Here is a 57,671-nt window from a genome sequence, read left to right as displayed (position 1 = left end):
GACCCTGCAGGAATTGCCCATGGGCGTCTGCTCCCTGGCCAAGGACCAGGAAATCCTGATGTGGAACAAGGCCATGGAAGAGCTGACCGGAATCGCTGCCAAACACGTGGTCGGTTCGCGCCTGATGACTATCGGTGAACCGTGGCGCGGCCTGCTGCAGGGCTTCATCGACGTGCCCGATGAGCATCTGCACAAGCAGCGCCTGGCACTGGATGGCCAGCCGCGCTGGCTGAACCTGCACAAGGCGGCCATTGACGAGCCGTTGGCACCCGGTAACAGCGGCCTGGTACTGCTGGTAGAAGACCTCACCGAAACCCAGGCTCTGGAAGACAAGCTGGTGCATTCCGAGCGCCTGGCCAGCATTGGCCGCCTGGCCGCCGGCGTGGCCCACGAAATCGGCAACCCGATCACCGGCATCGCCTGCCTGGCGCAGAACCTGCGCGAAGAACGCGAAGGCGATGGCGAGATCACCGAGCTATCGAGCCAGATCCTCGAACAGACCAAGCGGGTGTCGCGCATTGTCCAGTCATTGATGAGCTTCGCCCACGCCGGCGGCAGCCACCAGAACAGCGAAGAGCCGGTGTGCCTGGCCGAAGTGGCGCAGGACGCCATCGGTCTTCTGGCATTGAACCGGCGCAATTTCGAAGTACAGTTCTTCAACCTCTGCGACCCGGACCACTGGGCCGAGGGCGACCCGCAGCGCCTGGCCCAGGTGCTGATCAACCTGCTCTCCAACGCCCGCGACGCATCAAAGCCCGGCAGCGCCGTGCGTGTGCGCAGCGAGGCGAACGAGCACACCGTCGACCTGATCGTCGAAGACGAGGGCAGCGGGATACCGAAAAACATCATGGACCGCCTGTTCGAACCTTTCTTCACCACCAAGGACCCGGGCGAAGGAACCGGACTGGGGCTCGCTCTGGTCTATTCCATCGTGGAAGAGCATTATGGGCAAATCACCATCGACAGCCCGGCCGATATCGAACGGCAACGTGGCACACGGATCCGCGTGACCCTGCCCCGGCATGTCGTAGCGACGTCCCCTGAAATTCGAGACCGTCGAGAGAATTGAATCAATGCCGCATATTCTGATCGTCGAAGACGAAACCATCATCCGTTCGGCCTTGCGTCGCCTGCTTGAGCGCAACCAGTACCAGGTCAGCGAAGCCGGCTCGGTCCAGGAAGCCCAGGAACGCTTCAGCATTGCCACCTTCGACCTGATTGTCAGCGACCTGCGCCTGCCCGGCGCGCCTGGCACCGAGTTGATCAAGCTTGGCCAAGGCACCCCGGTGCTGATCATGACCAGTTACGCCAGCCTGCGCTCGGCGGTCGACTCGATGAAAATGGGCGCGGTGGATTACATCGCCAAGCCGTTCGACCACGACGAGATGCTCCAGGCCGTGGCACGGATCCTGCGCGACCGGCAGAACGCACCAGCGCCAGCACCCGTTGCCGAGGCTCGCAGCAATGGCAAGGCGGCGCCCGCCGAAAAAGCCAGCCCGGCTTCGGCCAATGGTGAAATCGGCATCATCGGTTCGTGCCCACCGATGCAGGATATGTACAGCAAGATCCGCAAGGTCGCGCCTACCGATTCCAACGTGTTGATCCAGGGTGAGTCGGGCACCGGCAAAGAACTGGTTGCTCGCGCCCTGCACAACCTGTCGCGGCGCGCCAAAGCGCCGATGATCTCGGTGAACTGCGCGGCCATTCCTGAAACCTTGATCGAGTCGGAGCTGTTCGGCCACGAAAAAGGCGCGTTCACTGGCGCCAGTGCCGGCCGTGCCGGCCTGGTGGAAGCGGCTGACGGCGGCACGCTGTTCCTCGACGAAATCGGCGAGCTGCCGCTTGAAGCCCAAGCCCGGTTGCTGCGGGTGCTGCAGGAAGGCGAAATCCGCCGGGTCGGTTCGGTACAGTCGCAAAAGGTCGATGTACGCCTGATCGCCGCGACCCACCGCGACCTGAAGAACTTGGCCAAGGCCGGGCAATTCCGCGAAGACCTCTATTACCGCCTGCATGTGATCGCCTTGAAGTTACCTGCCCTGCGTGAGCGTGGCAGCGACGTCAACGAGATCGCCAGTGCCTTTCTTGCCCGCCAGAGCGCCCGCATCGGTCGTGACGACCTGCACTTCTCCGCGGAAGCGGAACAGGCCATCCGTCACTACAGCTGGCCGGGTAACGTGCGGGAACTGGAGAACGCCGTGGAGCGCGCGGTAATTCTCAGCGAGAGCGCGGAAATTTCCGCCGATTTGCTGGGCATCGATATTGAACTGGGCGACCTGGACGACGATGACCTGCTCGACAATGCCCTGGTCGTGGCCAGCGCCAACAGCGCCAGCCATGAGCCGACCGAAGACCTGTCGCTGGAGGATTATTTCCAGCACTTCGTGCTCGAGCACCAGGATCACATGACCGAGACCGAGCTGGCGCGCAAGCTCGGTGTCAGCCGCAAGTGCCTGTGGGAACGCCGTCAGCGCCTGGGCATTCCACGGCGCAAGAGCAACGCTACCAGCGAATAAGCTACTGGGGCCGTCAAGGCCCCAGGTAACACATCAGTTCCCGCAGAAATCTGTTACCCACGCCGCCCAGGCGTAACAGTTGCCGAGGCATACGGTAACGAAATTTCTACATTTTCGACTGCGCCGCCACGACTGATTCTCCGCAACCCCCTGATTTTGCTGGGTTTCGCAAAGTTGGCACGCCATCTGCTATATGCTTAGTACAAGAACAATAACAAGCACTGCAACTCAGAATAAGAACAAGACGAAACGGCTCACGCACAATAAAAACAAGACGGCGGAGGCGCAGCTAACTGATTCTTTTGGAGAGGATGCGTGTTTGGGGCTTGCCCCACGACCAGGCAGAGAACAACAAAAACTGCACTAAAAAGCAGCGCCTGAACTGGTTGGATCGAAAGGTCAACGTGACATCAGCGGCCAAAGCAATCCGTTTGCTCTTTACCCCTGGATTGGGGGTCGTCCACAAGCTATGAGATTTGTGGGCAGGGCACTCAACAAAAACAAAAAGCCCGGCAAAAAAACAATAAGAGCACGCAACGACTTCTTGGGGAGCTTAGGCTCCCCTTGTCGTTTCTCCCTTCCGGCAGGCTATCCTGCTACCGCCTACACCATTCCCCGAGTAAATGCTAGAATCCCCGCCCATCATGCGGCCATTCTCCTATTCTTGGCCGAACATTCCTTCACACAGTGCATCCCATGCTGAAGAAGCTGTTCCAGTCTTTCCGCCCTCCCGTAGCGGGCCAGCACCACAAGCGCACCACGCCTGAGGTGATCAACAAGAGCCAACATTCGCTGCAGCGCCACCAGTTCAGCCGCCATGCGGTGAATATTGTCGAGCGCCTGCAAAGCGCGGGCTACCAGGCCTACCTGGTCGGTGGCTGTGTCCGCGACCTGATGCTGGGCATCACGCCCAAGGACTTCGACGTCGCCACCAGCGCCACGCCCGAACAGGTGCGTGCGGAGTTTCGCAATGCGCGCATCATTGGCCGCCGCTTCAAGCTGGTCCACGTGCATTTCGGCCGTGAGATCATCGAAGTCGCGACCTTCCGCGCCCCCCACTCGGATGACGATCAGGGCGACAGCCACCGCTCGTCGCACAATGCCAGCGGCCGCATCCTGCGGGACAACGTATACGGCACCCTGGAAGAAGACGCGCAACGCCGCGACTTCACCATCAATGCCCTTTACTACGACCCGGTCAGCGAACGCATCCTCGATTACGCCAATGGCGTACACGATATCCGTAACCGCCTGCTGCGCCTGATCGGCGACCCGACTCATCGCTATCAGGAAGACCCGGTGCGCATGCTGCGTGCGGTGCGTTTCGCCGCCAAGCTCGACTTCGGCATCGAAAAGCACACCTTCCAGCCGATCCGTGGCCTGGCCCCGCTGCTGCGCGAAATCCCGCCAGCGCGCCTGTTCGAGGAATGCCTCAAGCTGTTCCTCAGCGGCCAGGGCGCCATCGCCTTCGAGATGCTGGTCGACCTGGAGCTGTTCGAGCCGCTGTTCCCCGCCAGTGCACATGCCCTGGAAGAACGCCCGACCTACACCCATACCTTGATCAGCCAGGCGCTGAGCAACACCGACCTGCGCGTCAAGCAAGGCAAGCCAGTGACCCCGGCCTTCCTCTTCGCCGCGCTGCTCTGGCCAGCCCTGCCAAGCCGCGTACTGCACCTGCAGAATCAAGGCGTGCCGCCGATCCCGGCCATGAATGGCGCGGCCCACGACCTGATCGCCGAACAGTGCGCGCGCATCGCCATTCCGAAGCGCTTCACCCTGCCGATCCGCGAGATCTGGGACATGCAGGAGCGCCTGCCGCGCCGCAGCGGCAAACGCGCCGACATGCTGCTCGACAACCCGCGCTTCCGTGCCGGCTACGACTTCCTGCTGCTGCGCGAGAGCGCGGGCGAAGAGACCGACGACCTCGGCCAGTGGTGGACCGACTACCAGGACGCCAACGACAGCCAGCGCCGCGAGATGATCCGCGAGCTGGGCAGCCGTGATGAAGGGACCGGTGCCGGCCCGCGCAAACGCAAGCGCAGCCCCAACAAGCGCAAACGCAGCGGTGACGAGGCGTTCGAGTGACCACCCGCGCCTATATCGGCCTGGGCAGCAACCTCGACGCACCCGCCGAGCAGCTGAGCAGCGCCCTGCAGGCGCTGGGCCAGGTCGACGGCACGCGCCTGGCCGCAGCGTCGGCGCTGTACACCAGTGACTCCCTGTTGCCGGGCCAACCGCGTTACACCAACGCGGTCGCCGCCCTGGACACTTCGCTCGCCCCCCTGGCCCTGCTCGACGCTCTGCAAGCCATCGAGAATGGCCAGGGCCGCGTGCGCAAGGAGCGCTGGGGCCCGCGCACGCTCGACCTGGATATCCTGCTGTTCGGCGACCAGGTCATCGACGTGCCGCGCCTGCAAGTACCGCATTACCACATGCACGCCCGCGCTTTCGTGCTGTACCCGCTGGCCGAGCTGGTGGCAGACGACTTCCAGCTGGCCGATGGTCGCGCCCTCGCCGAACTGCTCGCAGCCTGCCCGTTCGTCGGCCTGGAACGCCTGTAATACGGGCGTTCCGCTTCAAGGTAACGCCAGTAACACCCTGTTAGTAACAATGCGGTAACAGGTGATTGACTTCCCCCCCCTCGCTCACGACTATAGGCGTCCCGTGTGGCACCGTGCCGCACACCCGTATTTAGGCCGGACGGACCTGTGCCCGAACATCACGCGCGATGATGTGCCGCTCCGGAAGATGACTACACGCGTTGTTTGCAGTCGTTTTTCACAGCGCCTGAACGAGGATATCTCTACATGCCTGAAGTAACCCTGACCACCCTTCACGGCCTCAAGGCCAAGGGTGAAAAGATCACCATGCTGACCTGCTACGACGCGACCTTCGCCAAGGCCGCCAGCCAGGCCGGTGTCGACGTGTTGCTGGTGGGCGACTCGCTGGGCATGGTCCTGCAGGGCCATGACAGCACCCTGCCCGTCACCACGGCGGAAATGGCCTACCACACGGCCTGCGTCAAGCGCGGCAACGAAGGTGCGCTGATCCTCGCCGACCTGCCGTTCATGGCCCACGCCACACCCGAGCAGGCGTTTGCCAACTGCGCCACGCTGATGCAGGCCGGCGCTCACATGATCAAGCTCGAAGGCGCCGCCTGGCTGGCCGAGACCATCCGCCTGCTGGCCGAACGCGGCGTGCCGGTGTGCGCGCACATGGGCTTGACCCCGCAGACCGTCAACGTGCTCGGCGGCTATAAAGTGCAGGGGCGCCAGGAGGCACAGGCGCGGCAGATGCGCGCCGACGCCATTGCGCTGGAGCAAGCCGGCGCGGCCATGCTGCTGCTGGAATGTGTGCCCAGCGAACTGGCGGCCGAAATTACCCAGGCCGTGAGCATTCCGGTAATTGGCATTGGCGCAGGAAGCGCTACCGACGGCCAAGTGCTGGTGCTGCATGACATGCTCGGGCTGTCATTGAGCGGGCGAGTCCCTAAGTTCGTGAAGAACTTCATGGCTGGCCAACCTGACATCCAGGGCGCGCTTGTTGCCTACGTCCAGGCAGTCAAGGACGTCACTTTCCCAGCGAGTGAACACGGATTCAGCGCATGAACACAGTCAGTACCGTCCGTGAACTGCGTGCAGCCGTTGCACGCGCCCGTGGCGAAGGCAAGCGTATCGGCTTCGTGCCGACCATGGGCAACCTGCACAGCGGCCACGCCGCGCTGGTGACCAACGCGGCCCAGCGGGCCGACTTCGTCGTTGCCAGCATCTTCGTCAACCCGCTGCAGTTCGGTGCCAACGAAGATCTCGACAAGTACCCACGCACCCTCGCCGCCGACCAGGAGCGACTGCTTCAGGCAGGCTGCAACCTGCTGTTCGCACCGACTGTCGAGGAAATGTACCCGGACGGCATGGCCGTGCAGACTCGCGTCAGCGTACCCAACCTTTCCGAAGGCCTGTGTGGCGCCAGCCGCCCAGGGCATTTCGAGGGTGTCGCCACCGTGGTCAGCAAGCTGTTCAACATGGTGCAGCCGGATCTCGCGGTCTTTGGCGAAAAGGACTACCAGCAACTGGCGGTGATTCGCGCCATGGTGCGTGACCTCAACATGCCGATCCAGATCATTGGCGAGCCCACCGTGCGCGCTGAAGATGGCCTGGCGCTGTCGTCGCGCAACGGTTACCTCAGCACCGAACAACGTGCCACCGCGCCTGTTGTCTATCGTACGCTGAAGCAGATTGGCGAAGCGCTTGCCCGAGGGCAGGTGGACTTCTCGGCGTTGGTCGAGGACGCAAAGGCAAAACTGATAGCGGCTGGCCTGCGCCCGGACTATCTGGAGATTCGCCATGCCGTAAGCCTGCGCCCAGCTACGTTCGGTGACCGAGACCTGGTGATCCTCGCTGCCGCCTACCTCGGCAACACCCGCCTGATCGACAACCTGTACCTGCATCTGGACGAAAAGACCGCGTAAGCGTTGGGGGGCTGTTTTGCGGCCCCCAAAATCCCTGCCCGCCCCATTCCCAGCCGCAAACCATTGCCTATAATGATGGCCAGCCTGAACCCGGCAATCGCTGCCCTGTCCAAGCACCACCACGCATTAAGGAACTCTGCGCAATGGCGTATTACCGTACACCCCACGATGTGACGGCCCTGCCGGCTTGGCAGGCCCTTCAGCAGCACCGCGACGCCATGCAAAGTTTCAGCATGCGCGAAGCCTTCGCCGCCGACGCCAAGCGCTTCGATCAGTTTTCGCTGAGCAGCTGTGGCCTGTTCCTCGACTATTCGAAAAACCTGATCAACGAAGAAACCCGCGACCTGCTGGTGAACCTGGCCGAACAAGTCGGCCTGCAGGACGCGATCAAGTCGATGTTCAGCGGTGAGATCATCAACGGCTCGGAAGGCCGCCCAGTCCTGCACACGGCCCTGCGCCGTCCGGTAGGCGACAAGCTGAGCGTCAACGGCGTCAACGTGATGCCAGAAGTGCACAAGGTGCTCAACCAGATCACCGAGCTGGTCGGGCGCATCCACGACGGACTGTGGCGCGGTTACAGCGAAAAGCCGATCACCGACGTAGTCAACATCGGCATCGGTGGCTCGTTCCTCGGCCCCGAGCTGGTTTCCGAAGCCCTGCTGCCTTACGCCCAGCGCGGCGTGCGTTGCCACTACCTGGCGAACATCGATGGAAGCGAATTCCATGAGCTTTCGGCCAGCCTGCGCGCCGAAACCACCCTGTTCATCGTCTCGTCGAAGTCGTTCAATACCCTCGAAACGCTGAAGAACGCCATGGCCGCACGTACCTGGTACCTGGCCCAGGGCGGTTCTGAAGCCGAGCTCTATCGCCACTTCATCGCCGTTTCCAGCAACAAGGCTGCCGCCGTGGCATTCGGCATCCGTGAAGAGAACATCTTCCCGATGTGGGACTGGGTAGGCGGGCGCTACTCGCTGTGGTCGGCGATCGGCCTGCCGATCGCCCTGGCCATCGGCACCGCCAACTTCAAGGAGCTGTTGTCGGGCGCCTACACCATGGACCAGCACTTCCAGACCGCACCGTTCGACAAGAACATGCCGGTGCTGCTGGCCTTGCTGGGCGTCTGGTATGGCAACTTCTGGGGCGCACGCAGCCACGCGATCCTGCCGTACGACCATTACCTGCGCAACATCACCAAGCATTTGCAGCAGCTGGACATGGAGTCCAACGGCAAGAGCGTGCTGACCGACGGCACGCCGGTGAAGACCGATACCGGCCCGGTGATCTGGGGTGGCGTAGGCTGCAACGGCCAGCATGCCTACCACCAGTTGCTGCACCAGGGCACCCAGCTGATCCCGGCGGACTTCATCGTCCCGGTAGTAAGCTTCAACCCGGTCGCCGACCATCACCAGTGGCTGTACGCCAACTGCCTGTCGCAGAGCCAGGCACTGATGCTCGGCAAGACCCGCGAAGAAGCCGAGGCTGAATTGCGCCAGAAGGGCTTGAACGAAGCGGACATCGAAAAGCTCGCGCCGCATAAGGTGATCCCAGGCAACCGCCCGAGCAACACCCTGGTGGTCGAGCGCATCAGCCCACGTCGCCTCGGCGCACTGGTGGCGATGTACGAGCACAAGGTCTTCGTGCAGAGCGTCGTCTGGGGTATCAACGCCTTCGACCAGTGGGGCGTGGAGCTGGGCAAGGAGCTGGGCAAAGGCGTTTACCAGCGTATCGTCGGCAGCCTGGAAGACAGCGCCGAAGATGGCTCGACCCAGGGCCTGATCAACTACTTCCGCGGCCGTCATCGCGGTTGACCGGCTGCCCCCATCGCCAGCATGCCGGCGATGGGGGCAGTACAGTTTGAACACGCCCTCCAGCTACACTGTCCATCGAATAGCCGCTGCAGTCCCTCGCCCCTCACAAGAGCAGGACCACCCGCCATGTTCGATATCAAGCAGTACCCACAGGCTCTGGCCGTCAGCCAGTCCGCCGCCCTCTCAGCCGATGATTATCAGCGCCTCTACCGCCAGTCGGTCGACGCCCCCGACACTTTCTGGGCCGAACAGGCCAAGCGCCTTGACTGGATCAAACCCTGGTCCAGCGTTCAACAATGCGACCTAAACACCGGCGCGGCGCGCTGGTTCGACGGAGCCCAACTCAACGTCAGCTACAACTGCATCGACCGCCACCTGGCCCAACGGAGCGAGCAAACCGCCCTGCTATGGGAAGGCGATGACCCGAAAGACTCCAAGGCCATCACCTATCGCGAGCTGCACCGCCAGGTTTGTCGCCTGGCCAACGCCCTGAAAGCGCGAGGGGTAAAAAAAGGCGACCGGGTGTGCATCTACATGCCAATGATCCCTGAAGCCGCCTACGCCATGCTTGCCTGCACACGCATTGGCGCCATTCACTCGGTGGTGTTCGGCGGCTTCTCCCCAGATGCCTTGCGCGACCGCATCCTGGACGCCGACTGCCGCACCGTGATCACCGCCGATGAAGGCGTGCGCGGCGGCAAGCGCATCCCGCTCAAGCAGAACGTCGACAAGGCGCTGGCCAGCTGCCCGCAGGTCAGCAGTGTGTTCGTGGTACGCCGCACCGGTGGCGATGTGGCCTGGAGCGAGGGCCGTGACCTCTGGTACGAGCAAGCCACCTACCAAGTCGCTGAAGACTGCCCGCCTGAACCGATGGAGGCCGAAGACCCGCTGTTCATCCTCTATACCTCCGGCAGCACCGGCAAGCCCAAAGGCGTGCTGCACACCACTGCAGGCTATCTGCTGCAGGCCGCCATGACCTTCAAGGTGGTATTCGATTACCGCGACGGCGAGGTGTTCTGGTGCACCGCCGACGTCGGCTGGGTCACTGGCCACAGCTATATCGTCTACGGCCCCCTGGCCAATGGTGCCGTTTCGCTGATGTTCGAGGGCGTGCCCAATTACCCGGACACCTCGCGCTTCTGGCAAGTGGTGGACAAGCACCAGGTGAACATCTTCTACACCGCCCCCACCGCGCTGCGGGCTTTAATGCGCGAGGGTTCAGGACCGCTGCAGAGCACCTCACGCAAAAGCCTGCGCCTGCTCGGCAGCGTCGGTGAACCCATCAACCCGGAAGCCTGGGAATGGTACTTCGAGGAAGTCGGGCAAAAACATTGCCCCATCGTCGATACCTGGTGGCAGACCGAAACCGGCGGCATCATGCTCACCCCGCTGCCCGGCACACAGAAGCTCAAGCCCGGCTGCGCGACCCAACCCATGTTTGGCGTGCAACCGGTGTTACTGGATGAAAAAGGCAAGCTGATCGAAGGCCCTGGCGCCGGCCTGCTGGCGATCAAGGCGAGTTGGCCAGGGCAGATCCGCAGCGTCTACGGCGACCACCAACGCATGGTCGACACCTACTTCAAACCCATGCCCGGCTACTACTTCACCGGCGACGGCGCCCGTCGCGATGCCGATGGTGACTACTGGATCACCGGGCGCATCGATGATGTGATCAACGTGTCCGGTCACCGCATCGGCACCGCCGAAGTGGAAAGCGCGCTGGTGCTGCACGACAGCGTCGCCGAGGCTGCCGTGGTTGGCTACCCCCATGACCTCAAGGGCCAGGGGGTGTACGCCTTCGTCACCACCATGAACGGCGTAACCCCGGACGATGCGCTCAAGACCGAATTGTTGGCACTGGTCAGCAAGGAGATCGGCAGCTTCGCCAAGCCCGAGCTGATCCAGTGGGCGCCCGCCTTGCCCAAGACCCGCTCGGGCAAGATCATGCGGCGTATACTGCGCAAGATCGCCTGCAACGAGCTCGACAACCTGGGCGATACCTCGACCCTGGCCGACCCGAGCGTGGTGCAGGGCTTGATCGACAAACGCCTCAATCAATAGCCGGCGGCCTGCGTGGTCGCCCTGAACTGCAGGTCGCCATGGAAGCCTTACGCCGCCGTATCGAAACCCAGGTCATGAGCCTCACCGGGCTGGCCCTCGGCCAGCTCGACCTGGAGTCTCCCAAAGGTGACCCCGGGCTGTTCGGCCCCCACAGCATCAGCTGGCGCGTGCATGGCGACTTCCCCAGCATGCTGGTTGGCGGTATCAGCGCGTTGATGCTGCAAGTGCTGCACCCACTGGCGCTGGCGGGCGTGTGGGACCATTCCAATTTTCGCCAGGACCTGCTCGGCCGCCTGCGGCGCACCAGCCAGTTCATTTCCGGTACCACCTTCGGTTCGACCCGCGATGCCGAGTGGTTGATCGAAAAAGTCCGCACCATTCACCTGCAGGTGACCGGGACCGGCCCGGACGGCCGCCCCTATGCCGCCAGCGACCCTGATCTGCTGACCTGGGTACACGTGGCCGAAGTCAGCAGTTTCCTGGCAGCCCACCTGCGCTATCGCGACCCGCAGCTGTCACGCGCCGATCAGGACGCCTACTACGACGAGATCGCCCTGATCGCCGAACGCCTGGGTGCTCGCGATGTACCGCGCTCGTGCAAACAGGTCGAGGACTACCTGCAACGCATGCGACCACGATTGCACTGCGATGCGCGCAGCCTGGAGGTGGTCGAAATCCTGCTCCAAGCCCCTGCCCCGAGCCGCCTTGCAGAACCGGTAGGCAAACTGATGCTCAACGCCGGCATCGACCTGCTTCCCACGTGGGCTCAGGACATGCTCGGCCTGCACCAGGGCCCGCTGCAGCAGCGCATGATCCGCATGGGCCTCAAACGCACGGCGCCGGTATTGCGCTGGGCCATGCGCGACGGCTCGGCGCATCGGGCCAAGCGGCGCATGGGCATCGAGTGAGGGCAATTGTTCCCCCCGGCGGAACCGATTTAACCTGCCATACTCCAAGCACTCCGGCTTAGACAGACGAAGCGACACATGTACAAAGGATTGACTCGCGCCCTCGGCGCCCTGCTGGCTCTCGTGGCCCTCTACAACCTGCTTGGCTTCCTTATCCTTCCCGGTGTCGGCCTGCGCATCGCCAACCAGCAGCTTGCGCAGTACGCCAGCGTACCGGCGCACCTGCAGCGTATCGAACTCAACCCGTTCAGCCTCGAACTGACCCTGTGGGGCCTGCAGATCGGTAAGCCAGGCAAGGAACAGGTTGGCTTCGAACGGCTATACGCTAATCTGGCGCTGGACAGCCTGTGGACCGGGGCGCTGCACCTGACCGCCGTAGAGCTCGACAAACCGCGCAACGAAGTGCTGTTCGCCAAGGACGGCACGCTCAACCTCACCCAGCTGTTCAAACTGCCGCCCAGCGAAGCCAATCCCGACGAGGCGCCCAGCGACCCGTTCCCGCTGCGCATTGGCAGCATCAAGCTCAAAGGCGGCTACCTGCACTTCGAGGACCAGCGCCCGAGCGAACCGATCGTCTTCCTTTACGACGACATGAACCTGGAACTGAAGAACCTCAGCACCTTGCCGGATGACAATGCCGACATGACGCTGGTGGCCAACGGCCCCAATGGCGGGCGCATCGACTGGAGCGGCACCCTGAGCTTGTCACCAGTCGCTTCAGAGGGCACGTTGAAGGTCACTGACGGCAAGATGAAGGCGTTCTGGCCCTACGTCCGGGATGCCGTGCCGCTGGTGCTGGAAGACGGTGTGATCAACCTCGACACCCACTACAAGCTCAACCTCTCCAAAACCACCGAACTGTTGCTGGACCAGACCTCGGTGCGTGTCGCGCCGTTCGCCATCAAAGCGCCGGATGGCCGCCAGCTGGCACGTCTGGAAAGCCTTGAAGTCAGCGAGACTTCAATAGACCTCGCCAAGCAACTGGTCACCGTTGGCAAGATCCGCAGCGAGAAGCTGGAGACTTGGGCAGCCCTGGAACAGGACGGCCAGCTCGATTGGCAAAAGCTGTTCGCCAGCCAGCCGGCCAAGGCCACGCCGAAAGAGAAGCAAGAACCCGCAGCTGCCGAGCCTACGCCTGAAGAACAGGCCGCCAGGGAGCCAAGCAAACCCTGGCAAGTGCTGCTCAAGGACGTGCAACTGCGCAACTACCAGGTGCATCTGGCCGACCGTAGCCAGAAAGAGCCGGTAGCGCTGGACGTCGGCCCGTTGAATCTGGACCTGCAGGGTTTCGACAGCCTCAACCAGTCGCCTTTCACGCTCAAACTCGACACCGGCGTTGGCAAGCAGGGCAAGATGCAGGCAGCCGGTGAAGTCAACCTGGCGCCGGTCACCGCCAAACTGGACGTCAGCACACGCGACATCGACCTGCGTGTCGCCCAGGCTTACATCAGCCCATTCATTCGCCTGGAGCTGCGCAGCGGCATGCTTGCCAGTGACCTCAAGGTCGACTTGAAGAGCACCGAGCCACTGGCCTTTACCGTGGCTGGCAAAGCGCAGGTCAACCAATTGCACACCCTGGACACCATCAAGGACCGCGATTTCGTCAAATGGCAGCAGGTGAATGTGGATGGTCTGTCCTACGTACACGGCGATGCCCTGTCGATCGACAAGGTGACCCTGCTGCAGCCCTATGCCCGCTTCATCATCAACGAAGACCGCACCACCAACGTCGATGACCTGCTGATCCCGCAGCCCGCCGACGCGCCCGCTGCCAGCAAGGCCAAGCCGGCCAGCACCACCGGCAGCAAGCCGCTGGGCATCCGCATCGGCCAGATCAACATCAATGACGGCTCGGCCAACTTCGCCGACCTCACCCTGACGCCGAACTTCGCCACTGCGGTGCAACAGCTCAACGGCCAGATCGGCACCATCGACAACCGCAAACCAGCGCCGGCAAAGGTGGATATCAAGGGCAAGGTGGACCGTTACGCCCCGGTCACCATCAAAGGCGCGCTCAATCCGTTCAACCCAATGGCCAGCCTGGATATCGCCACCAGCTTCAAGCGCGTCGAACTGACCACGCTGACCCCCTACTCCGGCAAGTTCGCCGGCTACCGCATCCGCAAGGGCCGCCTCAACCTCGACCTGCATTACCTGATCACCAATGGTCAGCTAAAGGCCGAGAACAAGCTGGTGGTCGAGCAGCTGCAACTGGGTGAAAAGGTCGACAGCCCGGATGCTGTCGACCTGCCGATTCGCCTGGCGGTTGCGCTGCTCAAGGACACCGAAGGCAAGATTTCCATCGAGCTACCCGTGACCGGGGACCTCAACAACCCGCAATTCAGCGTCATGCCGATCGTCTGGCAGACCCTGCGCAACCTGGTACTGCGCGCCGCGCAGGCGCCGTTCAAGTTCATCGGTGGGCTGATCGCTGGTGGTGGCTCGGAAGATCTCGGCAACATCTCGTTCGCTGCGGGTTCCAGCGAGCTCAGCGGCGATGCGCAGTCGGCCCTGGACAAGCTCGCCTCGGCCCTCAAGGAACGCCCGGAACTGCGCCTGGAGATCGAAGGCACCAGCGCCCAGAGCAGCGATGGGCCGCTGATCGCCCAGCAGCGCCTGGAGCGCGAATACCAGGCCACCTGGTACAAGATCCTGCAACGCCGTGGCGACAAGGTGCCGGCCAACGCCTCGATGCTGGTGGTCGACGACAGCGACAAACCGGCCATGCTCGAAGGCATCTACCGGACCCGCCTGAAGCAGCAGCCGCCGGCGCAATGGAAAGAGCTGAGCGGCGATGAGCGCGCCACCAAGCTGCGTGAGGCGGTGATCAAATCGTGGGCCGAGAGCGCGCCGTTGCTGCGTACCTTGGGCCAGGAACGGGCCAGCAGTATCAAGGATTATCTGGTCGACAAGGGCAAGCTGGAAGATGACCGGGTGTACTTCATTGACACAACGCTGGGGCAGGCTGAGAAAGATGGTCGGGTGATTACGCCGATGCATCTGGATGCTGAGTGAGCCAGTAGCGGCCTCTTCGCGGGACAAGCCCGCTCCCACAGGTATTCCACATGTGGGAGCGGGCTTGTCCCGCGAAGAGGCCGCACTGGCTCAAACCAACCGCTGTCCCGAAATCGCCGGGTGATACAGCGGCTGCACCTTGTTCCCCGCCGGGTCCAGCAAATGGAAACTCCGTGCCCCATCTCCATGATTGAAAGGCCGATCGAGCAAGGTCACCCCACGCGCCTTGAAGTACTGGTACCACGCTTCCAGCTCTTCCACGCTATCGACGATGAACCCATAGTGATCCAACGTCTGCAGCCCATTTGCAGCCCCTGCCCCGCGCCCCAGCGACAGGTTGTCGTTGCCACAGGTCAGATAAACAAGATCCTCATTGGCCCGGTTCAACACCTCCATGCCCATCACCTCGACATAGAAGCGCTCGCACTCCTCAAGGTTGGGCACCAACAGGGCGATATGGCGCAGGCCATTCAGGCGACCCGGGCGTGCTGGTAATTCAGACATTGGCGCGACTCCATTTTTGTATACAATTCCAGATAGAATTTAAAACAAAAGGAACGCCTTGTGTACAGTCTGTTTATCAAGACGCGTGTCAAGCCAGGTTGCGCCGAACAATTTCTCACCGCCATCAAAGTCAATGCCGCTGCTTCCGTGGCCACCGAACCGGGATGCCTGGTGTTCGATGTGTCACAAGACCGGGCCGATCCGGAGGTGATCTACCTTTATGAGATCTACCGTGACGACGAGGCCTACGAAGCGCATACGCGTACGGCGCACTTCCGCGACAGCCGCCCACTGGTGGAACCTCTGGTTGCCGAGCAGGAATACTTCGAAAGCGACGTCATCGCCCGCAATCCGGTGGTTTGATCACCCATGAAAAAGCCCTGACCGAAGCCAGGGCTTTTGAAGAACGGTGGCCAAATCCGTTTGGCCGACGGGACAATCCTTATTCGGCTTTCAGGCCGTCAGCCGAAACGGCTTTCACACCTTTGATCTTCTTGGTGATGGCAACAGCCATCTCTTTCTGCGAATCGGTTACAGCGGTGGTCGACGACAGCGACACCACGCCTTTGTTGGTTTCTACCTTGATGTCGGAGCCTGGGATGCCTTTCTCGGTCAGCAGGTCCGCTTTAACCTTGGTGGTGATCCAGGTATCGGAAGTGGCTTCCTTGGCTTCAGTCACCTCACCGGCCGCGAGCGTCATTGGGGCCTGGGTGGACTGCTGGGCGAATGCCGCGTTAGCCATGGTCAGGGTCAGAGCGGTAGCAGTAGCGGCAGCAATGGCGAACTTCTTCATGTGGGTCACTCCTGTTTATTCGAAAGGTCTGCGCCGTTAGTCCTGGCGGCAGGTATGAAGGTAGTTGCATGGGCTGTGCCAGCTTTTCCGCTTCGCTTGTTTCCTTATAAATCAATGACTTAAGCGAATACCAACGATACGCCAGTCGTGCAATTTGCAACCTGCGGTTTAAATCTGCGTGCAAGATGCAAGCGTGCAAAAGGTTCCGCCCAGGCAATAAAAAAGGGCCCCATCAAGGGGCCCTCTTCCTACAGCTTTATCAGTCGTTTAGACGCCCGAGGCCTTGGCCGCGGCAACGTCTTTGATCGACAGCTTGATACGGCCGCGGTTGTCCACGTCCAGTACCAGCACTTCTACTTCCTGACCTTCTTTCAGAATGTCGGTGACCTTCTCTACGCGCGCATCGCTGAGCATGGAGATGTGCACCAGACCGTCTTTGCCCGGCAGGATGTTGACGAAGGCGCCGAAGTCGACGATACGCTCGACCTTGCCCACGTAGATCTTGCCAATCTCGGCCTCGGCGGTGATACCCAGTACGCGCTGACGTGCAGCTTCTGCAGCTTCCTTGGTTTCGCCGAAGATCTTGATCGAGCCGTCGTCTTCGATGTCGATCGAAGCCTTGGTTTCTTCGCAGATGGCGCGGATGGTGGCGCCGCCTTTGCCGATGACGTCACGGATCTTGTCGGTGTCGATCTTCATCGCGATCATGGTCGGTGCGTTGGCCGACAGCTCGGTACGCGACTGGCCGATGATCTGGTTCATCTGGCCGAGGATGTTCAGGCGCGCTTCCAGGGCCTGGCCCAGGGCGATTTCCATGATCTCTTCGGTGATGCCGTTGATCTTGATGTCCATCTGCAGTGCGGTAACGCCTTTGGCGGTACCGGCAACTTTGAAGTCCATGTCGCCCAGGTGGTCTTCGTCACCGAGGATGTCAGTCAGGATGGCGAACTTCTCGCCTTCCTTGACCAGACCCATGGCGATACCGGCAACCGGTGCCTTCATCGGTACACCGGCGTCCATCAGGGCCAGGGAAGCACCGCAGACCGAAGCCATGGAGCTGGAACCGTTGGATTCGGTGATTTCCGAAACCACGCGGATGGTGTACGGGAACACGTCAGCGGCAGGCAGCATGGCCTGGACCGAGCGGCGGGCCAGACGGCCGTGACCGATTTCGCGACGGCCAGCACCGCCCATGCGGCCACACTCGCCTACCGAGAACGGTGGGAAGTTGTAGTGCAGCATGAAGGGGTCTTTCTTCTCGCCTTCGAGGGTGTCCAGCAGCTGTGCGTCACGCGCAGTACCCAGGGTCGCGACGACCAGGGCCTGGGTTTCGCCACGGGTGAACAGCGCCGAACCGTGAGTTTTCGGCAGCACGCCGACTTCGATGTTCAGCGGGCGCACAGTCTTGGTGTCACGACCATCGATACGCGGCTTGCCGTTGACGATGTTTTCGCGAACGGTGCGGTATTCGATCTCGCCGAAGATTTCTTTCACTTCGCCGGCCGAAGCCTGGCCTTCTTCACCGGAGAACTTGGCGATCGCCTGATCGCGCAGCTCGCCCAATCGCGCGTAGCGGTCGGCCTTGACGGTGATGGTGTAACCCTGCGAAACGCCTTCGCCGAATTCGGCACGAATGGCGTTGAACAGTTCGGTATTGGCAACGGCGGGTTTCCAGTCCCAGGTCGGCTTGGCAGCTTCGGCAGCCAGCTCTTTGACAGCCTGGATAACGGCCTGGAATTCGTCGTGGGCGAACAATACGGCGCCCAGCATCTGGTCTTCGGTCAGCTCTTTGGCTTCCGACTCAACCATCAGCACGGCGTCGGCGGTACCGGCAACGACCATGTCCAGGCTCGAGGCAGCCAGTTGCTCGTAGGTCGGGTTCAGCAGGTAGCCGGTGCTTTCGTGGAAGGCAACGCGGGCAGCGCCGATCGGGCCTTCGAAAGGAATGCCGGAGATCGCCAGGGCAGCCGAGGTACCGATCATCGCAGCGATGTCCGGATCGGTTTTCTTGCTGGTGGAAACGACGGTGCAGACAACCTGCACTTCGTTCATGAAACCTTCAGGGAACAGCGGGCGGATCGGACGGTCGATCAGGCGCGAAGTCAGGGTTTCTTTTTCGGATGGGCGGCCTTCGCGTTTGAAGAAGCCACCTGGAATCTTGCCTGCGGCGTAGGTCTTTTCCTGGTAGTGCACGGACAGCGGGAAGAAGCCTTTGCTCGGGTCGGCATGCTTGGCACCGACCACGGTCACCAGCACGGTGACATCGTTGTCGACGGTGACCAGCACGGCGCCGGAGGCCTGACGGGCGATGCGGCCCGTTTCGAGCGTAACGGTCGATTGACCGAACTGGAATTTCTTGATTACCGGGTTCACGGTTTCCTACCTTCTTCAGTGGCTCTGGGGGAACTGGTTTCTTGCGAATTCTTGGGCAGAACAGGGAATCGGCCCCGTTGACCGTCCAGATACAACACGAGGCTGGGAGCCTGGCGCCAAGCGGAAAATCCGCTCAGCACTGCCAGGCTGCCAACCTCGAAGATACGCGTGGCGTGTCCGACGCAAGTGCTGCAAAGCAGCCCCTGCGAAGCCTGCGACACGCCATGCACACCACTGACCAGGCCGCTATTAGCGACGCAGGCCCAGGCGACCGATCAGGGCGCTGTAACGAGTGGTGTCTTTGCCCTTCAGGTAGTCCAGCAGCTTACGACGCTGGTTAACCATGCGGATCAGGCCACGACGCGAGTGGTGGTCTTTACCGTTGGCCTTGAAGTGGCCTTGCAGCTTGTTGATGTTCGCGGTCAGCAGAGCAACCTGAACTTCCGGGCTACCAGTGTCGCCAGCAGCTTGCTGGTAGTCGGTAACGATTTGAGCTTTTTCTTCAACGCTGAGGGCCATGAGGCTTCTCCTGATAACGGAACCCGCGAACGGGTCCAATAGGCCAGGGACAAATCCCTGTATTGATAAGAAAGGTGTGACCGTGCCTACTGACAGCCACCCTTGTATCCGCAGGCCCGAACCGAAGCCCTGACCTGCGGGTTCGGTCATTCCGACCGAATCAGTCGACGCGGCGCAATGCGCCCGTCTTCGCTCACTTCACCGATACCGATGAAGCGACCGTTGTGATCCTGTACCCGGACCATGCCGAATTGCGGCGCGTCTGGGGCGCGTACTGCCTGGCCATGCAGCCAGTAGAACGCGCTGTGTTCGGACAGGCCAACCATCGGCCAATCCTGCAGGCCACTGTCGGAAGGCATCAGGAAGCGGTCAAGCGCTTCGTTGCCACCTTCGGCGTGAGCCTGTTCAAGTTCTTCCAGGGTTACGGTCTGGGCCAGCTCGAAGGGCCCGGCATGGGTCCTGCGCAGCTCGGCAACATAGGCGCCACAGCCAAGAGCCTCGCCGATATCCTCCACCAGGGTGCGGATATAGGTGCCTTTGCTGCAACCTACGCTCAGCCGTGCACGGGTGCCTTCGCACTCGAGCAACTCCAAGCGGCCAATAGTAACAGAACGCGGCTCGCGCTCCACTACCTCTCCTGCACGTGCCAGTTTGTAAAGCGGCTGGCCATCACGCTTGAGCGCCGAGTACATCGGTGGAATCTGGCTGATCGGGCCGCGAAAACGTGGCAGCAGCGCCTCGATATCGGCACGACCAACGGTCACCTCACGGGTCTGCAGGACCTCGCCTTCAGCGTCGGCAGTGTTGGTAGTCTGCCCCAGCTGCATGACGGTTTCGTAACCTTTGTCGGAATCGAGCAAGTACTGCGAGAACTTGGTCGCCTCACCAAAGCACAGCGGCAGTACACCGGTGGCCAGCGGGTCGAGGCTGCCGGTGTGGCCGGCCTTTTCCGCGTTCAGCAACCAGCGGACTTTCTGCAAGGCGGCGTTGGAGGTAAACCCCAGTGGCTTGTCGAGCAGGATGATGCCGCTGACATTGCGGCGGATACGTTTGACCTGGGCCACCGCTTACTCCTTGGTGTCCGGCTCGTCGCCACCCTGGTGCAGGCGGTCTTCGGCCACTGCACGCTCGATCAGCGCCGACAGGTGAACACCACGGCTGACGCTTTCATCGAAGTGGAAGTGCAGTTGCGGCACGCTGCGCAGTTGCATCGAGCGGCCCAGGTGCAGGCGCAGGAAGCTGGCGGCGCTGTTCAACGCCTTGAGCGACTGCTTCACCGCGTCCGGCGTTTCTTCACCCATCACGGTGATGAAGACCTTGGCATGGCCCAGGTCACGGCTGACGTCCACGGCGGTGATGGTCACCAGGCCGACGCGTGGGTCTTTGACTTCACGGCGAATCAGCTCTGCCAGCTCGCGCTGCATCTGATCACCGATACGTTGGGTACGGCTGTATTCTTTGGCCATTCTTGCTACCTGTAACTTAAAGCGGCAAACGCCCGGTCAGGCTGATGCCTGACCGGGCGCTACCTACTGAGGCGCTGCCCACCGCCCTGCGGCGGGGGCTGGCGCCATGCCCGCCCTTAAAGGGTACGAGCAACCTGGACTTTCTCGAAGACTTCGATCTTGTCGCCGACCTTGACGTCGTTGTAGCTCTTGACGCCAATACCGCACTCCATGCCCGAACGCACTTCGGAAGCGTCGTCCTTGAAGCGACGCAGCGATTCCAGCTCGCCTTCGAAGATCACAACGTCGTCGCGCAGTACGCGGATCGGACGGTTGCGGTACACGGTGCCCTCGATGACCATACAGCCAGCGATGGCGCCGAACTTCGGCGAACGGAACACGTCACGGACTTCGGCGACACCCAGGATGTTCTCGCGAACATCGCTGCCGAGCATGCCGGTCAGAGCTTTCTTGACGTCTTCGATGATGTCGTAGATCACGTTGTAGTAACGCATATCCAGACCTTCCTGCTCGACGATCTTGCGCGCACCAGCATCGGCACGCACGTTGAAGCCGAACAGCACCGCGTTGGACGCCAGCGCCAGGTTGGCATCGCTCTCGGTGATACCACCGACGCCGCCACCGATCACGCGAACCTGTACTTCATCGTTGCCCAGGCCGCCGAGCGAGCCGTTCAACGCTTCCAGGGAGCCACGTACATCGGTCTTGAGCACGATGTTGAGGGTCTTCTTCTCTTCCTGACCCATGGTCTCGAAGATGTTTTCCAGCTTGCCGGCGTGTGCACGTGCCAGCTTGACCTCGCGGTACTTGCCTTGACGGAACAGGGCAACTTCGCGGGCTTTCTTCTCGTCGGCAACCACGGACAGCTCGTCACCGGCTTCCGGAGTACCGTCGAGGCCGAGGATCTCGACCGGGATCGACGGGCCGGCTTCCTTCACAGGCTTGCCGTTCTCGTCGAGCATGGCACGTACGCGGCCATAGTTGGAACCGCACAGGACCATGTCGCCCTGACGCAGGGTACCGTCCTGAACCAGGATGGTCGCCACTGGGCCACGACCCTTGTCCAGGCGCGATTCGACGACCACACCACGACCTGGAGCGGTCGGCGTAGCGGTCAGTTCGAGTACTTCGGCCTGCAGCAATACGGCTTCAAGCAGCTCGTCGACACCGGTACCCATCTTCGCCGAAACCTTGACGAACGGCGTGTCACCACCCCATTCCTCGGAAGTCACGCCTTCGACGGACAGCTCGTTACGGATGCGATCGAGGTCGGCACCCGGCTTGTCGATCTTGTTCACTGCAACGACCAGCGGGACGCCAGCTGCCTTGGCATGCTGAACGGCTTCACGGGTCTGCGGCATCACGCCGTCGTCCGCCGCCACCACCAGGATGACGATGTCGGTCGCCTTGGCACCACGGGCACGCATCTGAGTGAACGCAGCGTGGCCCGGGGTATCGAGGAAGGTGACCATGCCACGGTCGGTTTCCACGTGGTAAGCACCGATGTGCTGGGTGATACCACCGGCTTCGCCAGCGGCAACCTTGGCACGGCGGATGTAGTCGAGCAGCGAGGTCTTGCCATGGTCAACGTGACCCATGACGGTAACGACCGGCGCACGCGATTCGGCTTGGCCTTCGAACTTCAGCGATTCGGCCAGGGAATCTTCCAGGGCGGTATCGCTGACCAGGGTGACCTTGTGACCCAGCTCTTCTGCGATCAGCTGAGCGGTTTCCTGGTCGAGCACCTGGTTGATGGTGACCGGAGTACCCATCTTGAACATGAACTTGACCACTTCAGCGCCCTTGACGGACATCTGGTTGGCCAGCTCGGAGACGGTGATGGTCTCGCCGATGGTCACGTCACGGATGACAGGGCCAGTCGGGTTCTGGAAGCCATGCTGGTTGCGCTTCTTCAGCTTGCCCTTGCCACCACGACCGCGACGAGCGCCATCGCTCTCTTCGTCGGTAGTGCGCGGAGCGGCACGTGGAGTCGGCGCCTTTTCCTTCTCCTTGACTTTGACCTTGATCGACACACGCGGGGCCTCACCGCGACGACGGTCGTCATCGCGAGTGCGGCTTTCGTTGCGACGGGTCTCGTCCTTCTTGCGCTCTGCGGCACGGGCAGCGGCGTCTTCCGACGCAGGAGCGTCGGCGACTACTGGAGCCGGGGCAGCGGCAGGGGCCGGGGCAGCCTTGGCAACCGGCGCAGGTGCAGCAGTTTCGGTCGACTGGCGACGGGCCTGCTCTTCGTTGCGCTGGCGCACTTCAGCGTCGACCTTGTCGCGCGCGGCATTTTCAGCCGCGCGGCGTTCGTCCTGCTCACGCTTCTGCTCAGCCTGGATTTCTTCCGGGCTGCGCTGAACGAAAACTTTCTTCTTGCGTACTTCTACGCTGATGCTTTTGCTACCGGCGACACGCAGGGTGCTGGTGGTCTTGCGCTGCAAGGTAATCTTGCGCGGCTCTTCCGCCTTGCTCTTGTGGCTGCTCTTCAAATGAGTCAGCAGCGTCTGCTTCTCATTGTCGGTCACTACCTGACCGGCGTCGGTGTGCGGCAGACCTGCCTCACGCATCTGCTGCAGCAGGCGCTCAACCGGTGCCTCGACCTCTTGGGCCAGTTCTTTCACCGTGACTTGCGTCATGCACTTCTCTCCTCAGGCCGCGCCTAATTACTCGAACCAGTGGGCTCGGGCGGCCATGATCAACTTGCCGGCACGCTCTTCGTCGATGCCGTCGATGTCGAGCAGGTCGTCAATCGACTGCTCGGCCAGGTCTTCGCGGTTAACCACGCCGCGCACCGCCAGTTCCGCCGCCAGGTCCTTGTCCATGCCCTCAAGGGAGAGCAGGTCTTCGGCCGGATGGGCGTCTGCCAGTTTTTCTTCGGTAGCGATGGCCTTGGTCAACAAACGGTCCTTGGCTCGAGCGCGGAGCTCATTGACGATTTCTTCGTCAAAGCCATCGATGTTGAGCATTTCTTCCAACGGTACGTAGGCAATTTCTTCGAGGCTGGTAAAGCCTTCGTCGACCAGCACTTGGGCCAGCTCCTCGTCGACTTCCAGTTCATCGATGAAATTGCGCAGGATGTCACCGGTTTCTGCCTGCTGCTTGGCCTGGATGTCCTTTTCGGTCATCACGTTCAGGGTCCAGCCAGTCAGCTGACTGGCCAGGCGAACGTTCTGACCGCCACGGCCAATGGCCTGGGCCAGGTTGTCCTCGGCAACTGCGATGTCCATTGCATGGGCATCTTCATCAACGATGATCGCCGCGACTTCAGCCGGCGACATGGCGTTGATGACAAATTGCGCCGGGTTATCGTCCCACAGGACGATATCCACACGCTCACCACCCAACTCCCCGGATACGGCCTGGACGCGCGAACCACGCATGCCGATACAGGCACCTTGCGGGTCGATGCGCTTGTCCTTGGAGCGGACGGCGATCTTGGCACGCGAACCCGGATCACGGGAGGCGGCCATGACTTCGATGAGGCCTTCGGCGATTTCCGGCACTTCGATGCGGAACAGCTCGATCAGCATCTGTGGCGCGGTGCGCGACAGGATCAGCTGTGGACCACGGTTCTCGGTGCGGATCTCCTTGAGCAGCGCACGCAGGCGCACGCCAACCCGGAAGGTCTCACGTGGAATGATGTCTTCGCGGGCCAGCAGCGCCTCGGCGTTGTTGCCCAGGTCGACGATGACGTTGTCGCGAGTGACCTTTTTGACGGTGCCGGAGATGATCTCGCCAACGCGTTCGCGGTAGGCGTCGACCACCTGGGCGCGCTCGGCCTCACGGACCTTTTGCACGATGACCTGCTTGGCGGTCTGGGCGGCAATACGACCGAACTCGATGGACTCGATCTTTTCTTCGATCACATCACCGACTTTCGCTTCCGGGTGAGTGTCCTTGATCTTGTCCAGCCAGGTTTCGATCGCCGGATCGTCCAGGTCGTTCTCGTCGACCACGGTCCAGCGACGGAACGTCTCGTAGCTACCGGTGTGGCGGTTGATTTCCACACGCAGATCGACTTCGTCTTCAAAACGTTTTTTGGTTGCAGTAGCCAGGGCCACTTCCAGCGCTTCGAAAATGACGCCGGGCGGTACACCTTTTTCGTTGGATACCGATTCAACAACCAGCAGTACTTCTTTGCTCATCGTACGCCTCGCCTTGCGCAAGCCATTGGGCCCGGATAGTCCGCCGGGCCCGGCACGTCTCAGTCAAAACTGGGAATAATATTGGCCTTGTCGATCGAGTCGATCGGCAACAGGAACTCTTGATCGTCCACTTGGACCACCACATCCTGCTCCTCCACACCGCGGAGAAGGCCCTGGAAGTTACGACGACCCTCGAAGGGTGAGCGCAGCTTGATCTTCACTTGTTCGCCGGCATGCGAGGCAAACTGTTCAAGCGTGAACAGCGGGCGTTCCATGCCAGGAGAAGAAACCTCTAGGGTATATTCAGAGCTGATCGGATCTTCCACATCGAGAACGCTGCTGACCTGACGGCTGACTTCAGCGCAGTCGTCCACCAGAATCCCGCCTTCCTTGTCGATGTAGACACGTAATACCGAATGCTTGCCCTGGGAGACGAATTCGATCCCCCAGCATTCGAAGCCCAGCCCCGTGACCACCGGGGCCAACAAGGCCTGCAACTGTTCTAGCTTGCTCGACACCTGAACCCCCTCGTGCATGCTGTGCAAATGAAAAATGGGCGAAGCGCCCATCCCTGAAAGCGCCGTTGGACAACGACGCCGAAAACTGTTCGGCTAGCAAAAAGCCCCTGAAAAGGGGCTCCGCTGAAGCTGGTTGCGGGGGCTGGATTTGAACCAACGACCTTCGGGTTATGAGCCCGACGAGCTACCAAGCTGCTCCACCCCGCGACAAAGCTGGGGCGAAAGTATAAGACCGAACCCGTCGCTGGGTCAATCCAACCTCCACCTGCAAGAAAGCCCGCTAAAGCGGGCTCTCAAGCTTTAATTGGTACCGAGAAGGGGACTCGAACCCCTACACCCTATGGGCACAACCACCTCAAGGTTGCGTGTCTACCAATTCCACCACCTCGGCAATACTACATTTGAAACCCGTTACTTCTGCTCTTCTGCCGGAGGAGGTACATCACCAGAGTTGGTGGTTTCACTCTTCTGCTGCTGGAGCACCGGTACATCATCATTGACTGCCGGCTTCTGCTCTTTCACTTCCAATACTGCGGGATCTGGAAGACCTGCTTGGCTAAGCTGGTGAGCTTGTTGCTTCGCGAAGTATCCTAACCCAAGTGCTGTCAAAAAGAAAGTGGCAGCGAGTATTGCAGTGAATTTACTTAGGAAGGTTGCAGAGCCTTGGCTCCCGAACACAGTATTAGAAGCACCTGCGCCGAAAGATGCACCTGCTTCCGCACCCTTACCCTGTTGCAACAGTACCAGCACTACAAGCGACAGCGCTGCCAACAGATGAAAAACAACGATGACTGTTTCCAGCATTTGTTCAGTTTCCTGCGGCGCGACAAATTGCACCGAATTCGTCTGCGTTCAGGGATGCTCCACCAATGAGCCCCCCATCGATATCCGGCATGCCGAACAGTTCGGCCGCATTGGCCGCCTTCACGCTACCGCCGTAGAGAAGCTGCACGTTTTCTGCAACTTCGGCGTCTTCGGCCGCCAACTGCGCCCGAATGGCAGCATGCACATCCTGAGCTTGTTGAGGCGAAGCCGTCAAACCTGTGCCAATGGCCCAAACCGGCTCATAAGCAATAACCGCATTGGCAAAAGCCTTAACACCGAACGCGTCGATGATACTGCTTAGTTGACGCCCGACAACTTCGAGCGTCTTGCCTGCCTCGCGCTCTTCAAGGGTTTCCCCTACACAGAGCACCGGCATTAAACCACTAAGTTGAGCGGCTGCAAACTTGTCTTTCAGCACTTCCTCACTTTCACCAATGATTTGGCGGCGCTCGGAGTGGCCAATCAACACCAACTTGCAACCTGCTTCAACCAGCTGACTCGGCGCAACTTCACCGGTCAACGCGCCCTGCTCGGGCTGTACCGCAGAATTCTGTGCTCCGACAGTGATCCCCTTGCCTTGCAGCCCATCAACAACCTGATTGATGAACAGCGCCGGCGGAAACACCGCGACTTCAACACCGTTTGGCACAGGCATATTGCCCAGGCCCTGGATCAGCTCAGCGACGCTGGCGCGGGTACCGTGCATCTTCCAGTTACCAGCTACCATGGGGCGACGCATGCTTTACCTCGTCGGTCAAAGTGGGCGCAGATCTTACCCAACACGATCTGCGCTGGCAAGCCCAATTCAGATACAAACTTCAGCGACCAGCTTGGCCAGGGCTTCGGCGTGCCCGCGCACCTGATTTTCGTCGTCGCCTTCGACCATCACCCTCACCAACGGCTCGGTGCCGGACTTGCGCAACAGCACGCGCCCACGTCCTGCCATGTCCTCGGTCGCCTTGGCACTGGCCTCCTTGACCGCCGGGTGCTCCAGCGGGTCGACCTTGCTCGCGCCGAAGCGCACGTTGATCAGCACCTGCGGGCACTTGCGCAGGGCCTGACGGGCCTGCGCCAGGGTTTCACCGCGACGCCTCAGGGCCAGCAGCACTTGCAGCGCGGCGATGATCGCGTCACCGGTGGTGGTGTGGTTGCAGCACACGACATGCCCGGAATTTTCGCCACCCACCAGCCAGTTGCGTTCAAGCAGTTCAGCCATGACGTAACGGTCGCCGACCTTGGCTCGCACGAACGGAATTTCCAGGTCCTTGAGCGCCAGTTCCAGGCCCAGGTTGCTCATCAGCGTGCCGACCACACCGCCCTGCAGCTTGCCCCGCTCGTGCAGGTCACGGGCGATGATGAACAGCAACTCGTCACCGTCGACAATGGTGCCGGTATGGTCGACCATCAGAACCCGGTCACCATCGCCATCGAACGCGATGCCTAGATCGGCGTGCCCCACCAGCACAGCGGCCTGCAGCGACTCGATATGGGTCGAACCGCAGTTTTCGTTGATGTTCAGGCCATCGGGCTGCGCATGCAGCACCGTGACGTCGGCGCCCAGCTCGCGGAATACGCTTGGCGCAACCTTGTACGTTGCGCCATGGGCGCAATCGACCACCAGCTTGAGGCCCTCGAAGCTGGTGCTGGTAGGCACGCTGCTCTTGCAGAATTCAATGTAACGACCCGCGGCATCGTTGATGCGCGAAACCTTGCCCAGCTTGCTCGAATCGACCACCGTCATCGGTTGATCAAGCAGCTCCTCGATCATCAGCTCGATCTCATCCGGCAGCTTGGTGCCCTGGCCCGAGAAGAACTTGATGCCATTGTCATCGTGCGGGTTGTGCGACGCGCTGATGACGATCCCTGCCTCGGCATGGAAGGTGCGGGTCAGGTAGGCGATGGCTGGGGTCGGCATCGGCCCGAGCAGCATCACGTCAGCACCTGCGGCGGACAAGCCAGCTTCGAGTGCGGACTCGAACATGTAACCGGAAATGCGCGTGTCCTTGCCCACCAGCACGCGGCAGTTACCCTGCTTGCGGAAGGCCATGCCCGCCGCCCATCCCAGTTTCAGCATGAAGTCAGGAGTGATCGGGTATTCGCCGACGCGGCCACGAATGCCGTCGGTACCAAAATATTTTCTGCTCATAGGCACTCCAATGTTCTTATTCGGCGCTCTGTACCGCGGCGATCATGCGCACGACATCAGCGGTTTCGGCCACATCATGGACGCGCAAGATGCTTGCACCCTTGGTCATGGCCAATGCCGCCAGCGCCAGGCTGCCGTACAGTCGCTCACCGACCGGACGATCCAACGTCAGGCCGATCATGCTCTTGCGCGAGACACCCACCAGCAGTGGGCGCCCGAGGCGATAGAGCGCTTCCATGTGTTTGAACAGGCTCAGGTTGTGCGCCAAGGTCTTGGCGAACCCGAAGCCTGGGTCGAGAACGATCCGCTCGGCACCAATGCCCGCTGCTGCGCAGGCGGCCATCCGCTGTTCAAGATAGCGTGTTACATCAACGGTTACATCTTCGTAGTGCGGATCGTCCTGCATATTGCCCGGCTCACCACGCATATGCATCAGACACACTGGCAGACCGGTATCGGCTGCAGCATCCAGCGCACCATCGCGCTCCAGGGCGCGTACGTCGTTGATCAGGCCGGCTCCCAGCCGGGCCGATTCGCGCATGACCGCAGGCGTTGAAGTATCGACCGAGATAACGACATCGAGGCGGCTGTTGATGGCTTCCACCATCGGTGCCACGCGCTCAAGCTCCTCGGTCACTGACACCGCCCGCGCACCAGGGCGCGTCGACTCGCCCCCAATGTCGATCAATGTCGCACCCGCCGCGACCATCGCTTCGGCATGGCGCAGCGCCTCGTCGCGCTGACTGAAGCGCCCGCCGTCGGAGAAGGAATCAGGGGTGATATTGAGGATGCCCATGACATGGGTACGGGACAAATCAAGAACCCGGCTGCCGCAAGGCAACCGGGTTGGGTACAGCTTGGAGCTCATAGATGCCCTTAGTGTTGAGCCGCTGGGCCGCCAATCGGCGATTCTGGACGATCATTCTGGGCAGCAGGCGTGCCCGAATCCTTGTCGTCATCCCAGTCGCGCGGTTCGCGTGGCGTACGACCCGCCATGATGTCATCGATCTGATCGGCATCAATGGTCTCGTACTTCATCAGCGCTTCGGTCATCGCTTCGAGTTTATCGCGGTTGTCGATCAGCAGCTGCTTGGCCGTGGCATAGCACTGGTCGATGATGCTGCGCACTTCGGAGTCGATCAGCTTGGCAGTCTCGCCAGACACACTGGCGTGCTGGCTGCCAGCACTACGGCCGAGGAATACCTCACCCTCCTCTTCTGCATACATCAGCGGGCCGAGCTTCTCGGACAGGCCCCACTTGGTGACCATGTTCCGGGCAATCTGGCTGGCGCGCATGATGTCGTTGGAGGCGCCGGTGGTAACACCGTCGAAGCCCAGGGTCATTTCTTCGGCGATACGGCCACCGTACAGCGAGCAGATCTGGCTGATCAGCGCACGCTTGGACAGGCTATAGCGATCTTCCTCGGGCAGGAACATGGTCACACCCAGGGCGCGGCCACGCGGAATGATCGAAACCTTGTAGACCGGGTCGTGCTCAGGCACCAGGCGGCCGACGATGGCGTGACCGGCCTCGTGATAGGCGGTGTTTTTCTTTTCTTTCTCGGACATGACCATGGTCTTGCGCTCTGCGCCCATCATGATCTTGTCTTTGGCCAGTTCGAATTCTTTCATCTCGACCAGGCGCTTGTTGGAGCGTGCGGCAAACAGCGAAGCTTCGTTGACCAGGTTGGCCAGGTCGGCGCCGGAGAAGCCAGGGGTACCACGAGCAATGACCGCCGGATTGACGTTCTCGCCCACCGGCACCTTGCGCATGTGCACCTTGAGGATCTGCTCACGGCCACGGATGTCCGGCAGGCCAACCACAACCTGGCGGTCGAAGCGGCCCGGGCGGAGCAGCGCCGGGTCGAGCACGTCAGGGCGGTTGGTAGCGGCGATGACGATGATGCCATCGTTCATTTCAAAGCCGTCCATCTCTACCAGCAGCTGGTTGAGGGTCTGCTCACGCTCGTCGTGACCGCCGCCCATGCCGGCGCCACGGTGGCGACCGACGGCGTCGATTTCGTCGATGAAGATGATGCACGGTGCGTGCTTTTTGGCCTGCTCGAACATGTCGCGTACACGGCTTGCACCGACACCGACGAACATTTCGACGAAGTCCGAACCGGAAATGGTGAAGAACGGCACCTTGGCTTCACCGGCGATGGCCTTGGCCAGCAAGGTTTTACCGGTACCCGGTGGGCCGACCATCAGCACGCCACGCGGGATGCGGCCACCCAGGCGCTGGAACTTGCCCGGATCGCGCAGGAATTCGACCAGTTCGCCGACCTCTTCCTTGGCTTCGTCGCAACCTGCAACGTCGGCCAGGGTAGTCTTGACCTGGTCTTCGGACAGCAGGCGCGCCTTGCTCTTGCCGAAGCTCATCGGCCCGCCCTTGCCGCCTGCGCCGCCTTGCATCTGGCGCATGAAGAACATGAATACGGCGATGATCACCAGGATCGGGAAGCTCGCCACCAGCAGCTGAGTCCAGATGCTCTGCTGCTCAGGCTGCTTGCCTTCGACCACGACGTGATTGTCGACCAGGTCGCCGATCAGGCCATTGTCGGTGATGGCCGGGCGGACGGTCTTGAAGTTGTCGCCGTCGGCGCGCTTACCGGTAATGATGTAGCCATCGACGGTCACACGCTCGACCTTGCCATCCTTGACCTGCTGGATGAAGTCGGAGTAGTTGAGGGTCTGCGGCTCGTTAGGGCTGGAGAAGTTGTTCATCACTGTCACCAGGACAGCTGCGATGATCAACCACAGGATCAGATTCTTTGCCATGTCGTTCAATTCGCTACCCTCTGAGGCCGGCGCACGACGCAGCCGTGCCTCGCATGATATTCATCGCCCTAACTTACTACATTACCTACGCATCCGCAGGCACCGTCTGTAACCCTTTGTGAAACCTAGACTACACGAAGTTCGGACGATCCAGACGGGACTGCCGATTGGAAATAACTATCGGCCACCCCGTAGCACGCCGTTTACATGCCTTTGAAGCCCTTGCCCAACAGGTACTGTTCGCGCGAGCGATCACGCGAAGAGGTCGGCTTGCGCATCTGCACCTTGTCGAACTTGCTGCGTACGTCCTTCAGGTATTGGTCGAAACCTTCCCCCTGGAAGATCTTGATCAGGAAATTCCCACCTGGCTTGAGCACTCGCGTCGCCAGATCCAGAGCCAATTCGCAGAGGAACATGGCACGCGGCATGTCCACTTCAGGCGTACCACTCATATTGGGGGCCATATCGGAAATCACAAGGTCTACGTGTGAATCACCGACCGCCTGCAGAATCTGCTGCAGTACTTCATCCTGGGTGAAGTCGCCCTGGATGAAGTTCACGTCCGGGATCGAGTCCATTTCAAGGATGTCCGAAGCGATCAGACGCCCCTGACCACCAATCAGACGACTGGTCACCTGCGACCAGCCACCTGGCGCTGCACCGAGGTCGATCACGCTCATGCCCGGGCGGATCAGCCGGTCCTTCTCCTGGATCTCCAGCAGTTTATAGCTGGCGCGCGAACGGTAGCCGTCCTTCTGCGCCTGCTTCACGAAAGGGTCGTTAAAATGCTCTCTCAGCCAGTTCTGGCTGCTTTTGGAAGGTTTTGCCACGGGGCACCTCGATGATATGCGTCGTGATTGACTGGGCGGAGCCGGTGGCCCTCGGGTAAAATGCCGGTCAATTTTACAGAATCAGACGGAAAGGGTCAGATTATGCCGCTCAATAACGAGCAGAAGAAGCAATACAAGTCCATTGGTCATGACCTGAAGCCGGTCCTGATCGTTGCTGGCAACGGTTTGAATGAAGGCGTGATCGGCGAACTGGAGCGCGCCCTGGTCGACCATGAGCTGATCAAGGTCGAAATTCGTTCGGAAGATCGCGAAGAGCGCGCCGAAACCATCGCAGCGCTGTGCAAGGCTGGCCGCGCCGAGCTGGTGCAGACCATCGGCAAAAAAGCGCTGATCTATCGCAAGAACCCACAGCCGAACAAGCAGCTGTCCAACATCCACCGCTACAAGTAAGGGTGGAGCCGATCAGTGGCGCGCCTTGCGCGCCCTGACCGGTACCGGCTGGGCCACCAGCACGATGCCGGAAAAACCCAACACCAGGAAACAGAACATCTGCCAGCGCTCGCCAACCGAGATGCCGTAGCGCAGCGTGTAATAACTGATGCAGGCAGCAAAGCCGAGCAGCAGCATCTGGCCGCGAAACTGCCGCCACCAGGCCGCCAGACCCTCCACCCTCGCCAACACTGCCAGCTGGGTCAGCAACCCCAACAACGCCACGCCAATCAACCAGCGGTCGATCTGCCCGGCGATGTCCTGCACTAGTAAAGGTGCCAGGCCACTGACCTTGAGCGCAGGCACCAACCCCACATGGAACACCCACAGGCCCCCGACCCAGAATACCTGGGCCAGTTGCCAGAGGATCCCCTCAAGGGATGGCGCCCGCAGGCGCCGGTCAGATGTGCTGGACTTCGACAATCTCGTACTCGACCGAACCGCTTGGCGTCTTGATGACGACGACGTCGCCTTCTTCCTTGCCGATGATCGCACGGGCGATAGGCGCGCTGCTCGAAAGCTTGCCTTTCTTCACGTCGGCTTCATCTTCGCCAACGATCTGGTATTTCACTCGCTCGTCGGTCTCGGTGTTGGCCAGCTCCACGGTGGTTCCGAAGATGACCTTGCCGGTATGGGCAATAGTGGTCACGTCGATCACCACCGAGTTCTGCAGACGGCCTTCGATATCACGGATACGCGCCTCGACCATGCCTTGCTCTTCACGAGCGGCATGGTATTCGGCGTTTTCCTTGAGGTCGCCCAGCTCACGCGCTTCGCCGATCGCCTGGCTCAGGCGCGGGCGCTCGGTCTTGCTCAGGAACAGGTGCTCCTCTTCCAGGGCGCGAGCGCCCTGGACGGTCATCGGGTACTTGGTAATGCTCATGCTTTGAGTCCTGCATGCAGATCCTGCAAGCGACGAACGGTCTTTTCAGGGCCGAATTTCAACGCTTCGCAGATGGCTTCACCGGCCGCAATGGTCGTGGTGCAGTAGATCTTGTGCTGCAGCGCATTGCGACGAATCGAGTAGGAATCGGCGATCGACTGGCGACCTTCGGTGGTGTTGATGATCAACGACACTTCGTCGTTCTTGATCATGTCGACCACGTGCGGGCGACCTTCGGTCACTTTGTTCACGCGGCGCACTTTCAGGCCGGCCGCCTCGATCACCTTGGCGGTACCCGCAGTAGCAACCACTTCGAAGCCCAGGGCGATCAGGTCGCGGGCAACGCCGGCCACTTGCGGCTTGTCGTCGTCACGCACGCTGATGAACGCCGTACCGCCGGTCGGCAGTACTTCGCTGGCACCCATCTGGGCCTTGGCGAACGCTTCACCGAAGCTGTCGCCGACACCCATGACTTCACCGGTGGATTTCATCTCAGGGCCGAGGATCGGGTCAACCCCTGGGAACTTGGCGAACGGGAAGACGGCTTCCTTGACGCTGTAGAAGTTCGGGATGATTTCTTGGGTAAAGCCGATTTCTTTGAGAGTTTTACCCGCCATGACGCGGGCAGCGATCATCGCCAGCGAGGTGCCGATGCACTTGGACACGAACGGCACGGTACGCGAGGCACGCGGGTTGACTTCGATCACGTAGATCTTGTCGCCCTGCAGGGCCAGCTGCACGTTCATCAGGCCGACAACGCCCAGCTCCAGGGCCATTTTCTTGACTTGGTCGCGAACCTGGTCCTGGACGTCCTTGCTCAGCGAGTAAGGCGGCAGCGAGCACGCCGAGTCGCCGGAGTGAACACCGGCCTGTTCGATGTGCTGCATGATCGCGCCGATCACCACGTCGGTGCCGTCGCAGACCGCATCCACGTCCATCTCGATGGCGCAGTTGAGGAAGTGGTCGAGCAGTACCGGGCTGTCGTTGGACACTTGCACGGCTTCACGCAGGTAGCGCTTGAGTTCGTCCAGCTCGTAGACGATCTCCATGGCACGGCCGCCCAGTACGTAGGACGGGCGCACCACCAGCGGGTAACCGATGCCACCGGCAGCCCGGATGGCTTCGTCTTCGCTGCGCACGGTAGCGTTTGGCGGCTGCAGCAGGTTCAGGCGCTGAACCATCTGCTGGAAGCGCTCACGGTCTTCGGCTCGGTCGATGGCGTCCGGGCTGGTACCGATGATCGGTACGCCGGCTTCTTCCAGGGCGCGCGCCAGTTTCAGCGGGGTCTGGCCGCCGTAGTGGACGATGACACCCTTCGGCTTCTCGACGCGGCAGACTTCCAGCACGTCTTCCAGGGTCAGCGGCTCGAAGTACAGGCGGTCGGAGGTGTCGTAGTCGGTGGAAACGGTTTCCGGGTTGCAGTTGACCATGATGGTCTCGTAACCGTCTTCACGCAGTGCCAATGCGGCGTGTACGCAGCAGTAGTCGAACTCGATGCCCTGACCGATACGGTTGGGGCCGCCACCCAGGATCATGATCTTGTCGCGGGTCGACGGGTTGGCCTCGCACTCTTCCTCGTAGGTGGAGTACAGGTAGGCGGTGTCGGTGGCGAACTCGGCGGCGCAGGTGTCGACGCGCTTGTAGACTGGGAACACTTCCAGTTTGTGGCGATGACGGCGCAGGTTCTTGTCGGTGATACCGAGCAGAACGGCCAGGCGCTGGTCAGAGAAGCCCTTGCGCTTGAGGCGCAGCATCATGGCCTTGTCGATGGCCGACAGGGCCAGGGTCTTGACCTTCTCTTCTTCCTTGATCAGATCTTCCATCTGCACCAGGAACCACATGTCGATGCCGGTCAGGGCGAAGATCTCTTCGCAGGTCATGCCCGAACGCATGGCGTCGGCCACGTACCAGATACGCTCGGCGCCCGGCACGGTCAGCTCGCGCTTGAGGATGCTGGCAGCCTCGGGGCTGGCCAGGTCGACTTTCGGGTCCAGGCCGCAGGCACCGACTTCCAGGCCGCGCAGGGCTTTCTGCAGGGACTCCTGGAAGGTACGGCCGATGGCCATGACCTCACCGACAGATTTCATCTGGGTGGTCAGGCGGGCGTCGGCTTTCGGGAATTTTTCGAAGGCGAAGCGCGGCAGCTTGGTGACGACGTAGTCGATCGATGGCTCGAAGGACGCCGGGGTGCGGCCGCCGGTGATGTCGTTCTGCAGCTCATCCAGGGTGTAACCAATGGCCAGCTTGGCGGCGATCTTGGCGATCGGGAAGCCGGTGGCCTTGGATGCCAGGGCGGACGAACGCGAAACGCGCGGGTTCATCTCGATGACGACCATGCGGCCGGTGTCCGGGCAAATGCCGAACTGCACGTTGGAACCGCCGGTTTCAACACCGATTTCACGCAGCACCGCCAGCGAGGCGTTGCGCATGATCTGGTATTCCTTGTCGGTCAGGGTCTGCGCCGGGGCAACGGTGATCGAGTCGCCGGTGTGCACGCCCATCGGGTCGAAGTTTTCGATCGAGCAGACGATGATGCAGTTGTCCTTTTTGTCGCGGACCACTTCCATCTCGTACTCTTTCCAACCGATCAGCGATTCGTCGATCAGCAGCTCTTTGGTCGGCGACAGGTCCAGACCACGGGTGCAGATTTCTTCGAACTCTTCACGGTTGTAAGCGATACCGCCACCGGTGCCGCCCATGGTGAACGACGGGCGAATGATGCACGGGAAGCCGAGCTTCTCAAGGACCGCATTGGCCTCTTCCATGCTGTGGGCGATACCGGAGCGCGGGCACTCCAGGCCGATGTCCTTCATCGCCTTGTCGAAGCGCGAACGGTCTTCGGCCTTGTCGATGGTGTCGGCGTTGGCGCCGATCATTTCGACGCCGAACTTCTCCAGCACGCCATGGCGCTCCAGGTCCAGGGCGCAGTTCAGTGCGGTCTGGCCACCCATGGTCGGCAACACCGCGTCTGGGCGCTCTTTCTCGATGATCTTGGCCACCGACTGCCACTTGATTGGCTCGATGTAGGTAGCGTCGGCCATGGCCGGGTCGGTCATGATGGTGGCTGGGTTGGAGTTCACCAGGATGACGCGGAAACCTTCCTCGCGCAGGGCTTTGCAAGCCTGGGCGCCGGAGTAGTCGAATTCACAGGCCTGGCCGATCACGATCGGGCCAGCGCCGAGAATCAGGATGCTTTTGATGTCTGTACGTTTTGGCATGGTTGTCACTCAAATCCGCGGGTCAGTCGGCAAGCCGTCTTGAACAATCTGGGTCAGGCGCGTCCGGGCGCGGCAGATGCCGGCCCGGGGCCTTGATGCAGGACGCTCAGCGGCGCTTGGCCATGGCATCGGTGAAACGATCGAACAGTGGCGCGACGTCGGTCGGGCCAGGGCTCGCTTCAGGGTGACCCTGGAAGCTGAACGCGCTCTTGTCGGTACGCTCGATACCCTGCAGGGTGCCGTCGAACAGCGACTTGTGGATGGCGCGGACATTGCCCGGGAGCGTGGCTTCGTCGACGGCGAAACCGTGGTTCTGGCTGGTGATCATGACCACACCGGTGTCCAGGTCCTGGACCGGGTGGTTGGCACCGTGGTGACCATGGCCCATCTTCACGGTCTTGGCGCCGGAGGCCAGGGCCAGCAGCTGGTGGCCAAGGCAGATGCCGAATACCGGGATCTCGGTTTCGAGGATCTCTTTGATCGCCTGGATGGCATAGTCGCATGGCTCCGGATCACCAGGGCCGTTGGACAGGAACACGCCATCGGGGTTGAGCGCGAGCACTTCGCTGGCCGGGGTCTGGGCGGGCACCACGGTCACGCGGCAGCCACGGGCGACCAGCATGCGCAGGATGTTCAGCTTGACGCCGTAGTCGAAGGCGACCACGTGGTACGGCAGCTCGGAAGCGTCGATGGTTGGGTGGCTGTCGGTTTTCAGCTCCCACACGCTGGAGCGCCACTCGTAACGCTCTTTGGTGGAAACGACCTTGGCCAGGTCCATGCCCTTCAGGCCTGGGAAGGCACGGGCAGCGGCGATGGCGGCTTCTTCGCTGATGTTGTCACCGGCGAGGATGCAGCCGTTCTGAGCGCCCTTTTCACGCAGGATACGGGTCAGGCGGCGCGTGTCGATGCCAGCGATGGCGACGACATTGTTGGCCTTCAGGTAGTCAGGCAGCGACTGGGTGTTACGCCAGTTGCTGGCCAGCAGCGGCAGGTCACGGATGACCAGGCCAGCGGACCAGACACGGTTCGATTCGGCGTCTTCCGGGGTGGTCCCGGTGTTGCCGATGTGCGGATAGGTCAGGGTGACGATTTGCTGCGAGTAGGAAGGGTCTGTAAGGATTTCCTGGTAGCCGGTCATAGCGGTGTTGAATACCACTTCACCAACGGTCTGACCGTCGGCACCAATGGCTTCACCGCGAAAAATACTGCCGTCGGCAAGGGCGAGTATGGCTGGCTTTGTCAAGAAGACCTCCCGTAAATCAAGCATGAAAGGGCGATCGCAGGTTGCAAAAAAGCGGAGTGACGTATGGACACGTCACCCCGCTTTCATGTGCTGAATTCAAATTCGCTGCGCGCTTTTAGTGGACACACTAAAGCTGTAGCTTACAGAAAAGTGCTTTTTGGGTCTACCGTAAATGTGTCTCTAAAACACATGATCGCGACAGACTGCCATCGGCGGCGCTTTCTTCGCGGGCAAGCCCGCTCCCACAGGTTCAACGCAGACCTCGAGGGCAGCATCATACTTGTGAGAGCGGGCTTGCCCGCGAAAATAGCGACGCCGACCTCGATGGATCAACGCAGCTCCAGCACATCCTGCATGTCGTACAGCCCTGCCTCACGCCCATCCAGCCACAGCGCGGCACGCACCGCACCCTTGGCGAAGGTCATGCGGCTGGAAGCCTTGTGGGTGATTTCCAGGCGCTCACCTTCAGCGGCGAACAGCACAGTGTGGTCACCGACCACATCACCGGCACGCACGGTAGCAAAGCCAATGGTCTTGCGATCACGCGCACCCGTCTGCCCTTCACGGCCATACACCGCCACTTCCTGCAGATCACGCCCCAGCGCATTGGCAACCACTTCACCCATGCGCAGCGCGGTACCCGACGGCGCATCGACCTTGTGCCGGTGGTGCGCCTCGATGATCTCGATGTCGACGTCTTCCCCCAGCACCCGCGCCGCCATGTCCAGCAGCTTGAGGCTGAGGTTGACGCCCACGCTGAAGTTGGCAGCGAACACGATTGGAATGTCCTTGCCCGCCTCGGCCAGCAACTGCTTCTCTTCAACACTGAAACCGGTGGTGCCGATGATCATCGCCTTGCCATGCTTGCGGCAGAAGGCCAGGTTCTTCAGGGTCACCGAAGGGTGAGTGAAATCGATCAGCACGTCGAATTCGTCGACCACCTTGGCCAGGTCATCGGACAGCAGCACGCCGATCCGGCCCAAGGCCGCCAGCTCACCGGCATCAGCACCCACCAGCGAGCTGTCCGGGCGATCGATCGCCGCGGTCAGCCCGGCACCCGGGGTTTGCTGCACGGCTTCGATGAGGGTCTTGCCCATCCGCCCTGCCGCGCCCATCACTGCAATACGTCGCATAGCTTTATCCTTGTCAGAGGTCGCCGAAGAAGCGCTTCACGCCATCGAACCAGCCGCTGGCCTTGGGCGAATGCGAGCTGTCGCCTTCGAGCGAGTCACGCAGCTCTTCGAGCAATTCGCGCTGACGACGACTGAGGTTGACCGGAGTTTCCACGGCCACGCGGCACAGCAGATCGCCCGCACCACCGCCACGCACCGGCGCCACACCCTTGCCGCGCAGGCGGAACTGCTTGCCGGTCTGAGTGCCTTCCGGGATTTTCAGCTTTACGCGACCATCGAGGGTCGGCACTTCCAGCTCGCCGCCGAGGGCAGCATCGGTATAGCTGATCGGTACTTCGCAGTACAGGTGCTTGCCATCACGCTGGAAAATCTCGTGCTCACGCACGTTGATGACCACATACAGGTCGCCAGTCGGGCCACCATGGGTACCGGCCTCGCCTTCACCGGACAAGCGAATGCGGTCGCCGGTGTCGACACCAGCCGGCACCTTGACCGACAAGGTCTTGTATTCCTCGATACGGCCTTCGCCATGGCACGAGTTGCATGGGTCGGTGATGATCTTGCCCTGGCCGTGGCAGCGCGGGCAGGTCTGCTGCACCGAGAAGAAGCCCTGCTGCATGCGCACCTGGCCGATACCACCGCACGTTGGGCAGGTGGACGGGGTCGAGCCCTTCTTCGCACCGCTGCCGTCGCAGGGCTGGCAGTTGACCAGCGTCGGCACACGGATGCTGACCGTGGTCCCGCGCACGGCTTCTTCCAGGTTCAGCTCCAGGGTGTAGCGCAGGTCGCTGCCGCGCGCGGCACCGCCACGACCACCACCACGACCACCGCCGAAGAAGTCGCTGAATACGTCACCGAAGATGTCGGAGAAGTTGGCACCGCCGAAGCCTGCACCACCGCCACCCATGCTTGGGTCGACGCCGGCGTGACCGTACTGGTCGAACGCCGCGCGCTTGCTGGCATCGGACAGCACTTCGTAGGCCTCGTTGGCCTCCTTGAACTTGTCTTCCGACTCTTTATCGCCCGGGTTGCGGTCCGGGTGAAACTTCATCGCCAGCCGGCGATAAGCCTTTTTCAGGTCTGCTTCACTGGCGCCGCGCTCGACACCCAGGACCTCATAATAATCACGCTTGGACATAGGTCATTTGCACCTTGTTGGGCGTTCGGCATCCGCGCCGCGCCATCAGCACCTGCCCGCCAACCACGCAGGGCACCAGGCAAATGCTGTAAAAAATTCTCGAATTCCAGATACGCCAACGCGGGAGCAAGCCCCCGCGCGGCGACATCCTACCAGCTCACCGACAACCGCCGGTGAGCTGGCCGACAACATGCAACGATTACTTCTTGTCGTCGCCTTTCACTTCTTCGAACTCGGCGTCAACCACGTCATCGTGCTTGGCTTCCGGCTCGGCCTGCTGAGCGCCGCCCTGAGGCTGTTCGGCCGACTGCTCGGCGTACATCTTCTGGGCTACCGGTGCAGAGACCTTGGACAGCTCTTCGACCTTGGCGTCGATGGCGGCCTTGTCGTCGCCCTTAACAGCGGCTTCCAAGGCAACCACGGCCGCTTCGATGGCAGTTTTCTCTTCGGCAGTGGCCTTGTCACCGGCATCAACGACCATCTTGCGGGTCGAGTGAACCAGCGCGTCACCCTGGTTACGGGCAGCGGCCAGCTCTTCGAACTTGCGGTCTTCCTCGGCATTGGCCTCGGCGTCACGCACCATGCGCTCGATTTCTTCGTCGGACAGGCCGGAGTTGGCCTTGATCACGATCGACTGAGCCTTACCGGTGGCCTTGTCTTTGGCGCCGACATGCAGGATGCCGTTGGCGTCGATGTCGAAGGTCACTTCGATCTGCGGAACACCACGCGGTGCAGGCGGGATGTCAGCCAGGTCGAACTTGCCCAGCGATTTGTTCTGTGCAGCCTGCTTACGCTCACCCTGCAGCACGTGAATGGTCACCGCGCCCTGGTTGTCGTCGGCAGTCGAGAACACCTGCGACTTCTTGGTCGGAATGGTGGTGTTCTTCTCGATCAGCGCGGTCATCACGCCACCCATGGTTTCGATACCCAGGGTCAGCGGGCTGACGTCCAGCAGCAGTACGTCCTTCACGTCACCAGCCAGTACGGCGCCCTGAATGGCAGCACCCATGGCCACGGCTTCGTCCGGGTTGACGTCCTTGCGCGCTTCCTTACCGAAGAAGTCGGCTACAGCCTTCTGCACCATCGGCATACGGGTCTGGCCACCGACCAGGATCACGTCGTCGATCTTGCTGGCGTCGATGCCGGCGTCTTTCAGGGCGATGCGGCAAGGCTCGATGGTGCGCTGGACCAGATCTTCGACCAGCGACTCCAGCTTGGCGCGAGAGATCTTCACGTTCAGGTGCTTCGGACCGGTAGCGTCTGCAGTGATGTACGGCAGGTTGACGTCGGTCGACTGAGTCGAGGACAGCTCGATCTTGGCTTTTTCAGCAGCTTCTTTCAGACGCTGCAGGGCCAGTGGATCGTTCTTCAGGTCCATGCCGGACTCTTTCTTGAACTCGTCGACGAGGTAGTCGATCAGGCGCATGTCGAAGTCTTCGCCACCCAGGAAGGTGTCGCCGTTGGTAGCCAATACTTCGAACTGATGCTCACCGTCGACTTCGGCGATTTCGATGACCGAAACGTCGAAGGTACCACCACCCAGGTCATAAACGATGACAGTGTGGTCGCCCTTGGCCTTGTCCATGCCGTAAGCCAGTGCAGCGGCGGTCGGCTCGTTGATGATGCGCTTTACGTCCAGACCAGCGATGCGGCCGGCGTCTTTGGTGGCCTGGCGCTGGCTGTCGTTGAAGTAGGCCGGAACGGTAATGACCGCTTCGGTGACTGGCTCGCCGAGGTAGTCTTCGGCAGTCTTCTTCATTTTCTTCAGCACTTCGGCGCTGATCTGTGGTGGCGCCATGTCCTTGCCGGCGGCTTGTACCCAAGCGTCGCCGTTACCGCCTTTGACGATCTTGTATGGCACCAGCTTGATGTCTTTCTGCACGACATCTTCTTCAAAGCGGCGGCCGATCAGGCGCTTCACTGCGAAGAGCGTGTTGTGCGGGTTGGTGACAGCCTGGCGCTTGGCCGACTGACCCACCAGGATTTCGCCGTCATTGGCGTAGGCCACGATCGAAGGGGTAGTACGCGCGCCTTCGGCGTTTTCGATGACCTTGACGCTACCGTTTTCCAGAATGGAGACGCACGAGTTGGTGGTCCCCAGGTCGATACCGATGATTTTGCCCATGTTCACTCTCCCGAAACTTGAATTAGGTGGCAGCGGCTACAGTGGCCAACTGCGGTAATACTTGAATGCTTGACACCTAGATGGGGTTGCCCCGACGGATTTCAAGCCTTCTCATCGATAGAAGGTTGCGCCGCTGCCGGCGCCTTGCTGACCACCACCATGGCGGGGCGCAGCAAGCGGCCATTGAGCAGGTAGCCCTTCTGGAACACGTTCAGCACGCTGTTCGGCTCTACGTCAGCGCTCTCCTGCATAGCCATCGCCTGGTGGTGCTCGGCGTTGAACGGCTGGCCGTGCGGGTCGATGGCTTCGAGGTTGTAGCGCTTGAGGGTGTCCTGGAACATCTTCAGGGTCAGCTCGACGCCTTCGCGAGTCTTCTTGGCCTGTTCATCTTCAGGATTGAGGTGAGTCAGGGCCATCTCCAGGCTGTCGATCACCGGCAGCAGGTCGCCCGAGAACTTCTCGAGGGCAAACTTGCGGGCCTTGTCGACTTCCTGTTCGGCGCGGCGAATGCTGTTCTGCGCTTCTGCAGCGACACGCAGGGATTGGTCCTTGGCGGCGGCCAACTGCTCCTCGAGCTCCTGAACGCGGGCGCCGTTATCCACTGCACCAGTCTCTTCGGGGTTAAGGTCTTGGTCTTTCAGCTGTTCGTCAGCCATGGGTCTCTCCTCCGCAATTTCAGTAGTACGAGCAAAGCTCGCCGTGTCTGCCGGCTATATGGGGCCGGAAAAATCAGCTTCAAGGGGCAAGTGGCTTTTAAGGGCGCACGCAAAATCCGCCAGAGGGCATTGGCAGCCTGGAAAAAACTACTGTATAAATAACCAGACTTGATCCTCGGGAGCCGCCCCATGCTGGTGCACCTGTCCATTCATAACTACGCCATCGTCGAGCACCTCGACCTCGAACTTGCCCGCGGCATGTCCGTCATCACCGGCGAGACCGGCGCCGGCAAGTCGATCATGCTCGACGCCCTGGGCCTCGCCCTGGGCGATCGCGCCGACAGCGGCGTGGTGCGCCCCGGCGCAGACAAGGCGGACATCCTGGCCACCTTCGACCTGGTGGACATCCCCGAAGCCCATACCTGGCTGGCCGAGCGCGACCTGGCCAACGAAGGCCTGTGCATCCTGCGCCGGGTGATCACCACCGAGGGCCGCAGCCGCGGCTATATCAACGGCACGCCTTGCCCACTGGGCGACCTGAAGGCACTGGGCGAGCTGCTGATCGACATCCACAGCCAGCACGAACACCAGTCGCTGCTCAAAACCGATACCCACCGCCGCCTGCTCGACGAGTACGCCGGCGCCATCGACCTGGCCCGCCAGGTGCAATTGGCCGCCAAGCGCTGGAACCAGACCCGCCTGGAGCTGGAGCGCCTGTCCAACTCCGGCGACGAGCAACGCGCGCGCCACCAACTGCTCAGCTATCAGCTCGAAGAGCTGGACAACCTCGGCCTGGGTGAAAATGAACTGGAGCACCTGGAGCAGGAACACAAGAACCTGACCAACGCCGAGGCCCTGTTCGGCATCTGCCGCCAGGTCATCGACCAGTGCAGCGAGAGCGACTCGGGCAATGTGCTCGCCGCCCTCACCACCAGCCTCAACCGACTTGGCGCTGCCACCAACACGCCAAAAGCCTTGGGCGAAGCCTCCAACCTGATCGCCAGTGCGCAGATCCAGATCGAGGAGGCGATTGGCGAACTCAACCGCTTCCTCGACAACTTCGACGCCGACCCCATGCGCCTGCAAGCCCTTGAAGAGCGCCTCGACACGATCTACACCCTGGCGCGCAAACACCGCGTGCACCCGACCGAACTCCCCCACCTGCAGCAACAGCTGATGGATGAACTGGAAGGCCTGAATGCCAGCGACGAGTCAGTCGAGCGCCTCGGCGAGGAGCTGTCCGCCTTTGCCCAGCATTATCAAGAGCGAGCCATCGAGCTGAGCGCCCTGCGCCAGCAGGCCGCGCAGCAGCTGGCCATTGCGGTGGAACAGGAAATCCAGCGCCTGGGCATGCCCGGCGGGCGCTTCTGCATCGAACTTACGCCAAACGAAGGGGCTGACCCGTCGCCACATGGCCTGGAGCAGATCGAACTGCTGGTCAGCGCCAACCCCGGACAGCCGCTCAAAGGCTTGGCCAAGGTGGCCTCGGGCGGTGAATTGTCACGCATCAGCCTGGCGATCCAGGTCATCACCGCGCAGACCTCGCGTATTCCAACGCTGGTATTCGACGAGGTCGATGTGGGTATTGGCGGCCCCACGGCCGAGATCGTCGGCCAACTGCTGCGCCGGCTGGGTGAGCGCGGCCAAGTACTGACCGTCACGCACTTGCCACAGGTCGCGGCGCAGGGCCATCACCATCTGTTCGTGCACAAGGTACGCAATAGCGACACTACTCACACCGCTGTCGCCAGCCTTGGCAAGCGCGAGCGGGTCGAGGAAGTGGCGCGGATGCTGGGCGGCATCGACCTGACCAAGGAGTCGCTGGCGCATGCGCGCAAGATGGTGGTCAGCGGCAAGGCTTGAAGGCTAGTTGCCTCCTTCGCGGGGCAAGCCCGCTCCCACAGGTTCGTCACCACCTCAAACCTTGCGGGGTACCGGTGGGAGCGGGCTTGACCCGCGAAGAGGCCATTGCAGCCAACAAAAAGCACAAAGGCGACCCTAGGGGTCGCCTTTGTCATTAGTACCGACCTAAATCGTTACTTTTTCTTACGCACGTAGAGGACCAGGTTATGGTCCACCAGCTCGTAGCCATGTTCGGCCACGATTTCCTTCTGGCGCCGCTCGATTTCAGCGTCCATGAACTCGATGACTTCGCCGTTATCCACGTTGACCATATGGTCGTGGTGACCGCCGTCCGCCAGCTCGAATACCGCGTGACCGCCATCGAAGTTGTGGCGTACCACCAGGCCAGCAGCCTCGAACTGGGTCAGTACGCGATAAACGGTTGCCAGACCGACGTCCTCGCCAGCCTCCATCAGCGCCTTGTAGACATCCTCGGCGCTCATGTGACGTTGCTCGGTCGAGTCGAGCATCTGAAGGATCTTGACTCGAGGCAGTGTCACCTTGAGACCGGCTTTGCGCAATTCGCTATTTTCAACCATGGTCAGCTTTCTCGCCGATGCTGCTTCGCAGCTTCTCTTAATACGGGTATGATCGGGGTTTACGTTGTCCAGCCAAGATAGTGGAAGTCGCCCACCGATGCAAAACAACACCAAGCACTTGCTAACCAGCCTCACCTTCGTGGGACTGCTCGCACTCGCCGGTTGCTCGTTTCCCGGGGTTTACAAAATCGACATCCAGCAGGGCAATGTCGTCACGCAGGACATGATAGACCAATTACGCCCGGGAATGACCCGTCGGCAAGTAAGGTTTATCATGGGCAACCCCTTGCTCCAGGATACGTTCAACACCAATCGTTGGGACTACCTGTACAGCTTGCAGCCTGGTGGCGGCCAACGCCAGCAGGAGCGCATGAGCATCTTCTTCAATGACAGCGACCAGCTGGTCAGCCTGTCGGGCGACTTCATGCCAGGTGTGAGCCGCGACCAGGAAATCCTCGGTGGCAGCAGCGACACCACGGTCAGCCCAGGCACTCAGCCTGAGCAGCCGGCATCGCAACCGGCAGAAACACCGGCCAAGCCTGGTTCGGTGGAAGAGTCCATCCAGCGCGAAATCGACACCATCGAGACTACGCCGGTACCGACCCCAGCACCACTGGAAACTTCGCCGCAGTAATTGCAGGCGACATGAAAAAGCCCGGATCAAGGTCCGGGCTTTTTTGTGGGCGGTAGAGACGTCAGCTGTAGAGCTCTTTTGCCCGCTGGCAGAACGCATCCACCAAGGTATTGGCAGCCTGATTGAACAGCGGGCCCAAGGTGGCGCGCACAATCGACCCCGCATAGTCGAACGACAGGTCCAGGCTGATCTTGCAGGCCTTCTCACCCAGCGGCTTGAACACCCACACGCCATGTAGCTGGGTGAACGGCCCTTCTTCCAGGTTCATCTCGATCGACTGCCCCGGCACCAGCACATTACGCGTAACAAAGTGCTGGCTCATACCGCCCTTGGCCACATCCAGCTTGGCGCGCATGTGCGTGTCACTGGCTTCGATCACAGTCGAATCCGAGCACCAGGGCAGGAATTTCGGGTAGCTGGCTACATCGTTGACCAGATCGTAGAGCGCCTGGGCAGGGTACGGCAGCAGGGCGGAGCGTTGAATATGGGTAGTCATCCAGGCATCACTTCCAAGGCTGGGTGGCGGCGCTTCGCAGCGTGCCGAAAACAGGTTCTGTGCGTATGACAGGGCCTGTATTGTCCGGTATTCATTGCGGTGGCTCAAGCGCGCCTAAATCCCGTAGCCGACTGCGCAATGAGTTGCCTATAATGCCGCCCCTATGGCTAAACAAAAGAAACATCCGACCGGGACCATCGCGCAAAACAAGAAAGCGCGACACGATTACTTCATCGAACACAAGTTCGAGGCCGGGCTGGTCCTGTCCGGTTGGGAAGTAAAGAGCCTGCGGGCCGGCAAGGCGCACCTGACCGACAGCTACGTGCTGCTCAAGGATGGCGAAGCCTGGCTGTTCGGCAGCCACATCACCCCGCTGAACACCGCCAGCACCCACGTCATCGCCGACCCTATCCGCACCCGCAAGCTGCTGCTGAACAAGCGCGAGCTCGAGCGCGTGGAAGCCGCGGTGGCGCAGAAGGGCTACACCTGTGTGGCCCTGGCGCTGTACTGGAGCAAGCACCTGATCAAGTGCGAGATCGCGCTGGGCAAGGGCAAGAAGGAATACGACAAGCGCGACACCGTGCGCGAGCGTGATTCCAACCGCGAGCTGCAGCGTGCGGTGCGCAACAAGGGCAAGGAAGACTAAACCCTTCCGTTGCTCATGCGGGCCTCTTCGCGGGCAAGCCCGCTCCCACAGGTTCTCCACTGCTTTGGATTCAGTGGGATACCTGTGGGAGCGGGCTTGCCCGCGAAGAGGCCGGTACTACCACAGCAGCTCTCAGCGCCCGCTGCGCCGCTCTGCCCGCGCCACCCGCTGCGCCTCGTGCTGCGCCTCCTCCAGCACCTCCTGCACATACAGAATGTGCCGGCTGGACACCTCTCGCGCCTCCTCCGCCCTGCCCTCGACAATTGCCTGATACAACTCGCGATGCTGACTGATCAGCATGTCGCGTGTTTCCGTGCGCTGCTGGTACATGCCGCCAATGTTGGTCACCACGTTGCGCTTGAGCAGGTCAAACAGCCCTCGGATGGTGTGCAGCAAAACCGCATTGTGGCTGGCCTCGGCAATCGCAAGATGAAACTGCGCATCCGCCGTCCCCTCCTCCGCACGCGTGACCTCGTCAGCCCGTGCATAGCAGTCCTGCAGCCTGTCGAACGCGGCCTTGAGGCGAAGCCGATCAGGCTCGGTAGCCCGCTGGGCCGCGTAATACGCGCATGAGGCTTCCAGCGTGTGACGAAACTCCAGCAGATCTCGCTGCGCCTCGGCACTGTGCTCAAGCAACTGCAGCAGCGGATCGCTGAAGGTCGAGCCCAGCGACTCGGCCACATAATTGCCGCCCCCCTGGCGACTGACCAGCAGCCCCTTGGCCACCAGCTTCTGGATCGCTTCGCGCAGTGACGGGCGCGACACACCGAACTGCTCGGCCAGGGCGCGCTCGGCCGGCAGCCGCTGGCCAGAGGTCAGCGTGCCTTCCAGGATCATCCCTTCCAACCGATCGACGATGTCGTCGGACAGGCGCCGTTGGCGAACCTGATCAAAAACCATCACTCACTCTCCACAAACCCCCGGCAGATTTCAGGGGTGCCTATTCTCGCTGATCCACGCCACGCCAGCACCCATCAGCCGACGATTTTCCCAAGCCATCAGCCGCCCGCTCATCGGCACACGACCAAAGTTTTGCACAGGACAAATTGACACACCCACAACTGCGCTTTTAACCTAGCGACCAGTCATTGTAAATTGGTATTACCAATTATCCAATGCCAGTGCTGACCAACAACAATTAGGGGTTACCCCATATGCAAACCTGGCAACAACTCTATTCCCCGCTTGGTAGTCTTGGCCTGTCCGCACTGGCGGCGGTCATCCCCATCGTGTTCTTCTTCCTGGCCCTGGCGGTATTCCGCATGAAAGGCCACGTTGCCGGCAGCATCACCTTGGCACTGTCGATCCTGGTGGCGATCTTCGCCTTCCAGATGCCTGTCGACATGGCCCTGGCCGCTGCAGGGTATGGCTTCCTCTACGGCCTCTGGCCGATTGCCTGGATCATCGTTGCCGCGGTGTTCCTCTACAAACTCACGGTCAAGAGCGGCCAGTTCGAAGTCATCCGCAGCTCAGTGCTGTCGATTACCGACGACCAGCGCCTGCAAGTGCTGCTGATCGGCTTCTGCTTCGGCGCCTTCCTCGAAGGTGCCGCCGGCTTCGGCGCCCCGGTGGCCATCACCGCCGCACTGCTGGTGGGCCTGGGCTTCAACCCGCTGTACGCCGCCGGCCTGTGCCTGATCGCCAACACCGCACCGGTAGCCTTCGGCGCCCTGGGCATCCCGATCATCGTCGCCGGGCAAGTCACCGGCATCGACGCCTTCCACATCGGTGCCATGACCGGCCGCCAGCTGCCGCTGCTGTCGCTGTTCGTGCCGTTCTGGCTGGTGTTCATGATGGACGGCCTGCGCGGCGTGAAAGAAACCTGGCCTGCCGCCCTGGTCGCCGGCCTGAGCTTCGCCGTCACCCAGTACTTCACCTCCAACTTCATCGGCCCAGAGCTGCCGGACATCACCTCGGCCCTGGCCAGCCTGATCTGCCTGACCCTGTTCCTGAAAGTGTGGCAGCCCAAGCGCGCGTTCGCCGAAGCCAAGGGCAGTGTCGGCGCCGCCGTGGTGCAGCCAAGCGGCAGCCAGCCGACCCCGTACAGCTTCGGCGAGATCTTCAAGGCCTGGTCGCCGTTCCTGATCCTCACCGTGCTGGTGACGATCTGGACCTTGAAACCGTTCAAGGCGGCGTTCGCCCCGGGCGGTGCGATGTACAACTTCGTGTTCAACTTCGCCATCCCGCATCTCGATCAGCTGGTGGTCAAGACCGCGCCAATCGTCACTGCGCCGACCGCCATGCCCGCCGTGTTCAAGCTGGACCCGATTTCCGCTACCGGCACGGCAATCTTCCTCTCCGCGCTGATCTCCATGGCAGTGCTCAAGATCAACTTCAAAACTGGTCTGACCACTTTCAAGGAGACCTTTTGGGAGCTGCGCTGGCCAATCCTGTCGATTGGCATGGTCCTGGCCTTCGCCTTCGTCACCAACTATTCGGGCATGTCCTCGACCATGGCCCTGGTCCTTGCCGGCACTGGCGCCGCGTTCCCGTTCTTCTCGCCGTTCCTCGGCTGGCTGGGCGTGTTCCTGACCGGCTCCGACACCTCGTCCAACGCCCTGTTCAGCTCGCTGCAGGCCACCACCGCGCACCAGATCGGGGTCAACGACACCCTGCTGGTAGCGGCCAACACCAGCGGCGGCGTGACCGGCAAGATGATCTCGCCACAATCGATCGCCGTGGCCTGCGCCGCCACCGGCCTGGTTGGCAAGGAATCCGACCTGTTCCGCTTCACCGTCAAGCACAGCCTGTTCTTCGCCACCATCGTCGGCCTGATCACCCTGGTTCAGGCCTATTGGCTGACCGGCATGCTGGTTCATCACTAAAGTGAAAGGGGCTGGGCGCCCAAGCGCGCCCGGCATCTTCTTCAACCCACGCTGCGAGAATCCATGATCATTTCCGCCTCCACCGACTATCGCGCCGCGGCACAACGCAAGCTGCCACCCTTTCTGTTCCACTACGCCGACGGCGGCGCGTACGCCGAGCACACCTTGCGCCACAACGTCTCGGACCTGGCCAGCATTGCCCTGCGCCAGCGGGTGCTGAAGAACATGTCCGAGCTCAGCCTCGAAACCAAGCTGTTCGACGAGACCCTGAGCATGCCTGTGGCCCTGGCCCCGGTCGGGCTCACCGGCATGTACGCCCGCCGCGGCGAAGTGCAGGCAGCCCGCGCAGCCGCCGCGCATGGCATCCCGTTCACCATGTCAACCGTATCGGTGTGCCCGATCGAAGAAGTCGCCCCGGCCATCGACCGCCCGATGTGGTTCCAGCTGTACGTGCTCAAAGACCGCGGCTTCATGCGCAACGCCCTGGAGCGGGCCAAGGCCGCCGGCGTGAAAACCCTGGTATTCACCGTCGACATGCCAGTGCCCGGCGCCCGCTATCGCGATGCCCACTCCGGCATGAGCGGCGCCAACGGCCCGATGCGCCGTGTGCTGCAAGCCATGACCCGCCCCGAGTGGGCCTGGGACGTTGGCGTGATGGGCCGCCCGCACGACCTGGGCAATATCTCCAAATACCGCGGCAACCCCACCGGCCTTGCCGATTACATCGGCTGGCTGGGCAACAACTTCGACCCGTCGATTTCGTGGAAAGACCTGGAGTGGATCCGCGAATTCTGGGACGGCCCAATGATCATCAAGGGCATCCTCGACGCCGACGACGCCCGTGACGCGGTCAAATTCGGTGCCGACGGCATCGTCGTCTCCAACCACGGCGGCCGCCAGCTCGACGGCGTGCTGTCCAGTGCCCGCGCCCTGCCGGCAATTGCCGATGCGGTTAAAGGCGACCTGAAAATCCTCGCCGACTCCGGCATCCGCAGTGGCCTCGACGTGGTGCGCATGATCGCCCTCGGCGCCGACACCGTGCTGATCGGCCGCGCCTTCCTCTGGGCCTTGGCCGTGCATGGCCAGGCCGGGGTGAAAAACCTGCTCGAACTGTTCGAAAAAGAGATGCGCGTAGCGATGGTGCTGACCGGTGCCAAGACCATCAGCGAGATCAGCCGCGATTCGCTGGTCCGTGAACTGGGCGCCTGACGCCTGCAACAACACCGCCTGAATGACCGGGGCACACCGCGCACCAGACGCCGTGGCCCCGCGAGGAGATTGCATGAGCCTGCCCGCCGCGTTCCTGCGTGATGCCGAGCGCCTGATACCCGCCGAACGCCGCTTCGACGACCCGACTTCCACCCTTGCTTTCGGCACCGATGCCAGCTTCTACCGGCTGATTCCCAAGCTGGTGGTGCGCGTCGAGTCCGAAGACGAAGTGGTCGGGCTGCTGCACCTGGCCCAGCGCGAGCGCGTGCCGGTGACCTTCCGCGCCGCCGGCACCAGCCTGTCCGGCCAGGCCATCAGCGACTCGGTGCTGATCGTGCTCGGCGACAACTGGAACGGCCGTGAAATCCGTGGCCAAGGCGAGCAGATCCGCCTGCAACCCGGCGTCGTCGGCGCCCAGGCCAACGCCTGGCTGGCACCCTTCGGGCGCAAGATCGGCCCGGACCCGGCCTCGATCAACGCCTGCAAGATCGGCGGCATCGTCGCCAACAACGCCAGCGGCATGTGCTGCGGCACCGCGCAAAACACCTACCACACCCTGGCCGGCCTGCGCCTGGTGCTGGCCGACGGCACCCGCCTGGACAGCGAAGACCCAACCAGCGTCGCCGCGTTCGAAACGTCCCACGCCGAGCTGCTCGAATCCCTCGCCCGCCTGGGCCGCGAAACCCGCGCCAATACCGAGCTGGCCGACCGCATCCGGCACAAATACCGGCTGAAGAACACCACAGGCCTGTCACTCAACGCCCTGGTGGACTACGACCAACCGCTGGATATCCTCCAGCACCTGCTGGTCGGTTCCGAAGGCACGCTGGGTTTCATCAGCGCCGTCACCTACGACACCGTGCCCGACCACCCGCACAAGGCCAGCGCCCTGCTGGTATTCCCCAGCGTGGAAAGCTGCTGCCGCGCAGTCACTGTGCTCAAGCGCCAGCCGGTGTCTGCCGTCGAGCTGCTCGACCGCCGCAGCCTGCGCTCGGTGCAGAACATGCCAGGCATGCCGGTGTGGGTAAAAGGCCTGTCGGACAATGCCTGCGCCCTGCTGATCGAATCCCGCGCCGCCAGCCAGACGCTGCTGCACGAGCAGCTGCAACAAACCATGGCCGCCATTGCCGACTACCCGCTGGAACAAAAAGTCGACTTCAGCGAAGACCCGGCGGTGTACAACCAGCTGTGGAAAATCCGCAAGGACACCTTCCCCGCCGTCGGCGCCGTGCGCCAGACCGGCACCACGGTGATCATCGAAGACGTGACCTTCCCCGTCGAGCAACTGGCCGAAGGCGTCAACCGCCTGATCCAGCTGTTCGACAAGCACCACTACGACGAAGCGATCATTTTCGGCCACGCGCTGGAAGGCAACCTGCACTTCGTCTTCACCCAGGGCTTCAACAGCGCCGAAGAAGTCGCCCGCTACCAAGCCTTCATGGACGACGTCGCGCAGCTGGTAGCGGTCGAGTTTGGCGGCTCGCTCAAAGCCGAACACGGCACCGGGCGCAACATGGCACCATTCGTGGAGCTGGAATGGGGCCATGATGCCTACCAACTGATGTGGACGCTCAAGCGCCTGCTCGACCCCAACGGCATCCTCAACCCCGACGTGGTGCTCAGCGAAGACCCCGACATCCACCTGAAAAACCTCAAGCCGCTGCCCGCCGCCGACGAGATCGTCGACAAATGCATCGAGTGCGGCTTCTGCGAACCGGTGTGCCCGTCCAAAGGCCTGACCCTCAGCCCCCGCCAGCGCATCGTCATGTGGCGCGACATCCAGGCGAAAAAGCGCGCCGGCATCGACACCCGCGAACTGCTGCAGACCTACCAGTACCAAGGCCTCGACACCTGCGCCGCCACCGGCCTGTGCGCCCAGCGCTGCCCGGTTGGCATCAACTCCGGCGAGCTGGTGAAGAAGCTGCGCAGCCAGGCCGCCGACCACGGCAAAACCGCCGACTGGCTGGCCGAGCACTTCCACACTGCCCTGGCCGGCACCCGCCTGACCCTCACCGCCGCCAACACCGCCCGCAAGCTGCTCGGCGCCCCCCGCCTGGCCCGCCTGAGCGCCACGCTCAGCAAGACCAGCAAAGGCCGCCTGCCGCAATGGACCCCGGCCATGCCGCAGCCCCTGCGCAGCATCGCCTTCGGCCCGACCAGCAACGACGCCCGCCCCCGCGTGGTTTACCTGGCCGCCTGCGTCTCGCGGGTGATGGGCCCAGCCTTCGCCGACCGCGAACAAAGCTCACTGCTCGACAAGACCCGCGCCCTGCTGGAAAAAGCCGGCTACCAAGTCGTCTTCCCCGACAACCCCGACAGCCTCTGCTGCGGCCAGCCGTTCGCCTCCAAAGGCTACCCCGAACAGGCCGAACACAAACGCCAGGAGCTGATCAACGTCCTGTTGCACGCCAGCCGCGGCGGCCTCGACCCGATCTACTGCGACACCAGCCCCTGCACCCTGCGCCTGGTGCAAGACCTGGGCGACACCCGCCTCGACCTGTTCGACCCGGTGCGCTTCATCCGCACTCATTTGGTGGACAAACTGGAGTTCACCCCGCAGGAGGAACCGGTGGCCGTGCACGTGACCTGCAGCACCCAGCACCTGGGCGAAAGCCAGGCGCTGATCGACCTGGCGCGGCGCTGCAGCAAGCAGGTGGTGATACCGGAGGGGATTCATTGTTGCGGGTTTGCCGGTGACAAGGGCTTCACCACGCCGGAGCTGAATGCGCACTCGCTGCGTAGCCTGAAGGATGCGGTGCAGTATTGCAGCGAAGGGATTTCCACCAGCCGGACTTGTGAGATTGGGCTTTCCAGCCACAGCGGCATCGACTATCACGGCCTCGTCTACCTGGTGGACCGCGTAACCCGGCCGCGCATTATTTGACGCCGCGCACGGCCCAATAAAAGCAACTGCCTAGCGCAAAACCTTGAAGCCCGCGCGATCCCTGTGGGAGCGGGCTTGCCCGCGAACGAGGGCAAAGCCCTCGCCCACGCCCTCCAGCCGTACGACATTTCCGAACCTGCAACCAAATGCTTCTGAATTGGATGCTTTGGGAATTATCCTACGACCCACGCTGCCGTTTCGCTGTTGTTGCTCACACCCATCAGGGCTAATTTCCCAGAGTCGTTTTCGGACGACGGGGTGTGAGAACCTCGTAAACATGACAGCAGCCTCGTAATGGCGGCCCTGCGTGGGCAGACCTCGGTCTGGCCGGATTTCCCATGTTTACCGGTTTCTCACCCCACGCATGGCTGCCACCCAATCCCGTGAGAAAGGATCGAGTTGGTAGCTCCTGTCGAGCAATCAAACTGGGATTTGCACCATGAAAAAAATCGTCCCCGACCCACCACGCCTCAAACTCATCACCACCCCCTACTTTTCCATCCAGAGCGACATACCCACCCCCGACGCCCTAGCCCACGCCAGCGAGCTGTTACGCGGCGTCATCGAAACCATCGATGAACACTGCCGCACCTACGCCGGCGAACCAGGCGTCAACATGCTCAGCAACGCCGCCCACGCCTGCGAAACCTCCCGAGCGCTGATCGAGCACGCCTTGACCGACCTCTACAACGCGCAAAGGCAAAGGTGATCTCATGAATGACGAACTGAAAAAGATCACCACCGCCGGCAAGGAATCATTCGACCTCTTCCGCCTGCAACCCGGCGTCCCCTTCGATCACGCCTTCAGCCAGCTATCCGTCCTGCTCGGCTGCATCCGCCACCTCACCACCGAAGCCGAAATGGAAAACGACCGCCAGGCCGGCAGCGCCGCACGCATCCTCAGCGAGATGGCCAAAGCACTCATCGATGACATGGAACGCGGCCTGACCAAACCGCACTAAACCCCACTCCACTCCCACAGCCCAGCACAATCCCCTGTGGGAGCGGGCTTGCCCGCGAATCGAGGGCAAAGCCCTCGCCCGCAACATCCCGCCACACCCATCATGCCGCCTAGCCACTATCTCGATGGAACCCTCCGCAACCCCCAACAGTCCACCCTTACAGGCCCACCTTCCAGAGGCCTTCAAGGAGACACCCATGAAAGGTACCGCGCTTTCGGCCCTCTTCGCGGCCGCCACCCTCCTGGCTTCCCCGGTGTTTGCCGCCGACGACCTGTGCACCATCAACCTGCAGAAGATCGACGACAGCATGGCCACCGCCGGCGCCACCTCCGAAGGCTTGGACAAGGCCCTGACCGAACAGGTCGACAAAGCCAAGTCCGCCCAGGCCGCAGGTGACACCAAGGAATGCATCGCCATCACCAGCAAAGTACTGGAGCGCCTGGAGAAAACCGAGAAAGGCAGCGGCTCGGCCGGCGGCAGCGGTGCCTGACGTAGAGCGGGCGGCGGAACCCACAGTCGACGCCGCCCGCTTTAGCGCGTATACTCCACCTCACGTGCCGAAAGGTACGGTCAGCTAGAGCTGAGTGTGGGGCCGATTAGGATTCGACGCCGGTAGCGAAACTCTAGGTGCATGCCGAGTTGGTAACAGAACTCGTAAATCCACTGTTGCAACTTTCTATAGTTGCCAATGACGAAAACTACGAGGGTTACGCTCTCGCTGCGTAAGCAGCTGAGCCCGCTCTCCTGGTAGCTTCGGCTCCAGCAATCATCAGGGGATGCCTGTAAACCCGAAATGATTGTCATACAGAACAGGATCGTCGTGTAGCACGTTGGGGGCAAAGCGACTAAAACTTACCCAACTCATCCAAAGTACCCTGCCCGTCGGGCGACTGCGGATTAAATCAGTAGACACGGCTAAGCATGTAGTACCGACAGCGGAGTACTGGCGGACGGGGGTTCAAATCCCCCCGGCTCCACCAAATGATCATCTAAAGACGTCCACGGACGTCTTTTTTTGTGCCTGGAAGTCAGTTAAATCAATGGCTTACTGCTCTTTTGAGGGCCACAACGGTTTTTTGAGTTCCAGCCACCCCGGTATTCCCGGTGGTATTCCAGCATACCTGGGGCTAATCTTGGGAATACCAAAAGGTGTCATGGAGCTCTCCCATGTGCGCTCAAACAGCTCGCCTCTCCGACCGCCAGCTCAAGGCGGTCAAGCCCAAAGACAAGGACTACGTCCTCACGGATGGCGACGGGCTCCAGCTCCGAGTCCGGGTCAACCGCTCGATGCAGTGGAATTTCAACTACAGGCATCCGGTCACCAAAAATCGAATCAACATGGCGCTCGGCTCCTACCCTGAGGTCTCTCTGGCGCAAGCTCGGCGGAAAGCGGTTGAGGCTAGGGAAGTACTTGCGCAGGGGATCGACCCCAAAGCTCAGCGCAATGATCTCGCGCAGGCCAAGCTAGCCGAGACGGAACATACTTTCGAGAAAGTAGCTACCGCCTGGTTCGAGCTGAAAAAGGACTCGGTCACGCCGGCCTATGCCGAGGACATCTGGCGCTCACTCACACTGCACGTTTTCCCCAGCATGAAATCGACTCCGATCACGGAAGTCAGCGCACCGATGGTGATCAAGATCCTTCGCCCCATCGAAGCCAAAGGCAGCTTGGAAACCGTGAAGCGGCTTAGCCAGCGCCTCAACGAGATCATGACTTACAGTGTCAATTCGGGAATGATCTTCGCGAACCCGCTAAGCGGGATTCGGGCGGTGTTCAAGAAACCGAAGAAAGAAAACATGGCGGCGCTTCCACCCGAGGAGCTTCCTGAACTCATGCTGGAAATAGCGAACGCCCGTATCAAGCGCACGACACGTTGTCTGATCGAATGGCAGTTGCACACCATGACTCGCCCCGCCGAGGCGGCGACCACTCGCTGGGCAGACATCGACTTTGAAAGGCGTGTCTGGACCATCCCGCCAGAGCGGATGAAGAAGCGCCGCCCGCACAGCATCCCGTTGAGCGATCAAGCCATATCATTGCTGGAGATACTGAAGTCCCACAGTGGTCATCGGGAATACGTCTTCCCGGCAGACCGAAACCCTCGTACTCATGCCAATAGCCAGACCGCCAACATGGCGTTGAAACGCATGGGCTTCCAGGACCGCTTGGTCAGCCACGGCATGCGCTCGATGGCCAGCACCATCTTGAATGAACATGGGTGGGACCCGGAGCTCATCGAAGTGGCGTTGGCGCACGTCGACAAGGATGAGGTGCGCAGTGCCTACAACCGAGCCGACTACATCGAGCGACGGCGGCCGATGATGGCCTGGTGGAGCGAGTACATTCTGAAGGCGTCGACGGGCAATCTCTCGGCCAGCGCGATGAATTTGGCCAGGGATCGGAACGTAGTACCCATCCGATAGGGCGGCGACAACGGCGACACTGGCGACAGACCGCGTGCCATCTACATCCCTGCCGTCTGAGCGGATGGCGACAGTCGCCAACTCGCCTCGATTTTGGGCTTTTCCGGCCAAGCCCATGAGCATAGGGAGGCTTCGCATCCCCATGCTCACGGGCTAACACTAGAAAAGCGACAAACGGCCACTTTGCCACTGACACCCACCGACTTCCAAAGCACGCCAAAGAAGGAATCTGGCGCATTTCCATGTGCCCTTCACCAATTGACCCATGCCGCGGTGAGCGATAGAACGAAGATTCAAAGCGCTGCCTTAGGCAGCACCCCAGATGACCAGAGCCTTCAAGGTCATGCCGCTAACCCGGTGGTTCATCCCAAAGTGCGATTCGCGCCCGGAGGCTCGCACGGTCATTCGCCAGAATGATGGACGCCCTCTAAACAATCCGCCTAGTGCGGCTGCCCGCTAACCCTTTAGCCCTGCAGCAACGAACCTGCTCGGCCAACATTTTGCGCCAACCGTTCGCCCGTCTCTTTTTCCAGTGTATAAACGGGAGACATGGGTGACGGCTGTGCCAGGACATGGTGGACACTTATCGGTAGCAATGACTGCCGGAGCTACAGCCATGCCCTGGGAT

48 protein-coding genes, 2 tRNA genes and 1 other RNA gene (1 of these 51 running past the window's edge) are annotated in these 57,671 nt (G+C 61.5%); 23 read left to right on the top strand and 28 right to left on the bottom strand.

Annotation, left to right across the window (positions count from 1 at the left end; translation table 11 throughout):
• The 10 genes from ACZ6YA_RS23230 to ACZ6YA_RS23185 all read left to right on the top strand — a co-directional run.
• Positions 1–1,069, top strand: partial view of a sensor histidine kinase gene (locus ACZ6YA_RS23230; protein ID WP_465899798.1) — the 3' end only. The gene continues 1,907 nt to the left of window position 1, outside the view; 1,069 of the gene's 2,976 nt are visible here — the last part of the coding sequence; its start codon lies beyond the left edge, outside the window; it ends in the stop codon at positions 1,067–1,069.
• Between the two features lie 4 nt (positions 1,070–1,073).
• Positions 1,074–2,513 (top strand): sigma-54-dependent transcriptional regulator, encoded by a 1,440-nt coding sequence (locus ACZ6YA_RS23225; protein ID WP_465899796.1) that lies wholly within the window; start codon positions 1,074–1,076, stop codon positions 2,511–2,513.
• Between the two features lie 696 nt (positions 2,514–3,209).
• Positions 3,210–4,598 (top strand): polynucleotide adenylyltransferase PcnB, encoded by a 1,389-nt coding sequence (locus tag ACZ6YA_RS23220; RefSeq protein WP_400798445.1) that lies wholly within the window; start codon positions 3,210–3,212, stop codon positions 4,596–4,598.
• Entirely contained in the window at positions 4,595–5,074 is a 480-nt protein-coding gene (folK, locus tag ACZ6YA_RS23215) for a 2-amino-4-hydroxy-6-hydroxymethyldihydropteridine diphosphokinase (RefSeq protein WP_465899794.1), read from the top strand. The genes ACZ6YA_RS23220 and folK overlap by 4 nt, the downstream gene beginning before the upstream one ends.
• Positions 5,075–5,320: 246 nt before the next feature.
• Complete coding sequence (gene panB / locus ACZ6YA_RS23210) at positions 5,321–6,121, top strand: 3-methyl-2-oxobutanoate hydroxymethyltransferase (protein WP_465899792.1); 801 nt, start codon at positions 5,321–5,323, stop codon at positions 6,119–6,121.
• Complete coding sequence (gene panC / locus ACZ6YA_RS23205) at positions 6,118–6,981, top strand: pantoate--beta-alanine ligase (protein WP_465899790.1); 864 nt, start codon at positions 6,118–6,120, stop codon at positions 6,979–6,981. Before panB ends, panC begins: the two co-directional genes overlap by 4 nt.
• A 143-nt stretch (positions 6,982–7,124) precedes the next feature.
• Positions 7,125–8,789 (top strand): glucose-6-phosphate isomerase, encoded by a 1,665-nt coding sequence (gene pgi / locus ACZ6YA_RS23200; RefSeq protein WP_465899788.1) that lies wholly within the window; start codon positions 7,125–7,127, stop codon positions 8,787–8,789.
• 126 nt (positions 8,790–8,915) lie between these two features.
• A complete protein-coding gene (gene acs, locus ACZ6YA_RS23195) occupies positions 8,916–10,850 on the top strand; it encodes an acetate--CoA ligase (RefSeq protein ID WP_465899786.1) in 1,935 nt (644 codons plus the stop codon).
• Positions 10,851–10,888: 38 nt separating this feature from the next.
• Positions 10,889–11,758: an oxygenase MpaB family protein gene (locus ACZ6YA_RS23190; RefSeq protein ID WP_465899785.1), complete on the top strand. Its 870-nt coding sequence runs from the start codon at positions 10,889–10,891 to the stop codon at positions 11,756–11,758.
• A gap of 78 nt (positions 11,759–11,836) precedes the next feature.
• Positions 11,837–14,773: a DUF748 domain-containing protein gene (locus ACZ6YA_RS23185; RefSeq protein ID WP_465899783.1), complete on the top strand. Its 2,937-nt coding sequence runs from the start codon at positions 11,837–11,839 to the stop codon at positions 14,771–14,773.
• A 90-nt stretch (positions 14,774–14,863) separates the two neighbouring features.
• Here the strand turns inward: ACZ6YA_RS23185 and ACZ6YA_RS23180 are convergent, their stop codons facing one another.
• A complete protein-coding gene (locus tag ACZ6YA_RS23180; protein WP_465899781.1) occupies positions 14,864–15,277 on the bottom strand; it encodes a VOC family protein in 414 nt (137 codons plus the stop codon).
• Positions 15,278–15,337: 60 nt separating this feature from the next.
• On the opposite strand from ACZ6YA_RS23180, the gene ACZ6YA_RS23175 reads away from it, so the two are divergent.
• Positions 15,338–15,640 carry a heme-binding protein gene (locus tag ACZ6YA_RS23175; protein ID WP_465899780.1) on the top strand — a complete coding sequence of 101 codons (303 nt, stop codon included), beginning with the start codon at positions 15,338–15,340 and terminating at the stop codon, positions 15,638–15,640.
• Positions 15,641–15,719: 79 nt separating this feature from the next.
• On the opposite strand, the gene ACZ6YA_RS23170 is transcribed toward ACZ6YA_RS23175, so the two are convergent.
• From ACZ6YA_RS23170 to rlmE, 16 genes are all read right to left on the bottom strand, one after another.
• On the bottom strand, positions 15,720–16,070 hold the full coding sequence (locus ACZ6YA_RS23170; RefSeq protein WP_465899778.1) for a BON domain-containing protein: 351 nt from the start codon (positions 16,068–16,070) through the stop codon (positions 15,720–15,722).
• A 267-nt stretch (positions 16,071–16,337) separates the two neighbouring features.
• A complete protein-coding gene (gene pnp / locus ACZ6YA_RS23165) occupies positions 16,338–18,443 on the bottom strand; it encodes a polyribonucleotide nucleotidyltransferase (RefSeq protein ID WP_465899776.1) in 2,106 nt (701 codons plus the stop codon).
• Between the two features lie 249 nt (positions 18,444–18,692).
• Positions 18,693–18,962 (bottom strand): 30S ribosomal protein S15, encoded by a 270-nt coding sequence (gene rpsO / locus ACZ6YA_RS23160; RefSeq protein WP_016489163.1) that lies wholly within the window; start codon positions 18,960–18,962, stop codon positions 18,693–18,695.
• Positions 18,963–19,108: 146 nt separating this feature from the next.
• Positions 19,109–20,026 (bottom strand): tRNA pseudouridine(55) synthase TruB, encoded by a 918-nt coding sequence (truB, locus tag ACZ6YA_RS23155; protein ID WP_465899773.1) that lies wholly within the window; start codon positions 20,024–20,026, stop codon positions 19,109–19,111.
• 3 nt (positions 20,027–20,029) lie between these two features.
• A complete protein-coding gene (rbfA, locus tag ACZ6YA_RS23150; RefSeq protein WP_465899771.1) occupies positions 20,030–20,428 on the bottom strand; it encodes a 30S ribosome-binding factor RbfA in 399 nt (132 codons plus the stop codon).
• Positions 20,429–20,544: 116 nt separating this feature from the next.
• On the bottom strand, positions 20,545–23,067 hold the full coding sequence (infB, locus tag ACZ6YA_RS23145) for a translation initiation factor IF-2 (RefSeq protein WP_465899769.1): 2,523 nt from the start codon (positions 23,065–23,067) through the stop codon (positions 20,545–20,547).
• A 27-nt stretch (positions 23,068–23,094) separates the two neighbouring features.
• Positions 23,095–24,576 carry a transcription termination factor NusA gene (gene nusA / locus ACZ6YA_RS23140; RefSeq protein WP_465899767.1) on the bottom strand — a complete coding sequence of 494 codons (1,482 nt, stop codon included), beginning with the start codon at positions 24,574–24,576 and terminating at the stop codon, positions 23,095–23,097.
• A gap of 59 nt (positions 24,577–24,635) precedes the next feature.
• Positions 24,636–25,094: a ribosome maturation factor RimP gene (gene rimP, locus ACZ6YA_RS23135; protein ID WP_033702568.1), complete on the bottom strand. Its 459-nt coding sequence runs from the start codon at positions 25,092–25,094 to the stop codon at positions 24,636–24,638.
• A gap of 130 nt (positions 25,095–25,224) precedes the next feature.
• Positions 25,225–25,301: transfer RNA gene (locus tag ACZ6YA_RS23130), tRNA-Met, on the bottom strand.
• A gap of 98 nt (positions 25,302–25,399) precedes the next feature.
• Positions 25,400–25,485, bottom strand: a tRNA-Leu gene (locus tag ACZ6YA_RS23125).
• Positions 25,486–25,505: 20 nt separating this feature from the next.
• The gene (gene secG, locus ACZ6YA_RS23120) at positions 25,506–25,898 is read right to left on the bottom strand and encodes a preprotein translocase subunit SecG (RefSeq protein ID WP_400798488.1); all 393 of its coding nucleotides are present in this window, start codon (positions 25,896–25,898) and stop codon (positions 25,506–25,508) included.
• 4 nt (positions 25,899–25,902) lie between these two features.
• On the bottom strand, positions 25,903–26,658 hold the full coding sequence (gene tpiA, locus ACZ6YA_RS23115; RefSeq protein ID WP_465899765.1) for a triose-phosphate isomerase: 756 nt from the start codon (positions 26,656–26,658) through the stop codon (positions 25,903–25,905).
• A gap of 66 nt (positions 26,659–26,724) precedes the next feature.
• On the bottom strand, positions 26,725–28,065 hold the full coding sequence (glmM, locus tag ACZ6YA_RS23110; protein WP_465899763.1) for a phosphoglucosamine mutase: 1,341 nt from the start codon (positions 28,063–28,065) through the stop codon (positions 26,725–26,727).
• A gap of 16 nt (positions 28,066–28,081) precedes the next feature.
• A complete protein-coding gene (gene folP / locus ACZ6YA_RS23105) occupies positions 28,082–28,933 on the bottom strand; it encodes a dihydropteroate synthase (protein ID WP_465899762.1) in 852 nt (283 codons plus the stop codon).
• 8 nt (positions 28,934–28,941) lie between these two features.
• Entirely contained in the window at positions 28,942–30,846 is a 1,905-nt protein-coding gene (gene ftsH, locus ACZ6YA_RS23100; RefSeq protein ID WP_159408802.1) for an ATP-dependent zinc metalloprotease FtsH, read from the bottom strand.
• Positions 30,847–31,049: 203 nt separating this feature from the next.
• The gene (gene rlmE / locus ACZ6YA_RS23095) at positions 31,050–31,676 is read right to left on the bottom strand and encodes a 23S rRNA (uridine(2552)-2'-O)-methyltransferase RlmE (protein WP_465899759.1); all 627 of its coding nucleotides are present in this window, start codon (positions 31,674–31,676) and stop codon (positions 31,050–31,052) included.
• 102 nt (positions 31,677–31,778) lie between these two features.
• Between rlmE and yhbY the strand changes: the two genes are divergently transcribed.
• The gene (gene yhbY / locus ACZ6YA_RS23090; protein WP_403135419.1) at positions 31,779–32,087 is read left to right on the top strand and encodes a ribosome assembly RNA-binding protein YhbY; all 309 of its coding nucleotides are present in this window, start codon (positions 31,779–31,781) and stop codon (positions 32,085–32,087) included.
• 12 nt (positions 32,088–32,099) lie between these two features.
• On the opposite strand, the gene ACZ6YA_RS23085 is transcribed toward yhbY, so the two are convergent.
• The 8 genes from ACZ6YA_RS23085 to grpE form a co-directional block, all read right to left on the bottom strand.
• Entirely contained in the window at positions 32,100–32,549 is a 450-nt protein-coding gene (locus ACZ6YA_RS23085; RefSeq protein ID WP_465899757.1) for an MFS transporter, read from the bottom strand.
• A complete protein-coding gene (gene greA / locus ACZ6YA_RS23080) occupies positions 32,527–33,009 on the bottom strand; it encodes a transcription elongation factor GreA (RefSeq protein ID WP_465899755.1) in 483 nt (160 codons plus the stop codon). The genes ACZ6YA_RS23085 and greA overlap by 23 nt, the downstream gene beginning before the upstream one ends.
• Positions 33,006–36,227: a carbamoyl-phosphate synthase large subunit gene (gene carB / locus ACZ6YA_RS23075; protein ID WP_465899753.1), complete on the bottom strand. Its 3,222-nt coding sequence runs from the start codon at positions 36,225–36,227 to the stop codon at positions 33,006–33,008. Before carB ends, greA begins: the two co-directional genes overlap by 4 nt.
• A gap of 106 nt (positions 36,228–36,333) precedes the next feature.
• The gene (gene carA, locus ACZ6YA_RS23070; RefSeq protein WP_465899751.1) at positions 36,334–37,470 is read right to left on the bottom strand and encodes a glutamine-hydrolyzing carbamoyl-phosphate synthase small subunit; all 1,137 of its coding nucleotides are present in this window, start codon (positions 37,468–37,470) and stop codon (positions 36,334–36,336) included.
• A 329-nt stretch (positions 37,471–37,799) separates the two neighbouring features.
• The gene (dapB, locus tag ACZ6YA_RS23065; RefSeq protein WP_465899749.1) at positions 37,800–38,603 is read right to left on the bottom strand and encodes a 4-hydroxy-tetrahydrodipicolinate reductase; all 804 of its coding nucleotides are present in this window, start codon (positions 38,601–38,603) and stop codon (positions 37,800–37,802) included.
• Between the two features lie 13 nt (positions 38,604–38,616).
• Complete coding sequence (gene dnaJ / locus ACZ6YA_RS23060; protein ID WP_465899747.1) at positions 38,617–39,741, bottom strand: molecular chaperone DnaJ; 1,125 nt, start codon at positions 39,739–39,741, stop codon at positions 38,617–38,619.
• A gap of 199 nt (positions 39,742–39,940) precedes the next feature.
• Positions 39,941–41,866, bottom strand: a complete 1,926-nt coding sequence (gene dnaK, locus ACZ6YA_RS23055; RefSeq protein ID WP_465899745.1) for a molecular chaperone DnaK — start codon at positions 41,864–41,866, stop codon at positions 39,941–39,943.
• A gap of 101 nt (positions 41,867–41,967) precedes the next feature.
• Positions 41,968–42,540, bottom strand: a complete 573-nt coding sequence (gene grpE / locus ACZ6YA_RS23050) for a nucleotide exchange factor GrpE (RefSeq protein WP_465899830.1) — start codon at positions 42,538–42,540, stop codon at positions 41,968–41,970.
• A 171-nt stretch (positions 42,541–42,711) separates the two neighbouring features.
• Between grpE and recN the strand changes: the two genes are divergently transcribed.
• Positions 42,712–44,385 carry a DNA repair protein RecN gene (recN, locus tag ACZ6YA_RS23045; protein ID WP_465899743.1) on the top strand — a complete coding sequence of 558 codons (1,674 nt, stop codon included), beginning with the start codon at positions 42,712–42,714 and terminating at the stop codon, positions 44,383–44,385.
• Between the two features lie 173 nt (positions 44,386–44,558).
• Here recN and fur read toward each other — a convergent pair whose 3' ends face one another.
• Complete coding sequence (gene fur, locus ACZ6YA_RS23040) at positions 44,559–44,963, bottom strand: ferric iron uptake transcriptional regulator (protein ID WP_465899741.1); 405 nt, start codon at positions 44,961–44,963, stop codon at positions 44,559–44,561.
• Between the two features lie 97 nt (positions 44,964–45,060).
• Here fur and ACZ6YA_RS23035 point away from each other — a divergent pair, with 97 nt between their 5' ends.
• Positions 45,061–45,597 carry an outer membrane protein assembly factor BamE gene (locus ACZ6YA_RS23035; protein WP_465899739.1) on the top strand — a complete coding sequence of 179 codons (537 nt, stop codon included), beginning with the start codon at positions 45,061–45,063 and terminating at the stop codon, positions 45,595–45,597.
• 61 nt (positions 45,598–45,658) lie between these two features.
• Here ACZ6YA_RS23035 and ACZ6YA_RS23030 read toward each other — a convergent pair whose 3' ends face one another.
• Positions 45,659–46,093 carry a type II toxin-antitoxin system RatA family toxin gene (locus ACZ6YA_RS23030; protein ID WP_403135437.1) on the bottom strand — a complete coding sequence of 145 codons (435 nt, stop codon included), beginning with the start codon at positions 46,091–46,093 and terminating at the stop codon, positions 45,659–45,661.
• Positions 46,094–46,256: 163 nt separating this feature from the next.
• On the opposite strand from ACZ6YA_RS23030, the gene smpB reads away from it, so the two are divergent.
• Complete coding sequence (gene smpB / locus ACZ6YA_RS23025; RefSeq protein ID WP_465899736.1) at positions 46,257–46,739, top strand: SsrA-binding protein SmpB; 483 nt, start codon at positions 46,257–46,259, stop codon at positions 46,737–46,739.
• 132 nt (positions 46,740–46,871) lie between these two features.
• Here smpB and ACZ6YA_RS23020 read toward each other — a convergent pair whose 3' ends face one another.
• Positions 46,872–47,639 (bottom strand): FCD domain-containing protein, encoded by a 768-nt coding sequence (locus ACZ6YA_RS23020; protein ID WP_400798528.1) that lies wholly within the window; start codon positions 47,637–47,639, stop codon positions 46,872–46,874.
• Positions 47,640–47,893: 254 nt separating this feature from the next.
• On the opposite strand from ACZ6YA_RS23020, the gene ACZ6YA_RS23015 reads away from it, so the two are divergent.
• The 8 genes from ACZ6YA_RS23015 to ACZ6YA_RS22980 all read left to right on the top strand — a co-directional run bounded on the left by ACZ6YA_RS23015 (position 47,894) and on the right by ACZ6YA_RS22980 (position 57,043).
• The gene (locus tag ACZ6YA_RS23015) at positions 47,894–49,564 is read left to right on the top strand and encodes a lactate permease LctP family transporter (protein WP_465899734.1); all 1,671 of its coding nucleotides are present in this window, start codon (positions 47,894–47,896) and stop codon (positions 49,562–49,564) included.
• A 63-nt stretch (positions 49,565–49,627) separates the two neighbouring features.
• Complete coding sequence (lldD, locus tag ACZ6YA_RS23010) at positions 49,628–50,773, top strand: FMN-dependent L-lactate dehydrogenase LldD (protein ID WP_403135445.1); 1,146 nt, start codon at positions 49,628–49,630, stop codon at positions 50,771–50,773.
• A gap of 73 nt (positions 50,774–50,846) precedes the next feature.
• Positions 50,847–53,657, top strand: coding sequence for an FAD-binding and (Fe-S)-binding domain-containing protein (locus tag ACZ6YA_RS23005; protein WP_465899732.1), 2,811 nt, complete (start codon positions 50,847–50,849; stop codon positions 53,655–53,657).
• Positions 53,658–54,096: 439 nt separating this feature from the next.
• A complete protein-coding gene (locus tag ACZ6YA_RS23000; RefSeq protein ID WP_465899730.1) occupies positions 54,097–54,366 on the top strand; it encodes a hypothetical protein in 270 nt (89 codons plus the stop codon).
• Positions 54,367–54,370: 4 nt separating this feature from the next.
• The gene (locus ACZ6YA_RS22995) at positions 54,371–54,619 is read left to right on the top strand and encodes a DUF3077 domain-containing protein (RefSeq protein WP_465899729.1); all 249 of its coding nucleotides are present in this window, start codon (positions 54,371–54,373) and stop codon (positions 54,617–54,619) included.
• Positions 54,620–54,815: 196 nt separating this feature from the next.
• On the top strand, positions 54,816–55,109 hold the full coding sequence (locus ACZ6YA_RS22990; RefSeq protein WP_465899727.1) for a hypothetical protein: 294 nt from the start codon (positions 54,816–54,818) through the stop codon (positions 55,107–55,109).
• 98 nt (positions 55,110–55,207) lie between these two features.
• Positions 55,208–55,599, top strand: a transfer-messenger RNA (tmRNA) gene (gene ssrA, locus ACZ6YA_RS22985).
• Between the two features lie 187 nt (positions 55,600–55,786).
• Positions 55,787–57,043, top strand: coding sequence for an integrase domain-containing protein (locus tag ACZ6YA_RS22980; RefSeq protein ID WP_465899726.1), 1,257 nt, complete (start codon positions 55,787–55,789; stop codon positions 57,041–57,043).
• Positions 57,044–57,671 lie beyond the last annotated feature (628 nt).

The organism is Pseudomonas sp. NPDC090752, assembly GCF_055584805.1.
The sequence above is the reverse complement of the archived record's forward strand: the minus strand, read 5'-3'. Positions and strand labels throughout refer to the sequence as shown.

Coding starts and splice junctions, on each gene's coding strand:
- ACZ6YA_RS23225 (WP_465899796.1), top strand. CDS start 1,074: ATGCCGCATATTCTGATCGTCGAAGACGAAACCATCATCCGTTCGGCC.
- ACZ6YA_RS23220 (WP_400798445.1), top strand. CDS start 3,210: ATGCTGAAGAAGCTGTTCCAGTCTTTCCGCCCTCCCGTAGCGGGCCAG.
- panB (WP_465899792.1), top strand. CDS start 5,321: ATGCCTGAAGTAACCCTGACCACCCTTCACGGCCTCAAGGCCAAGGGT.
- panC (WP_465899790.1), top strand. CDS start 6,118: ATGAACACAGTCAGTACCGTCCGTGAACTGCGTGCAGCCGTTGCACGC.
- pgi (WP_465899788.1), top strand. CDS start 7,125: ATGGCGTATTACCGTACACCCCACGATGTGACGGCCCTGCCGGCTTGG.
- acs (WP_465899786.1), top strand. CDS start 8,916: ATGTTCGATATCAAGCAGTACCCACAGGCTCTGGCCGTCAGCCAGTCC.
- ACZ6YA_RS23190 (WP_465899785.1), top strand. CDS start 10,889: ATGGAAGCCTTACGCCGCCGTATCGAAACCCAGGTCATGAGCCTCACC.
- ACZ6YA_RS23185 (WP_465899783.1), top strand. CDS start 11,837: ATGTACAAAGGATTGACTCGCGCCCTCGGCGCCCTGCTGGCTCTCGTG.
- ACZ6YA_RS23180 (WP_465899781.1), bottom strand. CDS start 15,277: ATGTCTGAATTACCAGCACGCCCGGGTCGCCTGAATGGCCTGCGCCAT.
- ACZ6YA_RS23170 (WP_465899778.1), bottom strand. CDS start 16,070: ATGAAGAAGTTCGCCATTGCTGCCGCTACTGCTACCGCTCTGACCCTG.
- rpsO (WP_016489163.1), bottom strand. CDS start 18,962: ATGGCCCTCAGCGTTGAAGAAAAAGCTCAAATCGTTACCGACTACCAG.
- rbfA (WP_465899771.1), bottom strand. CDS start 20,428: ATGGCCAAAGAATACAGCCGTACCCAACGTATCGGTGATCAGATGCAG.
- infB (WP_465899769.1), bottom strand. CDS start 23,067: ATGACGCAAGTCACGGTGAAAGAACTGGCCCAAGAGGTCGAGGCACCG.
- nusA (WP_465899767.1), bottom strand. CDS start 24,576: ATGAGCAAAGAAGTACTGCTGGTTGTTGAATCGGTATCCAACGAAAAA.
- secG (WP_400798488.1), bottom strand. CDS start 25,898: ATGCTGGAAACAGTCATCGTTGTTTTTCATCTGTTGGCAGCGCTGTCG.
- tpiA (WP_465899765.1), bottom strand. CDS start 26,658: ATGCGTCGCCCCATGGTAGCTGGTAACTGGAAGATGCACGGTACCCGC.
- glmM (WP_465899763.1), bottom strand. CDS start 28,065: ATGAGCAGAAAATATTTTGGTACCGACGGCATTCGTGGCCGCGTCGGC.
- folP (WP_465899762.1), bottom strand. CDS start 28,933: ATGAGCTCCAAGCTGTACCCAACCCGGTTGCCTTGCGGCAGCCGGGTT.
- ftsH (WP_159408802.1), bottom strand. CDS start 30,846: ATGGCAAAGAATCTGATCCTGTGGTTGATCATCGCAGCTGTCCTGGTG.
- yhbY (WP_403135419.1), top strand. CDS start 31,779: ATGCCGCTCAATAACGAGCAGAAGAAGCAATACAAGTCCATTGGTCAT.
- greA (WP_465899755.1), bottom strand. CDS start 33,009: ATGAGCATTACCAAGTACCCGATGACCGTCCAGGGCGCTCGCGCCCTG.
- carB (WP_465899753.1), bottom strand. CDS start 36,227: ATGCCAAAACGTACAGACATCAAAAGCATCCTGATTCTCGGCGCTGGC.
- dapB (WP_465899749.1), bottom strand. CDS start 38,603: ATGCGACGTATTGCAGTGATGGGCGCGGCAGGGCGGATGGGCAAGACC.
- dnaJ (WP_465899747.1), bottom strand. CDS start 39,741: ATGTCCAAGCGTGATTATTATGAGGTCCTGGGTGTCGAGCGCGGCGCC.
- dnaK (WP_465899745.1), bottom strand. CDS start 41,866: ATGGGCAAAATCATCGGTATCGACCTGGGGACCACCAACTCGTGCGTC.
- recN (WP_465899743.1), top strand. CDS start 42,712: ATGCTGGTGCACCTGTCCATTCATAACTACGCCATCGTCGAGCACCTC.
- fur (WP_465899741.1), bottom strand. CDS start 44,963: ATGGTTGAAAATAGCGAATTGCGCAAAGCCGGTCTCAAGGTGACACTG.
- ACZ6YA_RS23035 (WP_465899739.1), top strand. CDS start 45,061: ATGCAAAACAACACCAAGCACTTGCTAACCAGCCTCACCTTCGTGGGA.
- ACZ6YA_RS23030 (WP_403135437.1), bottom strand. CDS start 46,093: ATGACTACCCATATTCAACGCTCCGCCCTGCTGCCGTACCCTGCCCAG.
- smpB (WP_465899736.1), top strand. CDS start 46,257: ATGGCTAAACAAAAGAAACATCCGACCGGGACCATCGCGCAAAACAAG.
- ACZ6YA_RS23020 (WP_400798528.1), bottom strand. CDS start 47,639: ATGGTTTTTGATCAGGTTCGCCAACGGCGCCTGTCCGACGACATCGTC.
- ACZ6YA_RS23015 (WP_465899734.1), top strand. CDS start 47,894: ATGCAAACCTGGCAACAACTCTATTCCCCGCTTGGTAGTCTTGGCCTG.
- lldD (WP_403135445.1), top strand. CDS start 49,628: ATGATCATTTCCGCCTCCACCGACTATCGCGCCGCGGCACAACGCAAG.
- ACZ6YA_RS23005 (WP_465899732.1), top strand. CDS start 50,847: ATGAGCCTGCCCGCCGCGTTCCTGCGTGATGCCGAGCGCCTGATACCC.
- ACZ6YA_RS23000 (WP_465899730.1), top strand. CDS start 54,097: ATGAAAAAAATCGTCCCCGACCCACCACGCCTCAAACTCATCACCACC.
- ACZ6YA_RS22995 (WP_465899729.1), top strand. CDS start 54,371: ATGAATGACGAACTGAAAAAGATCACCACCGCCGGCAAGGAATCATTC.
- ACZ6YA_RS22990 (WP_465899727.1), top strand. CDS start 54,816: ATGAAAGGTACCGCGCTTTCGGCCCTCTTCGCGGCCGCCACCCTCCTG.
- ACZ6YA_RS22980 (WP_465899726.1), top strand. CDS start 55,787: ATGTGCGCTCAAACAGCTCGCCTCTCCGACCGCCAGCTCAAGGCGGTC.